Origin of the sequence: Leuconostoc miyukkimchii, from assembly GCF_019656055.1 — a bacterium.
Classification (GTDB): Bacteria; Bacillota; Bacilli; order Lactobacillales; family Lactobacillaceae; genus Leuconostoc; species Leuconostoc miyukkimchii.
In genome coordinates, this window is the sequence record NZ_BPKY01000006.1 from 230,686 (window position 1) to 287,378 (window position 56,693).

A 56,693-nucleotide genomic window follows, 5' to 3' on the forward strand; every position below is an offset into this window, starting at 1 on the left:
AACAACTTACGTGTACGATCGATACGAACGTTAGCAATTCCCTTAGCGTCTGTTTCGTATTCTAACCATGCACCACGGTTAGGGATAACTGTTGTACCGTAACGTGGACGGCCATTTTTATCATTTTCCTGATTATAATAAATTCCTGGAGAACGTACAAGTTGTGAAACGATAACACGTTCTGCACCATTAATAATGAATGTTCCTTGCTCAGTCATCAATGGGAAATCACCAAAGAACACGTCTTGGGATTTAATTTCACCAGTTTCATGGTTTGTTAAACGCAAAGTAACATGTAATGGTGCTGAGTAATTGGCATCGTGTTCACGTGCCTCATCAATATTATATTTTGGTTCCATCAACTGGTAGTCGACGTATTCTAACGATAATGTTCCTTGGAAGTCATCGATTGGCATGATATCGCCAAACATTTCCTTAATACCGTCATCTAAGAACCATTGATATGATGCCGTTTGAATTTCAATCAAATTAGGCACATCAAGTACTTCTTTGATGCTAGCATATGAACGACGGGTACGGTGCTTACCGTACTTTACTAAATGTCCTGCCACACTTATCACCTCGCTTGTTTTTCACTGTGTTCTGTTTGTTACAATTCAGTTACAAAATCAATTTTATGTCTGATTTCGGCACCGCATAGGCACAAAAAAAGCAATCGCCGCTGTTTCCGCAGACAACGTTTGCTTCAATATAATGGTATTGCGGACAATATTTCGCAAAATGCCGTATTTATTCACAGTATTACTATTAATAATTATACGCTTTTAGCATTTTTTTGCAAGTCTGTCCAAGATTAAAATTAATGATGTCAATTCATTCAAATATGATCGACATCAAACTCTGGCACGTTAGGATCACGCGCAATTTCCACTAACTGTAAAAATTGCGTCGGATCAAGTGCGGCTGTTCCCACAAGCACACCGTCTATGTCATTTTGTAGCATAATCTCACGCGCATTATTTGGTGTCACTGAGCCACCATATAAAATACGCACTTGCTCTGCAATGACAGGAGAATACAGCTTAGCTAGTGTACGTCTTATGAGGTGTGCCGCTTTTTGAGCTTGATCAGCACTTGCTGCCTCACCTGATCCTATTGCCCACGTTGGTTCATATGCAATAGTGACATTTCTAATTTGGTCCACCGAAACACCTGCTAATGCAGCAGCCACTTGAGCGACTGAAGGTTCAGCGTCCATAAATTGTGCATAAGTACTCATATCTTCATCAACATCAATAATTGGTCGCAAGCCGTTTCGCAAAGCCGCTGTCACTTTTAAGTTGACTGTTGAATCCGTTTCATTAAAAAACTTACGACGTTCAAAATGACCAATCAAAACATACTTGGCTCCGACATCTTTTAAAGCCCGTGGGGATGTCTCACCAGTGTACGCGCCATTATCTTCCCAATGCACATTTTCAGCAACAATATGAATTGGTGATTCAGCCGTGGTGCGCACCATATCTGCCAAGAATAAATCTTGCGCTGCAATACCTGTCTCAACAATATGTTCATCCGGCACTTTATCATTAACTCTTGCTAGGAAGTCCATCACATCTGATTGCAATTTATTAATTTTCCAGTTAGCAACTACAAACGGTACCCGTCGCGTCTTATGATTTTTAGTCATTATTTATCACCACCCCTTAACATCATAAATATGAACGCCGCTTCAATTAAAAGTAACATAGCGATATATTGTGGCTCTTCGTTAATAACATGCAACACTGCAAAACTAAAAATTAGCACACCAAGGCCGATACTAGTTTTCACCAAAGACTGGTTGTACTTACTACGTGTTAACTGTTCTGTTAAATGCTGATTTTTTGCCACCAATTCTGACACATCGAGTTTTAACGTTTCTAATTCATCTAATAACTTATCATTTTCTTGCTGGATTGCTTCAAGTTCCGTACGTGATACAGGTTCTTCCAGCGGTAATTCAGCTGTTTTTTTTGTTCGTTTAAAGAGCATCATGTTATTCTCCAATTATTACTATTTTAACACAATTCAAAAGTTTGCATGTTTTTAAATAGGTCACAACTAGCAATCAAAAAATATTATGAATAAAATGCCATTATGACAGGGTATTCACCCGAAAACAGCTATCCTAGTTCGACAATTTCTGCATATCGATGTTTTAATAACACATAATAAAAAACATTGGCTATGAGCCAATGTTTTGATTTGGTAAGTGTGTCTGGTTCATTCTTAGTTCCTTAGGGGAACATTATATTATTAAGGTGTCTCTCCCACCCAAGCCGTTTCCAATATAATGTTGTGATAATTCACTCAAAAATTTAACTGACACTGGCTTCAATTCTTGTTTTACTGCCAAAAAAGATAACTTTTGATTTAAAGAAACAGAAATCGCCCTGTCGTTGTGTGTAAGCTCTAATTCCTTCTTATACGTTACGAATATTTCTCTTTCAGTCTCAGTAATTGTCTCATCGAGAATTAAATTAACCAGTGATTTTAACAGCCAATTTTCATTCGGTACTTTCCAATCCATATCTACCCCCATTTTCTAACCCAATTTAATAGCATTATCTATCTAAATTAACCAAGTACCATTAGATTTTAAACACCATCTAGCATTTCTTTTATTTTATTACTATTAGTATATCAAATCAAGGGCGTTGTAGAAAAAAATTAGTTTTTACTGAATCAATTGCCAGTTATTAAAAATAAATAGTTCAAACGATCATCTGATATATGATGCTATTGATGCGTTTTCTTTAAATCATTCATTATATTTGTTATGATATAGGCATATTGATTTTGTTGTATCGAACCCTGCCGCTAAGCTATTTGTGCAATATGTGACACACTGAATATAAAGAGGCTTGATTCATACTTTACTATTAAAAATAGACGTGCAAACCCTTATCCACGTTAAAAGATGTACCATTGGAGTTGCATATGACTGCAATTAGGAAGAATTAATCTGCCGCACTTCTTTAATTGTCTTACAATTCATCATAATACACATTAAAGAAAAGAGATTACGACATGTTTACAGGTAAAAATATAAAGTTGTCACACTATCATGACAACGACGGTCAAAATTTAGCAAATTGGCAATGGGATGAAGATTTTGTGAATCCATTGGCTAGTGATATGATCCATCCTTACACTGCTGAAGATTGGGAAAAAATATTTAGAAACGCTTCCAATAGTTACGAAAATGTTGAATTTACTGTTCGAAAAATCAGCGATAATAGTTTAGTCGGATTTGTTGATTTATCTGATATTAGTATTCGCAACCATTCCTGCGAACTTGGCATCGGCTTTCCAAAAAAAGAAGACCGATCCAAGGGTTATGGTACTGAAACGTTATCTTTAATATTGAACTATGGTTTCAATAATCTCAATATGCACAAAATCAAGCTCTCAGTTTATCCTTTCAACATCGGTGCCATAAAAGCCTATATTAAGGCCGGTTTTATCAAAGAAGGCACATCCAAGAATGAGATTTTTTATAATGGTAAATGGGTTGATATTGACCATTATGCCATTTTTCAAGAAGACTGGTACGCAAGGCAACAATAAACAAAATATAAAACGAAAGCCGCGATCTACATTTAAATAAGATCGCGGCTTTTTCATTAGTCTCTCTTGTGTGTAACTAGCATTAAATATAATACCGTTAGTGTAGTAATCAGAGAAACAAAATATGTGACATCAACACTTCTCTTAACTATGATCCATGATAGAAAAACAGATAGATATAACACATAATCCCACCAAGCTAATTTTACATTACTGTACTTGTAACTTTTATAGACTAAAAAAAATCCAACTAAAATCCAACTAAAATTAACATGACTATAACTAGCCAATAAATAAAATTCGACATTATATTACCTCTTGACTCATAATTTAATACAATATACATTTGATAGCGTCCGATAACACTGCTTACTCGCTTGGTTATAAAAGTATCTAAATGTGTGATATGCTATGAAACACTGTGCAACGTTTTTCATAAAAAAAGGCGTTACATCAAGGTTTTTGCAACCCTATGCAACGCCATGAAATGCTATAATGCAGCTGGCGGGAGTCGAACCCGCACGCCCTTAACGGGCACAGGATCCTTAATCCTGCGCGTCTGCCAATTCCGCCACAGCTGCGTTATTATCTCTAGTGACAACTCTATAATTCTATCGTTAATAGCACTGATTGTCAAGGTTTGGCCATTGGCTATAAACACATTTAAACATCACTATTTATTTTCCCTCAGTTTTTTACTTGCTTATTTTTATCAGTATGGTACACTGGTCTTGTAATAAAAGTTTTTGATTTTGATTTGTTTTTCTCGGAAGGCGCTCAAGTACCAATTATTTAAGTTACAAAAAAATTATTGGTGGAGCACACCAAAGGAGAAACACATCATGGAAAAAGGCACAGTAAAGTGGTTTAACGGCGAAAAGGGTTACGGTTTCGTAACTCGTGAAAACGGAGAAGATGTTTTTGCACACTTCTCAGCTATTCAAGGTGACGGCTTCAAGACTCTTGAAGAAGGCCAAGCTGTTGAATTCGAAGTTGAAACTTCAGACCGCGGATTGCAAGCTGCTAACATCACAAAGTTGTAAGATTAAGTTCTTCTACTTTGAAAAACTCGCTTAGGCGAGTTTTTTTGTGTTCCCTTTTCGTGGTATAATATAATCGTTAAATTAAACACAAACTAAGGAGTTAGCACACATGGCTAAGTTAGTATTAATCCGTCACGGTCAAAGTGAATGGAACGCATTAAACTTGTTCAACGGTTGGGTAGATACAAAATTATCTGATAAGGGCGTTGCCCAAGCAAAAGAAGCTGGAGAATTGTTGGCTGCCGAAGGTATCCAATTCGACCAAGCTTACACATCTGTTTTAACACGCGCAATTACAACATTGCATTATGCACTAGAAGAAGCTGGTCAATTGTTCATCCCTGAAGCAAAGTCATGGCGTTTAAATGAACGTCACTATGGCGCTTTACAAGGTCAGAACAAAGCCGAAGCTGCTGAAAAGTGGGGAGACGAGCAAGTTCACATTTGGCGTCGTTCATATGACGTTTTGCCTCCATTGTTGGATAGTTACGAAGAAGAAGTTACTGTTCAAGGCAAGAACTATCCTGCCTTTGATCGTCGCTACGCTGATGTACCTGAAGGCGAATTGCCATTGGGCGAAAATTTGAAGATTACCTTAGAACGCGTATTGCCCTTCTGGGAATCAGATATTTCAAAAGACTTAAAAGCTGGTAAAAATGTTGTTATTGCTGCTCATGGTAACTCATTGCGTGCGCTAGCAAAGCATCTTGAACATATTTCAGATGATGATATTTTAAATCTTGAAATAGCTAACGGACAACCACTAGTATATGATTTGGATAGCAATTTAGAAGTTGTTTCAAAAACTACATTAAGCAAGTAATATAAAAGTCGACACTAATTAAATTAGTGTCGACTTTTACTTTAAAATAAAAAAGCCTCTCGGCTTTCTACAATATTATTGCCCCTGCTGGATTCGAACCAGCGCATGTCGGTACCAAAAACCAATGCCTTACCACTTGGCGAAGGGGCAATAGTTAATTTATTTAGCCGTTAACTATTAAATCGGCTATGGGAGCGGTAGGATTCGAACCTACGAACCCGAAGGAACGGAGTTACAGTCCGTCGCGTTTAGCCAGACTTCGCTACACTCCCATATCTCAAACAACTATACTATCATATCAAATTTATTTACAGTTGGCAACCCCTATTTAATAATTTCTACCGCGTAACGTACAATTATTGACATGTATTAATGTTTTATTTACTAGCGTAATAGTCTTGTTAATGTTGTCATATTTCATTATACTAGAGTAAGGTAAAAATCCATATTTGGAGTCGTATATCATGATTGTATCTGTTACAAATAAACAACGCCGATCGGCAATTATTAATGTCGTTATTGCCGTTATATTAGCCATTCTTATTAAACTAAATATCATACTGCCTAAGATAATAGATGACAATGTTCACAGTTGGTTCGCCAATCTGCAAACTGGGTTTGGCGATGTCATTATGTCCATTGCTACTTTTCTTGGTAATCCTGTGGTTGACGTCGTTTACGTTCTTATTTTAGCAGGTATCCTCGTCATTGCTAAGTTGCACATCCCAGCTATCTGGACAGTTGCAACAATTTTGCTAGGTGACGTCTTCCTGACAATAATTAGACTCATTATAGATCGTCCACGACCTGTGGGTCACTTACTTGCTGATAGCTCGAGTTCTTTTCCTAGTACACATGTATTTGGCTTATTCGTTGTTATATTTATCATTGCTATTCTTGTCACGCCAAACATTAATTCTACGTATGCTCAAATAATTATTAATTGGCTTACTATTATTATTGGCTTGATGACAATAATGAGTCGTATTTATTTCAATGCGCACTTTCTCAGTGATACAATTGCTGCTGTATTATTTGCTTACAGTTGGGTAATCCTTTCCGCTTCTTTCTATCCTAAATTAGCGATATTCTTGCAGACCCACATTTCAATATTTAAACACGATGAGATATAAAAAACAGCGACGCCATCTAGAAATAGATAACGTCGCTGTTTTTTAATTACTTTTTTCCAATTGTATAGTCGTCTTCTTCCATCGCTTCAACTGCACCAAGTAAATAACCATTTCCCACACCGGAGAAAAAATCGTGGTTTGCTGTCGATGTTGAAATACCATTCATAACAACCGGATTGACATCTTCTGCACCATCAGGGAACATTGGTTCTTGCCCCAGATTCATTAATGCTTTGTTGGCATTATAGCGCAAGAATGTTAGTACCTGCTCTGTCCATCCCAAATCATCATATAATTCATGTGTATATTTTTCTTCATTTTCATAAAGTTCATAAAGTAAATCATACATCCAACTTTGTAGCTCTTCACGTTCTTGTGCAGGTAGTTGATTGAAACCAATTTGAAATTTATAACCAATATAAGTACCGTGAACAGATTCATCACGAATAATTAATTTAATAATTTCTGCAACATTCAACATTTTGTTGTGTCCTAAGAAATATAGCGGCGTATAAAAACCTGAATAGAACAAAAAAGTTTCTAGAAAAACAGAGGCAATCTTCTTTTGCAACGGTGATCCTGTTTGATAAATGCCATTAATACGATTAGCCTTATATTGTAAAAATTCGTTCGTATCAGCCCAATCAAAAATTGCTTCTATTTCTGATTTTTCATTCAATGTTTCAAAAATAGAGGAATATGACTTAGCATGAACTGATTCCATAAACTGAATATTGTTTAATACAGCTTCTTCTTTTTGGTTCACAACATCTAATTTCAATTGCGCCATACCATCTTGAGACTGCAATGTGTCTAAAGTTGTCAAACCACCAAACACTAGATTCATCGTTTGGCGTTCTTTATCTGACATGTTCCCACGCCATGTTCTCAAGTCATTTGAAATTGGAATACGTGTATCAAGCCAAAATTGTTGCGTTAATTTTTCCCATGTTGCCTTATCTAACTCATCTTCAATTGTATTCCAATTGATTGCTGTATATGAATTGTCTTTCAAATGTTCCATAATTTATTCTCCAAATAAAGGCCTAATCAAGGCATAAGCTTTCTCTGCATCAAATTTACTACCCCGAAGTTCATAGGCAAACACCATCGGGACATTAAATTTTTTCGCATACCGTATCGCTGTTAAATTAAATTGTACGTTGAAATTACGATTACCTGATCCAATAACACCTTTTAAATAATGCTGATTACGACCAAATTCTATATACTCACCCAAGGCATTAGTAAAAATCTCCGTCACTTCTGGTCCAGTGCCTGTCCCACCGTTCAAATAAGTAGGCACAATAGCAACATACGGTTCTGTCTCATTTGCATAGTCTGTTTCGTCTCCGATAACACGTGCTTCAAAAACATCCCCTTCTTTTTCAGCAATTACCTGCAATTTTTCAATAAATGACTTGGTATTTCCCTCAGTAGAGGTATACAAGACGTTAATTTTTGTCATAACTATTGTGTTCCTCAACTATTACTATACTATATGTACGAGTAAATCACCTATTATAAATTAATTAGGCGATTACTTTTAAGTTTAAATTGAGCAACTTTCGCACTCATTAACCCCTGATTCTTGATTATCATCTGTAAAGGTACGTACATAATACAACGATTTAATTCCTTGATTAAATGCGTAATGACGCAGAATAGTCAAATCACGAGTCGTCATTTTTTCAGAACGTCCTTTTTTCCATTCATACAAATCATCAGACAATGTAGATCGCATAAATAGCGTTAATGCCATTCCCTGATCTATATGTTCTTGAGCCGAAGCATAGACATCAATAACTTTTCGCATATCTGTATCGTAAGCAGATACATAATATGGCATTGTCTCATTATTCAAACCTGGTGCAGGATAGTAAACTTTTCCTATCATACCCTCTTGACGTTCTTCAATCTTGTTAACAATAGGTAGCAATGTAGCCGTTGTATCATTAACATAAGAGATTGATCCCGTAGGTGCAATTGCATGGCGATATGCATTATACATACCATACTTTGCAACATTATCCTTTAATTCTGCCCAATCATGTTTTGTTGGTATATGATGTTGTGCAAATAATTCAACAACTTTTTGTGTACGCGGTGCCCAATTGTTTTCTAAATACTTATTAAAGTAAGAACCATCTGCATATGTTGACTTATCAAATTCAAAAAAAGTTTCATGACGTTCTTTAGCAATAGCCATTGAAGCTTTAATAGAATGATAGTTTAATGTCATAAAGAACGTTGAGGTGAAATCCAAGGCTTCATCGTCACCATAATACATCTTATTTTGAGCAAAATAAGCCGCAAGACCCATTGCTCCCAAACCTATCGCATGTTTCTCAGTATTTCCCTTTGCAATTGATGGTACAACATCTAAATTCGATGTGTCCGATACGTATGTTAATGCACGCACCATTGTATCAACTGATTCAGCGAAATTATCTGTTGCCATCATGTTCACAATGTTAATTGATCCAAGATTACAACTCACATCTGATCCCAGTCGTGTGTACTGTTGCGCGTTATCAAGATCAGATGGTGTCTGCACTTGCAAAATTTCCGAACATAAATTAGAAGAAATAATTTTTCCTGAAACTGGGTTTTCGCGATTAGCAATATCTATGTTAATGATATATGGATAACCAGATTCTTGCTGTAACTTAGATATTTCTTCTTCTAGGGCACGTGGATCTACCCGGTACTTCGTAATTTTATCATTGGCAACCATATTATCATATTCAGCTGTAATATCAATATAGTTAAATGGCTCTCCGTAAACCTTTTCAACATCGACAGGGCTGAATAAATACATGGCTTCATTTTTGCGCACTAATTCATAAAACTTATCAGGTACTGTTAGACCAAGTGATAAGGTCTTAACACGGATTTTTTCATCAGCGTTTTCTTTTTTAGTTGATAGAAATGACAACACATCGGGATGGAAAACTGACAAATAAACAACACCTGCACCTTGTCGCGCACCAACTTGAGAAGAGAAAGTAAAGGAGTCTTCTAGTAATTTCATAATAGGCACAATGCCGCCTGCTGAGTTAGCAATACCCATCACTGGTGCGCCAGCTTCTCGAACATTGGAGATATTGATACCAACACCACCACCCATTTTTGATAATTGTAGTGCTGAATTAATTGTTCTACCAATGGAATTCATGTCATCAGAAGTTTGAATAATGAAACATGACACAAGTTCACCACGACGTGCACGACCAGCGTTCAAGAAACTTGGCGTCGCTGGTTGATAGCGCTGATGAATCATTTCATCAGCAAGACGTAACGCAAGTTCTTCACGACCATCTGCATAATATAAAGCATTCATCGCTACACGATCAACATAAGTTTCAACATAATGTTGACCATCATTTGTCTTCAAAGCATATTGATTATAAAATTTAAAAGCCGCCATAAACGACTTAAAATTAAAGTGTTGACTCTCCAAATAAGCATAAAGTTTTTCTATGAACTCTAAGCTATATTTTTCGATGAATGTGCGTTCTAAAAAGTCATTCTCAAATAACCAGTCAAAACGTTCAGCCAATGAATTGAATTTCATCACATTTGGCCAGACATTTTCCTTTAAGAAAGCATCAAGTGCTTCCTGGTCCTTTTCAAGTTGAATTTGATTATTTTTAGGAATATTGACTTGATTGTTCAAGTCAAAATAAGTGACTTGATCTAAATTAAGTTCTTTTAACGGCATAAATTTGTCCTTTGTAGTTTTAAAAGTCACACATTAAAGAAATAAAAAGACATCGGTTGTTGTCTCACGATGTCAGGTACCTCAGTTTAAGCTGAAATTTTCTTCAATACATCCGGGCGGAAACCTGAAAACTTTGCCATGCCCTCTATTGAAACAACAGGCGTTTGACGAAAACCATCTGCTTTCAATGTATCAACATATTGCGTATCCTCTTCAATGTTGATTTCCTTAAATGCAATACCCTGTGCCTCTAAAAATTTTTTAGTCATCTTGCACTGCACGCAATTATATTTAGTATATACTGTTACTTTTTCCATAAGCGCCTCTTATTAGATTTATTTTTTGTATTTAATTTAAATAACTATTACTTGTAAGTTTACCTTTTTTCTAAAAAATAACAAGGACAATATGCGTCCTAAACAAACAATTGTTCGTCATCATCCAATGAATACAGTGTATCACAACGAAAAACTATATAAAATTTCACAAAACAATAAGACGAACGTTGAAATCATTGATATGTCAACGTTTTTAATCCTTTTTGAAAAATTTAATTCTCGACTATAATTTTATAAAAGCCTTTTGTGGGGCGTTTTATTAACCTTTTTAACTCATGTAAATAAAATTCGGTAGTATTGTGACCGAATTTTTGTTCGATTTTAATACCTAATATTATTTTGTTTAAAATAATTGTTCGTTTTTTAAAACTTACAATTTTAATAATTGATTTAGTTTTTCCTTTTTTTCTGGTATAATAGCGGTTAGTTATATATAAGAAAAGAGGTTTACGAATTTGGATTCTGGTCCGTCTATGCTCCTCAACTTTTTCATTATTGTTGTGGTGCTATTACTCGCTATTCTATTTACACTAACAGAATATTCTTTGGTTAAGGTACGTCTCAGTGCTTTGCGTGATTTGCAAGAAAATCGTGAAAAGCCTTCACGAAATATAGCAAATGCTATCCACATGGTCACGCATTTAACTGAATACCTTTCAACCGCACAAGTTGGTATTACACTGACAAGTTTGATTTTAGGTTGGGTTGGTGAAGAAACAGTTGCTAACATCATTCTAAGTTCAGGTGTCTTACCACCCGAATACGCTCGTGCTGTTTCCTCAGTATCTGCCATGATCATTTTTACAATCGTTCATGCTGTATTCACTGATTTGGTACCCAAAAACATTGCCATTGAATCTCCTGTGAAGGTATTACTCGTCATTGTTCGTCCTGTACGTTTTTTCCATATTACACTTTTCCCAATGATTTGGGCGCTTGATCATTTATCAAACGTCATCACGCATATGCTTGGATTTCGTACGGATGGTGAAGAAGATATCTACTCACAAACTGAAATATTATCTCTATCTAAAAATGCTGCTGCTGCAGGAGAATTAGATGAGGAAGACCTAACATTTATGCAACGTGCTTTTGAGATGAATGATAAGGTCGCTGTTGATATTATGATTGATCGTACATCTATGACAGCAGTTGATGTTAAAACGCCGATTTCCGAAGCACTTAATTTGTATTTACAAGAACGTTATTCCCGTTTTCCTGTGATTGCAGATAACGACAAGGATAAGGTTTTGGGATATGTATTTAACTATGATTTAGTGCGTCAAGCACGAATTAAAGATACTGATCCCGTTTCAAAAATCATGCGTGACATCCCTGCAGTACCTGAAAACATGGACTTACATGATGTCATGGACGAAATGATCATCAAGCGTTCTCCTATTGCCATCGTCGTCGATGAATATGGTGGTACTAGTGGTTTAATTACTGATAAAGATATTTATGAAGAGCTTTTTGGTACCGTACGTGATGAAATCGATGATGTGTCTGATGATTATATTGAAAAGCTCGGTGATCATCATTATAAAGTTTCTGGTAAAATGACACTTTATGATTTTGAAAGATACTTCAAACAAAATGTTAAGGAATTAGAAGATAACGATGCTGTTACTCTAACCGGTTATGTTTTAAATGAAGATCCTGAGTTTAGAGCTGGCGATACCATGAAAGTCGCTAACTTCGAACTCACCGCATTAGATTATGACAATGCTTATATTTCTCAATTCACCGTTACAGTTCTGCCAACACCGCGACAGGATCGTAACGACAATGGTATCTTTGATGAAGACGAAACTAAGGCGTCCGAGAAAGCCTCTTCTTAAAAGATTACCTTTTATAATAAATTTTTGAGGAGGGAATGTGTTGAAATACTATGGTAATTTGTATAGCAGATACGCTCACAAATTATTGGTAGATACACAACTATACTATGCCTATTAACCTTTATATTGTTCGACACGGTGAAACCTATTTCAATTTTTTGCACCGCTTTCAAGGCTGGTCAGATGCGCCTTTAACATCGAAAGGCATCCAGCACGGACTTGATGCAGGTTCGAGACTAGCCAACGTTCATTTTGATGGTGCTTATTCTTCAGATTTAAGTCGTGCTATTCATACCGCACGTTATATTTTGCAGAACAACACATCCGATTCGCCTCTCAATCCCAAAGAATTGCCTGATTTTCGTGAACAATTTTTTGGATCGTTTGAAGGACTTAATAGCGATACTGTCTCTGCAAAACTTAACGCATATAAAAATAGTTCTTTGAGTACCTATGCTGATTTAATCAAGACGTATGGTATGGCTGAAGCAATGGACACAATTCGATTAGTGGACCCTTATAATTTTGCAGAAAACGATTCACAATGGTGGACCAGAGTATCTCATGGATTTGATGATATTCGTAATCGTCACCATGATGGTGATAATGTCCTTATTGTGTCACATGGCACAACAATTCGTGGTATCGCTGAAAAATTAGATCGGCACGACCTTGCTGGTGATCCTGTAAAAAATGGTGCACTGATGCAAATAGAGTTACTCAACGATTCAGCAACTATTTCAAGATTTAACGATGATACAACTATTTTTTGATAGATAATTTTTCTAAAAACTGATAAACTAACATTAACTTAAATAAAGGTGAGTATATTATATTGTTGAACAAATTTTAAGATTCCATACACAAAAATGATTAGATAGCTTAATTATTTTTATGTATACATCTTGAGATTGGTTCGTATTTTTACCTTTACCACGTAAAATACCTCCAGTCTCATAACTACTGGAGGTATTTTTTTATGACTGAAACACACTCAAATATTGAAAATCCACGTCAAGTTTTCTTAGTAGGATTATCAACAAGTAATGGTAACTTTAATTATGAATTAGAAGAGCTAGCTAACCTTGCTAAAGCAAATAACTTAGAGCCTATCGAAACTTTTACACAAAAACTTGAGCGACCCAATCCGGCTACATACTTTGGTAAAGGTAAAGTCGAAGAATTAGCTGAAGCAGTTAATACCTATGATGTTGATATGATTATCGCAAACGATGAGTTATCACCATCACAGATTCGCAATTTAGAAAAAGTAACCCATGCCACAATTGTTGACAGAACAGGGCTTATCTTAGATATTTTTGCGCAACGTGCACAAACAAAAGAAGCAAAGTTACAAGTTCAATTAGCACGTTTACAATACCAACTACCTCGCCTGCGAACAAGTATGTCTGTCAGCTTGGATCAACAAACCGGTGCTGGTGGTGGCGGTTTTACATCTCGAGGTTCCGGAGAAACAAAACTAGAAGAATCACGCCGCCGTATTACAGCACAAATGGTTCATATTCGTCAAGATCTAGCTTCTCTTACAAAAGGCGATACGACACGTTCAATTCGTCGTAATAATAATGAGCTTGCAACAGTAGCTTTGGTTGGATATACCAATGCAGGTAAATCAACCCTAATGAATCGCCTATTAACACGGTTCGGTGTCGGATCAGAAAATAATGAAACAAAACAGGTTTTTGAAAAAAATATGTTATTTGCTACATTAAATACGACTGTGCGTCAACTTACACTTCCTGATAAAAAACAGTTCCTATTAAGTGACACTGTTGGTTTTGTATCTAAGCTACCGCATAACTTAATTGCTGCATTCAAATCAACTTTGCAAGAAGCAGCCAGTGCTGATTTATTATTGCAAGTTGTCGATGTTTCTGACGATCATTATAAAGACATGATGGCTACTACTGAAAAAACATTGGCCGAAGTTGGCATCCATGACATCCCCATGATTACCATTTACAATAAAGCTGATCAGACAGAACTGGATTATCCTGAAGTCTCCGGCGAGAATGCTATTACTATCTCCGCTTTAGATGTCGCTTCACAAGATGCACTGATTTCATTAATTAAAAAACAAATATTTAAAGATGTAACAACTGTTAACCTTCATATTCCTTTTGATAAAGGTCATATCCAAGCACAATTGGCAGCAAAGCACACTTTCGAAACGCTCGATTATGATAGTACTGGTACTTTGATAACTGTTGACTTATCACCACTAGAACGCAATTTGTTTCAAGAATACATCTTGTAAAATCCACTCAATATAAAAATAGCCGATAACTCGTAATTGAGTTATCGGCTATTTTTATATTGACATGTCTATTGATGGTTAAAATTGATAATCACTGCTAATCTGTTAATTCATACGGTAGTTTTATGAGTATGAAAATGTAAAAAAATTAGCCCGAAAATAATCATAGCGATTATAACTGATAAGTATCCAAACGTTTGAAAACCAGAGGTTTCACCCATTTTTGATTGTAACAAAGCGCCTACCGTTGTTCCTAATGCACCCATAAACATCTGTGCTGTTTGTATAATTGCCGTTGCATCAGTTTTCTCTGACACACTAACATCAACCAGTGCAGCAGTTTGTGCACCTGTAAAAGCCATATTACGACCAACAATAAAGCCAATATACAATAAAATAATAGAAATAAGTGCCATTTGTTTAGTCCATAGTGACATTATAAGTATTACAACTATAAAAATCCAGTTTCCCATATATAATGGTATTTTAGCACCGTTTAAATCATACAATCTACCAAACACCGGATTTAACAATGCGCCAATAATTGAGCCAGGTAATAGAGAAAATCCTGCCCAAAAACTAGAGGTATGCAAAACCTCCTGCAAAAAAGTTGGAATAATTAAATTGAACCCTAACAAAACAAACATATAGAGTGCAATCGGAACCAAAAGTGTGACGAATTTTATTTCAGTAAATAATCTTAAATTCAAAAAACTTTGGTTTGAACTCTTCCCCCGCCAAATAAAAGCCACTAATGCAATGATTATAATAACAACAAACATCCAATTAACATTACCTTTTTCTAATTGATTAACAACAAGTAACGTTAAAATTAAAAAAATAGACAGTAACGAAAAAGCGACTAAATCAAACTTTTTCGTTAACTGTTGACGTTCTATATCAACTACTGTTCGCCATCCAAGTATAAGTGATAGCATTGGTGCCAATAGTGCAATGAAGAAAATAGCGCGCCAACCTAACGTGTCTACTAATATACCGCCATATGTCGGTCCAAATGAAGGTGCTAAGCTAATAACTAATGCAGCAAAACCCATCCATACACCAATTTTAGAACGTGGTATGGTTGCCATCACAACATTAAAAACCAATGGCATTGCAATTCCAGCAGCAATACCTTCTAGAACACGTCCTATTAAAAGAACAGTAATATTACTTGCAAAACCTGCAATTAATGTGCCCACCATAAAGATAAACACACTCATAAGCCATAATTTCCGACTACTAAATTTTTTTGTTAAGTAAGCACTTGTAGTGACCATGACTGTCACCGCAAGTAAATAAGCTGTTGTCACCCACTGAATGACGTTCAATTCTGTACCAAAAACTTGTGTTAACGTAGGAAACGTCACATTCATTGCTGTTTCAGCCATAATACCTGCAAAGGCCACCAAAGCCACTGATACAATGCCAAGTGCCGTTTTTAATGATACTTTTTCCATATTTTTCCTTTACCTCTCAAAACAAATAAAAGCTGATCCGCCCCATTATGGCTGATCAGCTTTTATACTCGCTAAAATTGAGTTTATTATGTTACTAAGTATACCGGAATACCTAAAAACTGTCAACGCTATGATGGTTCTCCAACAAACTCTACCTATGTATGGTTGAAGTGTCAACCTATTACCTATTCTAAAAACGAAAAAAGCCAATCCGTAGATTAGGCTTTTATTAACGCTGTAGCTTTTAACAAAACGTAAATATTTATTAACGCTTTGAGAACTGTGATGCCTTACGAGCCTTTTTAAGACCTGGCTTCTTACGTTCTTTCATACGTGAGTCACGAGTCAACAAACCTGCTGCCTTCAATGCTGCACGAAAATCTGGGTCAACTGTCAACAACGCACGAGCGATACCGTGACGTGTTGCACCAGCTTGACCAGAATAACCACCACCGATAACGTTAACTAATACATCATAGTTGCCTAATGTTTCAGTAGCATTAAATGGTTGTAAAACAACTTCACGCAAGTTAGCGAAAGGAATATATTCTTCGATTGACTTGCCGTTCATTGTGATTTGGCCATTACCTGGAACCAAACGCACACGAGCAACTGAGTTCTTACGACGGCCTGTGCCGGCATATTGTACTGCTGTAGCCATAATTTAGATTCTCCTTTCTTAAATCAACGTGTTGATGTCAAGTGCTTCAGGCTTTTGTGCTGCATGACCATGTTCTGATCCTGCAAACACGTGCAAGTTCAAGCCTTGCTTACGACCCAAAGTGTTCTTTGGTAACATACCATGTATTGATAATTCAAGTAACTTTTCTGGATTGAATTCACGGTAGTTTCCGGCTGTGCGAGCCTTCAAACCACCTGGGTGGTTTGAGTGATGGTAATAAACTTTATCTGTTGCTTTTTTACCAGTCAACTTAACTTCGCTTGCATTGATAATGATAACATGGTCACCCATGTCAACGTTTGGTGTAAACGTTGGCTTGTTCTTTCCACGTAAAATTGAAGCAACTACTGTTGACAGACGTCCCAAAACAACGTCCTTGGCATCAATAATGTACCACTTCTTTTCTATTTCACCTGGTTTTGCTAAAAATGTTGTACGCATGTTTGCGCTCCTTTGATTAGTTGTTTACAGGCATGACCGTTCCTTGTCATGCAATTACAATAAGTTTCCGGGGCTTATCGTGAGGTAAACAATACCGTGTATAATCTTACCTAAAATACTGTGGTTTGTCAATGATTTTGACCAAAATTTACCTAGTTTAACAAAAAATAATTTTATTTAAACAAAATTATTTTTCATGCTATTAATCATAATATATTTCATCGAGATACAACCCACTGGCTGGGGCCGTAAACCTTGCTTGCTCACGATCTCTGACAGCAATCAATCGCACAATATCGTGAACATCTCGTCGCCCATTTCCGATTTCTAATAGTACGCCGACCATAATACGAATTTGATTGTATAAAAATGCATTACCTTCAAAAGTAAAAACCAATTCCTGTTCCTGATTGTTGATCTCAATATCAGCACGTGTTATTGTACGAACAGTAGTAGCAGTTTGGTTTCCTGACGCCGCAAAGCTTGCAAAATCATGTTCACCTATCAAATCTGGCAATCCCAATTTAATACGTTCAACATCCAGTTGCCATTGAAAGTGCCCTGTGTAGTGTCGTTTAAAGGGATCTGTAAAATCTTGTGTTGACACTCGGTAAATGTAACGCTTAGCATGAGTGTTAAACCGAGCATGAAAATCACTTGCAACTTCATGAACAGATTTAATTATAATATCTCTTGGTAGTAAGGTGTTCAGACCTTTTCGCACACCATCAACCTTGATGTTAAATGGCAAATCAAAATGAACAACTTGTCCAAAAGCATGCACCCCTGTATCTGTTCTTGACGCGCCAACAACTTTAATAGCTGGCACTGGATTTTTAGCCATTTGATTAACTGCTTTATTCAATTCACCCTGCACTGTTCGCTGTCGTTCAATGCCGTTTTTTGTTTGGACCTGAAAACCAAAAAAATCAGCACCATCATAAGCAACTATCGCCTTATATCGCGGCATATTAATTTAGAAGCGTGCTTATTATATTTCACACACTTTTCCTCCATTTAATTAGCACAGCCATGTCTCACAAAAAATCACACGTGCGCTAGTTCTTTAATGACAAAAAATATAATAACAAATCCACCAAGCGCAACAAAGGCTAGTTTATCTGTTTTTTGGTAACTTAAAACACGATATTTCGTGCGCTGGACAGCATCCTTAAAACCACGTACTTCCATTGCATTCGCTAAATCAAGTGCGCGTTGTAACGCTCCCACAAATAACGGAATTAGTAGCGGAATAATTGCTTTTGCACGCTTCACAGGTCCGCCTGTTGAAAAGCTCATACCACGTGATTTTTGTGCATTCATAATTTTTTGTGTTTCATCCATCAATAATGGCACAAAACGCAACGCAATCGCTAACATCAATGATAATTCAGCAACAGGAATGCCTATTTTTTTTAATGGACCTAATAAAGATTCTAAAGCATTAGCAATACTTGTGGGTGGTGTTGTCAATGTTAGAATCGTGGACATCAATATAATTAACACAAAGCGAACCATCACATAAACCGCATTTATAACTCCTGGTACAGTAACTCGTAATGGTCCAAAGCTAAATAATACTGGTGTTCCTGGCGTAAATAAAAGTTGTAGTACAACTGTAAATAAAATTAACCAAAATATTGGCTTTAAGCCATCCCAATAAAGTTTAAAAGGTTGATCTGTTAATTTAACCAATACAATAACGAAAAGAGTTGTCCAAGCATAGGTTTGCCAGCTATTAGCCCAGAGCATAACAAGAATATAAACAAACGTTATAAGCATTTTTGTACGCGGATCAAGACGGTGGACCCATGAATTGCCGGAAACAAAGCGACCAATCATAATATTATTCATGATCAACCTCCTTATTAATTAAATCAGCCAACTCAATCAAAGTTAAAGGTCGCCGAGACAAGAAAACACCGTTTTTTCGCAATTTTTCTGCTAACTGACCTGCTTTTGGCAAATCAAGTTTCATTGTCTCAAACCATGATAGGTCACGATTAAATAACTTTTTAGGTGATTCTTGTGCAACGACATGCCCATTTTGCATCACAATTACTTGATCCGCCACAGCGATTACATGATCCATTTGATGTGAAATGAAGACGACAGTCTTACCCAATGCTTTAAGTTCTTGTACTAAGTTCAATAGCTCCGCCTGCCCTTTAGGATCCAAACCGGCAGCAGGTTCGTCCATGATAACAACATTAGGGTTACTCGACAATGCGCCTGCCATTGCAACACGCCGCATTTGCCCACCTGATAACTCAAATGGTGATCTATACCATAACTCTGATGAGACACCCACTCGCTTAAGCGCCTGTTCTGCTGCCAGTTTCGCCTCTGCTTTTGTTGCACCAAAATTCAAAGGTGCATACATCACATCCTCCAAAACTGTATTAGCAAATAATTGATTTTCAGGAAACTGAAATACGATACCAACATTTTTACGTAACTGCACTAATATCTTTTCCTTAGTACTGGCAGTTAATTGAAAATCATCAATAATAATGCGGCCACTAGTTGGCTTCAAAAGACCATTAATATGTTGAATTAATGTTGATTTGCCAGAGCCAGTTTGACCTACAATCGCTGTTACTTGACCAGTTGCTATCTGAAGTGTCACATCATGTAAAATACTGCGAGCCAATGTCGTCCCTGCACCGTAACTAAAATTCACTTTTTCAAATGTGATAGCCATTGTATTAATTCTCTTTCATTTAAATAACCATCAGGTTGAGGCTTTAACTGCGCTTCTAATTCGACTACAAAAGGTAATTCTAGACCGTTTTGACGTAAGATATCATACTGACTAAATACATCCGATGGTTCACCATCCAAAATAAGTTGCCCATCGTTAATCACCACCACACGATCTGCCAATATTGCTTCATCCATATCATGAGTAATCGTGATGAGCGTTAATTCTGAACCAAACTTGAGTTTTAGGTTTTGTAGCGTCTTCATAATTGTCGCACGCCCATCCGGATCAAGCATTGCAGTGGCTTCATCCAAAATAATAATTTTTGGTTGTAACGCCAGTACACTAGCTAAAGCGACACGCTGTTTTTGACCACCAGACAACATATGTGGTTCACGGTCTTTGAAATCTTGCATACCAACAATTGTCAGCGCCTCATCAATCACCTGCGGCATATCAGAGCTAGGCAACTGTTTATTTTCTAAACCAAAAGCCACATCATCAGCCACAGTTGCACCGACGAATTGATTATCAGGATTTTGAAATACCATACCTATTTGTTCACGGACATGGTGTACAGTATCAATCGACAGTTTTTCGCCGAATACACTGATTTCCCCCGACTCAGATTCAATTAATCCTAAAATTAATTTTGCTAAGGTTGATTTCCCCGAACCATTATGTCCTACCAATGCAACCCATTGACCAGATTCAATTTCTAGGTTAAAATCATGAAAAAGTGTTTGTTCGCTATCATAATTATATTTTAAATTGTTTATTTTAATCGCTTGATTCATAACCCTTATTTTATCATAGTTTTTACGTTTTATACTATGTTTCATTATAGGATGTCTAGTTTTCACAATAATTATTTCACAAAGACTTCTTATCATAAACCCTTTTAAAATATGGATAATTGGTCTATAATTAAATAGGTATTTCACAAGAACAATAGATAATTCACAAAAGGAAGAAAATAGTCATGGCAGGAAAAAATATTGTCATTGTTGGCGCTGGTTTTGGTGGTGTTTTTGCAGCCAAAACTTTGTCCAAGAAGTTAAAATCACACAAAGAATATAATATCATTTTGATTGATAAGCATTCTTACTTCACGTACATGACTGAACTACACGAAGTCGCATCACAGCGTGTAGCACCTAAGCACGTCCAAGAAGATCTAGAACATCTCTTTTATCAAGATAAAAATGTTAAGTTATTGACTGCTGAAGTTAATGGGATTGATAAAGAAGCTAAAATTGTCAAAACAACACATGGCGATATTGACTATGAAAAGTTGATTCTAGCAGTCGGCGGACAGTCTAATGATTTTGGTACACCGGGTGTTAAGGAACATGGATTCGAATTATGGTCAATGGAAGAATCCTTACAAATTCGCAATCATATTGAAAATATTATTGGTCAAGGTGCTGCCGAACTTGATCCTGCCAAACGTGAGCAACTCTTAACAATTGCTGTTGTGGGTTCTGGTTTCACAGGTGCTGAATTAATGGGTGAGTTTATTGAACAACGCAAAGTGCTAGCCCAGACTTACAAGTTGGATGAAAAAGAAATAAAACTTGTTTTGTTAGAAGCAGCACCATCAATTTTAAATATGCTAAAAGACCGTAATTTGGCCGATAAAGCCTTTAAATATATGGCCAATAATGGCGTTGAAATCCGTCTAAGTGCTATGGTAACCGGCGTCGACGAAAATGGTGTTATCTTTAAAGATGGTACAACACTACCAACTAAATCTTTAATTTGGACTGCCGGTGTTAAAGCAAAATCATTTATTTCCGACTGGGGATTTAAATATGGACGTGGTGGTCGTATTGAATCAGATGACTTCATGCACGCTACCTTAGAAAATGATGAACCTGCAAAAGATATTTATGTTGCGGGTGACACGCTATCATACGTTGACGAAAAAACTGGCCCCGTTCCTCAAACCGTAGAAGGTGCTGAAAGTGCAGCTCGAGCAGCAGCACACAATATTCTAGCAGATCTTGGTTTTGGTAAGAAACAAACGTTCGCCGAGTCGGTTAAATATCACGGCTTTGCTGTTTCTATTGGTTCTCAATACACTGTTGCTAGTTTAATGGGGTTGAACTTTTCTGGATTCTTCGCAAGTATTGCAAAACATGGTATTAACCTCTTCTTTTATTCACAAATTCGTTCAATGTATTCAATATTTCATTATATGCTTGACGAATTTTTCCGTACAGAAAATGGACGCAATCCATTTAAGGGCTCAATTTCCCGCTTAGGTAACGTCCTATGGTCTACACCATTACGTATCTTCCTTGGACTGTTCTGGATTCTAGCAGCATTAGGTAACATCGGTAGCTTAAACAGCTTGTTTTGGCAACAGGATCTTGTTAGCTTCATCGAAATCATTACAGGTGCAGGTATTTTAATTGGGTTACTAACTTGGCCCTTAGCAGTTGTTTCAATAATTTTGACAGTTGTATCTTGGTCCGTTAATGGTTTTGACATAACTCACTTATTCTTAATCTTTTCAAGTATTGCTGTTATGAATGGCTCTGGACGTGGCATTGGCTTAGATTTCTACGTAGTCCCACTTCTACAAAAGATTTTTGGTGGCCTATGGTATGGTAAAGCAAAATCTGTGTACGATGAATTAGATAAATAAGTTATAATAATAAGGTGTTGAGATTTGTTTTCTCACACTTTGTACATAATATACGTATACTTGTGTATACATGAGAGAAGTAGAGAAAATTGATATGGCAACGCCTACATTACCTAAAATTTGGGAAACATTTCCTGAACTATCAGAACCCCTTAACGCCATCCTGACTGAAATGTCTGCAAGTTGGCACATTGGCTTTAAAGAGATTGACGACGCCATTCGTTCACAATTAAATTCTGGTAAGCTTATACGACCTGCATTAACACTGATTTTCTCACAACTATCTGATCAGGCTTACAATAAAAGTGCTATATCTCTTGGTGCCAGTGTTGAATTGTTACACTTAGCAACGTTGATTCATGATGACGTCATTGACGAATCAAAACTTAGACGTGGTCACGAAAGTATTCAGAGCCAATTTGGTAAAGATACTGCTGTATACGCTGGTGATTATCTACTTACAGGCATGTTTTCCTTATTGGAGCGTGCCAACAAAACCTCAGCAAATAAGTTATCTTTAACAGCTTTACAAGAAATTTTGTTTGGTGAATTGGTCCAAAAACAAAATCGTTACAACAGTGATACGACATTTTCAACATATTTTTCACAAATTAAAGGAAAAACTGCTGCACTCTTTAAATTAAGTGCGACGTTTGGTCTAGTCAGTGGTACGGAATATGATGACGAGCTGTTAAAAATAGTTAGTCAAATTGGGGAAGAAATCGGTATCACATTCCAACTCCTAGACGATTATCTAGACTTTGAATCTGTTACAGAAAATCTTGCATTAGGTAAACCGATTGGCCAAGATATTCGAAATGGCATTTACACCGCACCAATTTTATTTGCACTAGCAGATGAGAATGTGAACCAGACTGTTAAATCGTTACTCTTTAAGCGCGACGATATTTCTGATCAAGAAATGGTATTATTGCATGATTTGATTGCGAACAGTGATGCCATGTCTAAATTAGAATCACTACTAACAGAATATAGTGAATCTCTAGTTAGCCTGATTGCTTCACTACCAGATAATCGTATGCAAGATCAACTAAATCAACTTAGCCAAATATTATTAAACAGACATAATTAAAAAAGTCCTTGAAAGATTTTCACTTTCAAGGACTTTTTTATGTTGGCTATAATAGATAATTAATCAACAAGTTCCAAGATGACCAATTGAGCGGCGTCGCCACGACGTTGGACAGTCTTGAGAATTCGTGTATAACCACCATTACGTTCGGCGAAACGAGGTGTAACATCATCAAACAACTTTTGTAAAGCTGATTGCACTTTAACATTGTCGCCTTCTTCAATAACATCTGCAACTTCGTTACGAACAAAGGCAGCAGCTTGACGGCGAGCCGCCAAGTCACCACGCTTACCTAATGTAATCATCTTATCAGTGGTCTTACGAACTTCTTTAGCGCGAGCTTCAGTAGTTGTAATACGACCATTGATCAAAAGATCTGTAGTCAAATCACGTAACATAGCTTTACGTTGTGAAGATGTACGACCTAATTTACGATATGGCATTGGTGAATCCTCCTTTATATTATTTTAAAGACATGTGTTAATCTTCCTTACGAAATCCTAGGCCCATTTCAGTAAGCTTTTCTTGGATTTCATCAAGTGATTTCCGACCGAGATTTCGCACCTTCATCATGTCGGCTTCAGTGCGATCTGTCAACTCCACAATGGTGTTGATACCGGCCCGTTTGAGACAATTATAAGAACGAACTGACAAATCTAAATCTTCAATTGGTGCAGAATCTGAAGCACTAATGGCAACAGGTTCAGCTTCGACCATAACATTGGCTTCAGCTGCCACTGGAGAAATATCCATGAACAAGTTTAAATGTTCAGCAAGGATCTTAGAACCCAAGCTTAGTGCATCACTAGGCTTAATTGAACCATTAGTCCAAACATCAAAAGTGAGCTTATCATAGTCATCACGCGAACCAACACGTGTATTTTCAACGTGATAGTTCACACGTTCGATAGGTGTGTAAATAGAATCAACTGCTAAAACACCTATAGGCATCTCATCACGCAATTGCTTATTTTCATCAGCTGAGGAATAACCTCTACCTTTAACTGCCGTGACTGTCATATGCAAAGACTTACCTGCTGCCACAGAAGCGATATGCAATTCAGGATTCAAAACTTCAACGTCAGCTCCTGCTTGCAAATCTGCAGCAGTAACCTCAGCTGGTCCTTGAATATCAACTTCAAGGCTACGCTCATCCTCCGAATCAATCGCCAACACAACCTTCTTAAGATTCAAGATGATTTGTGTGACATCTTCGACAACACCATCCACAGTCGAAAACTCGTGGACAACACCATCAATTTGTACCGTATTCACGGCCGCACCTGGAAGCGATGACAATAAGATACGACGTAAAGAATTTCCTAACGTTGTACCGTATCCACGCTCAAGAGGCTCTATGACAAATTTGCCATAGCGGGCGCCCTCTTCGATGTTATGAATATTTGGCTTTTCAAATTCAATCATCTGTAATTCTTACCCCTTCTTTCAAAGCAAGAGCAATGAAAATCAATTAAACACGACGACGCTTTGGTGGGCGTGATCCGTTGTGGGGAACTGGAGTAACATCTTTAATAGATGTTACTTCCAAGCCAGCAGCTGCCAAAGCACGAATAGCTGATTCACGACCAGAACCTGGTCCCTTAACAGTAACCGCAACAGTACTCATGTTCATTTCCATGGCACCCTTTGCTGCTGCTTCCGCTGCCATTTGAGCAGCGAATGGTGTTGACTTACGACTTCCTTTGAAGCCAAGTGCACCAGCTGATGACCAAGCAACTGCGTTACCCTGCACATCAGTAATCATGACGATAGTGTTGTTGAATGTTGAGTGAATGTGAGCCACACCAGCTTCAATATTCTTTTTCACACGACGCTTACGCGTTGTACGACCTGCCATAATGTTTGCCTCCTTTTCAATACTTTTTGTATAATTTCTCGGGCTAATTTCTTAACCAACAATACGCAACTGTGGTTGCGATAATCATGTGCCGTATCGATGAGGATACAACAGAAAAAAATAATATTAATTACTTTTTTCTACCAGCAATTGCCTTAGCTGGGCCTTTACGTGTACGAGCGTTGTTCTTCGTGTTTTGTCCACGAACGGGCAACCCCTTACGATGACGAATGCCACGGTATGAAGCGATTTCTTGCAAACTTTTGATATCTAATGATACCTTACGACGCAAGTCACCTTCAAGCTGCAAGTTTAATGTGTCGACTGTTGCGCGGATGGCGTCTTCTTGATCTGCAGAGAGATCACGAACACGGACATCCTCTGAAACACCAGCTTCAGCTAAAACTTTTTGTGCAGTAGTATTACCGATTCCGTAGATGTAAGTTAAGCCAATGACAATACGCTTGTCACGTGGCAAATCAATACCTGCTATACGAGCCATAACAATTTACCTCCTAATTAGTATTTTGAAAACGACAATTATGTCTATTTACAATAATTTTTAATTAATACTGAAAATTACTTTCCAGCGCGTTGCTTGTGCTTAGGGTTAGCTGAGCATATGATCATTGTGCGACCATTCCGCTTGATAACGCGGCAAGCATCACACATCTTTTTAACTGATGGGCGTACTTTCATAATCTATTCCTCCTATTCGGTTAACTGATTATTCCAAATCACTTCTTAACGGAAACGATAAGTAATACGACCTTTTGTTAAGTCGTACGGTGACATTTCGACTGTGACACGATCACCTGGCAGTATACGAATAAAATTCTTACGAATTTTTCCAGACACATGCGCTAAGATAACCGCACCATTTTCTAATTCTACTTGGAACATCGCATTTGGTAAAGTTTCTTTTACTTTACCTTCAATTTCGATGACATCGTTGGCCATGCACTTAACCTCCTGTGCTAATAATGTTCAACATTGTTGATAAGTGCTTAACCTATCAAATTATACCAGATATACTGGTACTTCTCAATGTAATTTTGAAAACTTTTTATAAGTTATCCAAAACGTCTCTTACATCATGATACACCTCAGCTAGTTCACGACCACCATCGATTGTGTTCAAGACACCTGCTTTATCATAGTAATCTACTAAAGGCAGGTTTGCTTTTTTATTGACCTCTAAACGATTATCAATAACTTCGGGTGTATCATCTGCACGTCCGCGTCCTAAGAGACGTTCGCGCAACAATGAATCAGAAACTTTAAAGTAAAGTGTTGCTGAGATTGATTTACCATTCTCAGTTAAATAATTATCTAAAAATTCAGCTTGTGCTTCATTACGAGGATAACCATCTAACATGAATCCATCCTTTTCAACATCCGCTTGACTTAATCGATCCGCAACCATCGCATTTGTAATTTCGTCAGGAACTAGGTCTCCAGCATCCATGTACTCACGTGCTTTTTTACCTAGATCCGTATTATTTGTTAGATTAGCTCGGAAAATATCTCCAGTTGAAATATGTACCGTTGCATAATCTTTAACAATAAAATCTGCCTGAGTGCCTTTACCAGCACCTGGCAAACCCAACAAAATTAAATTTTTAGCCATTAGTTGCCTCCCGAACTTTTAACTGATCTTTTGTGATAAACCCAATATAGTTTTTCTTTTGCATTAAACCATCAATTTGTCGAATCAAATCTAATGCAACACCTATTGCAATAAGTAAGCTTGTACCACCAAGACCAATTTTTTCATTTAATCCCCAAATATCTGATGCGACAAGTGGAACCAATGCCACAAAACCTAAAAATATTGAACCAACAAAGCTCAAATTTAATAGTAATTGTGAGACAAATGATTTCGTTTCATCACCTGGACGAACACCTACAATATATGCGCCCTGTTTTTGCAAGTTTTCTGAAAGTTTTTCAGGATTAACTTGCACAAATGCATAAAAATAGGTGAATACAATAATTAGAACAGTATATAAGATTGCTCCAGGTAATGTTGTCATATTAAATATTTGTTGCATTATTTGATACCACGATGCTGATGCATATTTTTCTTGAAATGCGATCATAATTGTTTGTGGTGTACTGATGAATGATGAAGCAAAAATTACTGGAATAACACCTGAAACGTTAACTTTCAAAGGTAAATACGCTTCACTACCATAAGAAGTTGCAGATCGCGTGTATTGCATTTGCAGTCGACGTGTCGCTTCGTAGAACCATGTTGTAATAGCAATAACCAAAATCATTGCTATTATCAACACAACCATGAAGACGATACCATTTGTCAGGTCAGTTGACCCAGCTTGCAAAATATTTTCCTTGAAAATTTCGTAAAGACCTTCAGGCGTTTGCGCAATGATTCCAGCAAAAATAATCATAGAAACACCGTTTCCAAGACCTTTTTCCGTAATCATTTCGCCTAACCACATTGCAAAAAATGTTCCAATTGTCATAACCGATCCGATTACAACAAAGGACATAACATTGTTTGTTTGACTAACTAGTCCATAAGCAGAAAGTGAATTAAATCCTGCTGTAATACCAACAGATTGAACAAAAGCAAGCACAAGTGTTAACCAACGTGTAGCGTTGTTCAACTTTCGCCGTCCAACTTCTCCTTGCTTACTCCATTCAACAAAGCGAGGCACGATATCTAATTGCAAAAGTTGCACAACAATCTGTGCCGTCACGTATGGTGAAACACCCATTGCAAACAATGAGTAGTTCATCAAGCCTCCACCAGAAAAGATATTTAAAATATTCATCAATCCTGAGTTAGCCATATTCGCCATCGCCGATGGATTAACACCAGGCACAGTAATGTGTGTACCAATTCTGTAAATAAATAAAATCAGAAGTGTCCAACCCATCTTTGTACGAATATCTTTTTCACGTACTGCATTAAATAACGTGCGTAGCATTAAATCACCTCAGTTGATCCACCGGCTTGTTCAATAGCAACTTTCGCTGCTTCTGAGAACTTATGAGCCTTAACAGTCAACTTCTTTTCAAGTTGACCGACAGCCAAGATTTTTATTCCTGATTTTTGATTTTTAACAATCCCGTTTTCAATCAAAAGTGCTGGTGTGATTTCTGTACCATCTGCAAAAGTGTTTAACTTTTCTAAGTTAACTACTGCAAATTCCTTGCGTGAAATATTAGTAAATCCACGTTTTGGAATACGACGATACAAAGGCATTTGACCACCTTCAAATCCTAAACGTACTTTGCCACGGGCTTTTTGTCCCTTTTGACCACGTCCGGATGTTTTACCGTTTCCTGATGATGTACCACGACCAACACGGTTACGCAATTTGCGTGAACCTTCTGCAGGTTGTAATTCGTTCAAGTTCATCTTTCGGTACCTCCTATTTTAATAGTTATTACTTTACTTCTTCAACGCTTACCAAATGTGCAATATGGAAAATTGCGCCACGGGTAGCTTCGTTATTAGGCTTCACCACTGAGCTAGACACACGGCCAAGTCCAAGAGACTTAACAATCGTGCGTTGCTTAGGTAAGCGATGAGCCGCACTCTTAATCAAAGTGATTTTCAAATCAGCCATTTTATCGCTCCTTATTCAGCCAAGTGTTCCAAAGAAACACCACGTAAAGCTGCTACTTGTTCTGCATCCTTTAAGCTTGTTAAAGCATCAAAAGTTGCACGCACAACGTTAACTGGTGTAGCTGAGCCAAGTGACTTAGCAGTCACATCGCTGATACCTGCTAGTTCCATAACAGAACGTGCAGCACCACCGGCAGCAACACCAGAACCTTCTTCGGCTGGCTTAATCAAAATTTTACCGCCACCCCATACGCCAAGGACGTCGTGAGGAATAGTTGTAGAAACTGTAGGAACAGTAATCAACTTACGCTTAGCGTCTTCAATAGCTTTACGGATAGCTTCAGGAACTTCCTGTGCCTTACCAGTACCAAAACCAACATGCCCTTGTTTGTCACCTACGACAACCAACGCTGCGAAACGCAAACGACGACCACCTTTGACAACCTTTGTGACACGATTAATAGCAACAACGTTTTCTTCTAATTCACCAAGTGACTTAGGATTAACGAATTCAACCATTTTTATATTCCTCCTTCCCTTAGAACTTCAAGCCGTTTTCACGGGCTGACTCTGCTAGTGCTTGAACACGTCCATGATACAAGTAACCACCACGATCAAAAATTACATCTTCTAATCCTGCAGTCTTACCACGTGTAGCGATCAACTCACCAACTTTAGTAGCTTGTTCTGTTTTTGTGCCTGATACTTCTGCATCATGGCTTGAGGCACTTGCTAGCGTTACACCCGCTACGTCATCAATTAATTGCGCGTAGATGTTTGCATTAGAACGAAATACGTTCAAACGTGGGCGAGCAGCAGTACCAGAGATTTTACCGCGGACGCGCTTATGACGCTTTACACGGAGCTTGTTTTTATCTGGTTTTGAAATCATAGCTGTGCTTTCCTTTTCTTATGGCTTATGCCATTTTAAATTTATTATTTATAATGAAACGTAATACTAAATAGTCAAAGAATCTAAGATCCTTTTTACTTTCCAGTCTTACCTTCCTTACGACGAACGATTTCACCTTCGTAACGAATACCTTTACCTTTATAAGGTTCTGGTGAACGTACGGCACGAATTTCGGCTGCTAAATCGCCAACCTTTTGTTTTGAAATACCTGAAATTTTAACAGTCAATGCATCAGGCACTTCAACTGTCAAATCTTGACGGTCTTCAAAATCAACAGGGTGTGAATAACCAACTGCCAAAGTCAATTTTGATCCAGACTTTGCAGCACGGTAACCAACACCAACTAGCTTCAATGTTTTAGTGAATCCAGTAGAAACACCTTCAACCATGTTGGCTACGTTTGCACGTGTCGTACCATGCAAAGCTTTTGTCTTGTTGTCATCACTTTCACGTGTGAATGCTACTTCAGTTCCTTCAACAGTCATTGAAATTTGTGAAGCAATTTCACGTGACAATGTTCCTTTAGGTCCCTTAACAGTAACAATTTTACCTTCTTGAGATACTTCAACATCTGCAGGAAGTGTAATTACTTTATTTCCAATACGGCTCATGGTAAGTCTCCTTTCTTAGATATATTACCAAACGTAGGCGAGCACTTCGCCACCAATTTGCTTTGAACGAGCTTCTTTATCAGTGATAACACCAACTGAAGTCGAAATAATAGCAACACCCAAACCATTCAAAACCTTTGGCAATGAATCAGCTTTGGCGTACTTACGCAAACCTGGCTTTGAGATACGCTTAATTCCTGTAATCACGCGATTACGGTCTTCACCGTACTTAAGAAATACACGAATAACACCTTGTTTGTTGTCTTCGATGTATTCTACGTCGCGGATGAAACCTTCTGATTTCAAGATTTCAGCGATGCTCTTTTTAATTTTTGATGCTGGAATTTCAACAATTTCGCGGTGAGCCAAGTTGGCGTTACGAATACGAGTTAACAAATCAGCAATTGGATCAGTCATAGACATCTATCGATATCCTCCTTTTATTTTTGAACGGACATAATGAAATGACACGCTCTTAACTATTATAGACTATTTTGGTCTATAACAGTTAAAAACGTGTCACTCTTTTTATAAATAAGAGTAACAAACGTTTTTAAAATGCTAATTACTTCGTAAATGGCATTCCCAAGAGTGTCAACAATTCGCGACCTTCTTCATCGTTTTGTGCTGTTGTAACAACAACAATATCCAAACCACGTACGCGGTTCACCTTGTCAAAATCGATTTCAGGGAAGATCAATTGTTCACGAATTCCCAAAGTGTAGTTTCCGCGACCATCAAAGGCCTTAGAAGATACACCACGGAAATCACGGACACGAGGCAATGAGATATTAATCAACTTATCTAAGAACTCATACATCCGTTGTCCACGCAATGTAACTTTAGTTCCAATTGACATACCTTCACGTAAACGGAAACCGGCGATTGATTTCTTTGCCTTTGTGATTACTGGTTGTTGACCAGAAATCAACTTCAATTCTTCAACCGCTTCATCCAAGTTCTTAGAGTTTGAAACTGCATCACCAACACCCATATTAAGAACGATTTTATCGATCTTTGGTGCTTGCATTGATGATTTAAAGCCAAACTTTTCGATCAAAGCAGGTTGAACTTCATTAACATATTTTTCTTTTAATGCGTTAGCCATGAAAATGATTTCACCTTTCGAAATTAGCCTAGTACGTTACCAGACTTTTTAGATACGCGAACTTTTTTGCCTTCTTCAATCTTAAACGCAACCTTAGTTGGTTCATTAGTTGAAGGGTCAAGCAGTTGCACGTTTGATACATGGATAGGTGCTTCAATATCGATAACACCACCTTGTGGGTATTCGTTAGAAGGTTTTTGATGCTTCTTAACGATGTTCACGCCTTCGACAACTACGCGATCTTTTCCAGTAACAATCTTAGTGATTGTACCTTCTTTTCCCTTATCTTTGCCGGCAATGACGCGAACCTTATCACCTGTTTTTACAAACATGTTTTGGCTCCTCCTTGTCAGTATTAGAGCACTTCTGGTGCCAATGAAACGATACGCATGTAGTCGCTGTCACGTAATTCACGTGCAACAGGTCCAAAAATACGCGTACCAACTGGTGACTTATCTTCCTTCACGATAACAGCGGCATTTTCATCAAAATTGATGTATGAGCCATCTGTACGACGAACGTCAGAAACAGTACGAACGATAACAGCCTTAACGACGTCACCCTTCTTCACGTTACCACCAGGGATAGCTTGCTTAACTGTGGCAACAATCATGTCACCAACACCTGCAAACTTACGGCCTGAACCACCGAGCACTTTAATCGTTAAGATTTCACGTGCGCCAGAGTTGTCAGCCACTTTTAAACGACTCTCTTGTTGAATCATGGTTCTTCCTCCTTAGTTAGCAATTAATTACGACGATTTAGTATCGAACGTATTAGAGAACTACTGCCTCTTCAACGATCTTAACCAAACGGAAGTGCTTAGTTGCAGACAAAGGACGTGTTTCCATGATTTGAACAATATCATTTATCTTAGCGCTATTATTTTCATCATGTGCTTTAAACTTCTTTGTGTACTTAACACGCTTACCATAAACTGCATGTGTCACATAAGTATCAACAGCGACAGTGATTGTCTTGTCCATCTTATCTGAAACGACACGGCCTTGGTAAACCTTACGAGCATTACGTTCTTCACTCATTCTTCAGCTTCTTCCTTTCGTCTTATTTACTGGCGTTTGCCAATTCTTGTGCACGAATAACTGTTTTAACTCGTGCGATGTCCTTACGAACTTGTGCGATACGCGCCGTGTTTTCAAGTTGGCCAGTAGCCAATTGAAAACGTAGGTTGAATAATTCTTCCTTGAATTCGGCTTCGCGCTTTTGCAAATCCGCAAGTGACAATTCTTTCAATTCACTTGCTTTAGCCATTATTCAGCCTCCCGAGCAATAATCTTTGTACGTACAGGCAACTTGTGTTGTGCCAAACGCAATGCTTCACGTGCTGTTGGTTCAGGAACCCCAGCAACTTCAAACATTACCTTACCACGTTTAACTGGTTCAACCCAACCTTCGGGTGCACCTTTACCGTTACCCATTCGAACACCGACACCTTTAGATGTATACGACTTGTGTGGGAAGATTTTGATCCAAACCTTACCTCCACGTTTCATATAACGTGTCATTGCAATACGGGCAGCTTCAATTTGACGGTTTGTAATCCAGCTTGATGTTGTTGCTTGCAAGCCATAATCACCGAACGTTACCGTCGTTCCACCTTTTGCTTCACCACGCATGTGGCCACGGTGTACACGACGGAATTTAACACGCTTTGGAACTAACATGTTCGCTTCCCTCCTTACTTACTGTTCTTTTTTTGTGGTAAAATATCACCACGATAAATCCAAGTTTTAATACCCAAGTTACCATAAGCAGTCATTGCTTCATCCCATGAGTAGTCGATATCAGCGCGCAAAGTATGCAATGGAACAGTTCCTTCAGTATATTGTTCAATACGAGCAATATCTGCACCATTTAAACGGCCGGAAACCATAACTTTGATACCCTTGGCACCTGAACGTGTTGCACGTTGGATGGCACCACGCATAGCGCGACGGAAAGCCACACGGCGTTCCAAATCACCAGCGATTTGTTGTCCAACCAAGTGTGCTGACAAATCAGGTCTCTTGATTTCAACGATATTGATGAATACACGCTTTGAGCGTCCTTTTTCATCAGTATCAGTTAACTTAGCTAATTGTGTACGAAGTTTTTCAACTTCAGAACCACCCTTACCAATAACCATTCCTGGCTTGGCGGTATGGACAGAAACATCAACACGTGATTTCGTGCTGCGTTCAATTTCGATGCGATCAACTGCGGCGTCCGCTAAGTTCTTTTCGATATACTTACGAATACGTAAGTCTTCGTGAAGTTGGTTAGCATAATCAGCCTTGTCAGCAAACCACTTTGCATCCCAGTCGCGAATAACGCCGACACGGAATCCAGTAGGGTTAATCTTTTGACCCATTACTTTGCCTCCTTCTCAGCAACCACAATAGTAAGGTGGCTTGTACGCTTATTGATAGGTGAAGCAGAACCCTTGGCACGAGGACGGAAACGCTTTAGCGTAGGTCCTTCGTTGGCAAAGGCTTCCTTCACAATAAGATCTTCTCGGTCTAATGAGAAGTTGTTTTCAGCATTAGCAACTGCTGAGTTCAAAACCTTGTAAATATCTTCAGTAGAAGTGTTAGGTAGGAACTTCAAAATTGCATATGCTTCGTTGACGCTCTTACGACGAATTGTGTCAAGAACTAAGCGTGCCTTACGTGGGGCAACGCGAACAATCTTGGCTGTCGCGCGAGCTGAAGTAATTTGTTCAGCCATTTTTCATTTCCTCCTTTATTTTTTAACAGTCTTCTTATCATCAGCCTTGTGGCCTTTGAATGTACGAGTTGGAACGAATTCGCCCAACTTGTGACCAACCATGTCTTCTTGCACAAAGACAGGAACGTGCTTACGTCCATCATAAACGGCAATTGTAAAGCCGATAAAGCTTGGGAAGATTGTTGAACGACGTGACCAAGTCTTGATCACTGACTTCTTTTCAGAATCAACTTGCGCTTCAATCTTCTTAAGCAAGTGTGGGTCCGCAAATGGTCCCTTTTTTAAACTACGAGCCATTAGTTGTCTCCTTTCCCTTACTTACTCTTACGACCGCGAACGATAAACTTCGTTGAAGCCTTCTTCTTATCGCGAGTCTTCTTACCGGCAGTCTTCTTACCCCATGGTGACATAGGACTTGGACGACCGACTGGTGCTTTACCTTCACCACCACCGTGTGGGTGATCGTTAGGGTTCATAACTGATCCACGAACGTGCGGACGCTTTCCACGCCAACGATTACGACCAGCCTTACCCCAGTTAATTAATGAGTGTTCAGCATTACCAACTTCACCAATTGTTGCACGGTTAGTTGCCAAAACCAAACGTACTTCACCTGATGTTAGACGAACAATGATATACTTACCATCTTTACCCAAAATCTGTGCTGAAGTACCAGCTGAACGTGCCAATTGACCACCCTTACCAGGCTTTAACTCAATATTATGAATTAAAGTACCTTCAGGAATATCGCTCAATTGTAAGGCATTGCCGGGCTTAATGTCGGCATCAGGACCAGATTGAACTTTATCGCCAACCTTCAATCCTTTTGGCGCCAAGATATATGACTTAATACCATCTTCATATACCAACAAAGCAATGTTTGCAGTACGATTTGGATCGTATTCGATAGCTTTAACAGTAGCTGTCTTGTCATCTTTGATACGCTTGAAGTCTACCAAACGGTAAGCTTGCTTATGTCCACCAGCATGGTGGCGAACTGTCATACGACCAGAGTTATTACGTGCTCCAGTTTTTGACTTTTTGGCCAACAAACTCTTTTCGGGCGTTGACTTCGTGATTTCAGCGAAATCAGAAGTCGTCATATTACGACGTCCGTTAGAGGTTGGCTTATACTTCTTGATAGCCAATGTCTTATCCTCCTACTTTAAATTTAACCTTCGTTAAAGATTTGAATATCTTTTGAATCTTTTGACAACGTTACGGTTGCCTTCTTCAACTTACGTGTGTAACCAACGTAACGACCTTGACGCTTTTTCTTACCACGGACGTTAGCTGTGTTCAAGCCTGAAACTTGAACTTCAAATATTTCTTCAATAGCCTTTTTAATTTGAGGCTTTGTTGCGCGAATATCAACTTCAAAGACATAGCGCTTACGTTCTGTTTGCGCCATAGAAGCTTCGGTGATAATAGGGCGACGGATAATATCGCGTGCATCCATTAGGCAAGACCTCCTTGGATTTCTTCGATTGATGATTGAACAATCACCAGCTTATCTGCATTAACAACGTCAAGTACGTTGATACCCTTTGTTGTCGTAATTTGGACATTAGCCAAATTGCGTGCTGACAAGATTGCGTTTTCATTGTCTTCATCAACAACTACTAATGTTTTCGTGTCAGCTGACAAGCTAGTCAAAACTTTTTTAAAGTCTTGTGTTTTTGGTGCTTCGAATGACAAAGCATCAACAACTACTAACTTAGCATCAGCAACTTTTTGTGACAAAACTGACTTTAACGCCAATTGATAAGCCTTACGATTGATACGATAAGCGTATGAACGTGGTGTAGGACCAAAAACAATACCACCGCCACGGAACTGAGGTTCACGAATTGAACCAGCACGTGCACGACCAGTACCCTTTTGCTTCCAAGGCTTACGTCCACCACCAGAAACGGCTGAACGGTTCTTAACAGCATGTGTACCTTGACGCAATGATGCACGTTGCATCAATACTGCATCAGTAATAACGGCGTTGTTAGGTTCGATGGCAAAAACTGCATCATTTAATTCAATTTCCGCAGCTTGACTACCATCTTGCTTTAATACAGCAACTTTAGTCATGATTGATTGTTCTCCTTTCTAATAATTTATATTAAGCTTCTTCAGTTAAAGCAGATGCAGACGCACCAGCCATTTTAACTTCAGGATGCTTTGCGTTAACTTTAACAGTTGATTTAACAGTTAATAGTGACTTGTTGGCACCAGGAACATTTCCCTTCAACAACAATAAGTTCTTTTCAACATCAACGTGTACAATTGCAACATTTTGCATTGTGCGCTTGTTGTTACCCATGCGACCAGGTAAAAGCTTACCCTTAAACACGCGGTTAATAACAGCACCCATTGAACCTGGGCGACGGTGGTAACGTGATCCGTGGGCCATAGGTCCACGAGATTGGCCATCCTTTTTAATGTTACCTTGGAAGCCATGCCCCTTCGTAATACCGGTTACGTCAACGTATTCACCAGCTGAGAATGTATCAACCTTGATCTCATCCCCTGCGTTAAATTCGCCTTCCGCATTGCGGATTTCACGAATGTAGCGCTTAGGGGTCGTGTTTGCTTTAGAAGCGTGACCTTGTTCAGGTTTGTTTGACAAAACTGCGCGCTTGTCTTGGTAACCGAGTTGTAGTGCGTTATAACCATCTGTTTCTGCATTTTTAACTTGCAGAACAACATTTGGTGTCGCTTCAACAACAGTTACGGCGATCAATTCACCAGTTTCAGTGAAAACCTGAGTCATACCGACTTTGCGGCCTAAGATACCTTTAGTCATGACTAATCTCCTTAATTATTTTGCTTGACTTAATTTTGCCTCTAGTGAGACGCGAAGTTATACCCGTTTAGGATTACAACTTGATTTCGATTGCAACACCTGATGGCAATTCAAGCTTACGCAATGCGTCAACTGTCTTGTCAGTAGGGTTCACAATATCAATCAAACGCTTATGCGTACGCATTTCAAATTGTTCGCGGCTATCCTTATGCTTATGTGGTGAACGTAAAATTGTGTATAAAGTACGTTCAGTTGGTAGCGGGATAGGACCAGCAATTTCTGCGCCCGTACGCTTAGCCGTCTCAACAATTTTTTCTGCTGATTGGTCTAAAATACGGTGTTCGTATGCCTTCAAACGGATACGGATCTTCTTTTGTGCCATTCTTTCGTGCCTCCTCGTTGATTTTGTAAATCAGCTAACTTCGATTAAAAACCGACAACACTGCTTGTGTTTTGCGCGCCCATGGCAACGCGGCCGCGCGTGTCGCAACCTTAATCATCATCGCTAAACATTGATACACCAGGCTTTCGGTAGGTTTATGTGACTACTGTTCCAAAAGCGTACCTAATTATAATAACAGAATTATTCAATAAACACAATAGTTTTTTAAACTAATTTACCTACCTTTGTGTCATTTTAAATTCTAAGAATGCGTCATTATATTTTTCTGTCCATGCTTGTCCTAAATTGTCATAAACTTGTAAATGACTAATTGTCTCATTATCTGGGTAAAACTGTTTATCATGACGAATTGATTTGGGTAACAATGCTAATGCATTTTTATTCGGAGTAGCATAACCGATGTACTCTGCATTTTGGGCAGCATTTTTAGGATCGCTAATGAAATTCAAGAAAGCATAGGCCGCTGCTTTGTGCTTAGCTGTCTTTGGCATAACAATATTATCAAACCAAAGGTTCGAACCTTCACTAGGGACAACATAATGAAGATGCTTGTTATTACTCAGCGCTTCGGCTGCTTCACCAGAATAAGTAACGGCTATTGCTGCTTCGTTTTGAGCCATGTACATCTTTATCTCGTCTGCAACAATCGCTTTGATATTTGGCATTAACGTTGTCAACTTTGCCTGTGCTGCAGCAAGATCTGCTTGTGATTTAGTATTAACTGATTTATTTTGAGTAATTAAGGCTACAGCAAGCGCATCTCGTGCGGAATCAACTAGCATAATTTGATTTTTAAACTTAGAAGACCACAAATCATCCCAATGCTGAATATCTTTTTTATTGACATACTCATCATTATAAATAATGCCTAATGTACCCCAAAAATAAGGTAAAGAGTATTTATTTTTTTTATCAAATGATTGATTTAAAAAGCGACTGTCATAATTTTTTAATCCTGTTAATTTACTATGATCCAGTGGCAGTAACAAACGCTCTGCCTTCATTTTCTGGATCATATAGTCTGAAGGTACAGCTAAATCATACGATGTCCCACCTTGTTTTATTTTAGTGTACATCGCTTCATTAGAATCAAATGTTTCATAACTTACCTTGTAGCCTGTTTCTTTAGTAAATTTTTTAAGTAATGCTGGGTCAATATAATCTCCCCAATTGTACAAGTTCAACACATCTTTTGATGACGTCCCTGTACCCGTTTTGGAGGACAAATAACTCTGCGTGCCAAATAATACAAGAACAACAGCAAGGATAGTAGCCACACTAACTAACAATTTTTTCATTTAGAGTCCCTCCGTTGCTGGCAGGACAAGTCTAGTGCCACGTTTTTTGCTGCGTACCGCACGCGTTGAAATAACGTAATAGGCCAACACTAACAATAACGACACCATAAACATCAGTGCTGAAAGCGCATTTATTTCAAGGCTCACACCTTGACGCGCGCGCGAATATACTTCTACTGACAAAGTGGTGAATCCGTTTCCTGTAACAAAGAAAGTCACAGCAAAATCGTCAAGCGAATACGTAAATGCCATGAAAAATCCAGCTAATATACCAGGTGAGATAACTGGCAAAATAACCCGAGATAACATTTGCCAATTGTTTGCACCTAAATCTTTTGCGGCAGCAACCAATGACTGATTCATTTCCTGTAAACGCGGTAATACCATAAGCACTACGATTGGAATACTGAATGCAATATGTGATAGCAAAACTGATGTAAAACCCAATGCAAACCCCATTACCGTAAATAAAATCAAAAACGATGCACCAATAATAACATCTGGTGATACAAGTAAAATATTATTCAACGAAAGAAAAACGTTCTTTGATAAAGTATGTTTTAAGTTATAAATATATAAAGCACCTCCAGTACCAATAATACTTGCAAGTAAAGAGGATAGGAGAGCAATTAAGAACGTGTTTACCAGAATTTCTAGTATACGCGTATCTGAAAATAATTCATTATAATGTTTCAGAGAAAAGCCACTCCATCCCTGCATCACACTACCGGAGTTGAAAGAATATACGATTAAGAAAAAAATAGGCAAATATAATAGTATAAAAACAAACCATAAATAAATATTGGCCCATCTAAATTTTTTGCTCATTTATCTAACCTCGCTTCCTAGAAGATTTACGCACACGATCTCTTGTCAAAATCATGATAATTACCATAGCAACAATCAAAATCACACCAATTGTTGAACCTAATCGCCAATTTTGTGTTACTAAAAAATGTTCTTCAATGGCAGTTCCCAAAGTAATAACACGATTACCACCAATCAAGCGTGTAATCATAAATAAAGACAAACTCGGAATAAATACCGCTTGAATACCTGCTTTAATACCAGGCATAGATAAAGGTAATATTACGCGACGTAGTGTTTGCCATTTGTTTGCACCTAAGTCATGACTTGCTTGTTCTAAACGTGGATTAATTTCAGCTAAGGAATTAAAAATTGGTAAAATCATGAACGGAATCTCAATATAAGCAGCTACTAATAGGAAACTCCAATCCGAGAATAATAATTGCTGAGGAGCTATTCCCAACAACCCAATAAAATTATTCACTGTACCCGTTTTTGATAATAATCCGACAAATGCATAGGTTTTTAATAATAAATTGATCCAAGTTGGTAAAATAACCAGTAATAGCCAAAATTGTTTCTGCTTTAACTGATTAAGTAGATACGCTGTGGGATAGCTAATAAGTAAGGTAATTAGTGTAATCAAAAACGCATACCATACTGAATTAAACGTCATCTTCAAATATGTCCCGCTGGCAAAATAAACAGCATAGTTATGCAATGTAAAATCGCCGTTTGACGTGGTCAATGATTGAAAAAGTAATAACACCAGTGGCGCAAAAACAAATAAAATCAACCATATACTATAAGGCACCACATAAAATAACTGCCTTTGCTTTTTACTTTTTGGCATCATCCACATCATCCTCATATCTTTCCAAACGCGCATCAAAATCATTTTCAGATTCATTAAAACGCATAATATGAATATCTTCCGGATCAAATGTCAAACCAACACGCTCACCTATTTTGGATTTATTTGTTGCTTGTACTTGCCATTCATTACCATCATCATCTATGGCCGTTATTTCATAATAGTCTCCCCGAAATGACTGGTCATCAATGGTAACCACCAACTTACCATTATCAATTGTAGTCAAATCCAAGTCTTCTGGTCGCAATACCACTTCAACACGTTCATTGGGACGCATTCCAGCATCAACATTTTCAAAATCTTTTCCGGTAAAATGCACAAGATAATCCGCTTTCATAATGCCATCTAAAATATTGGACTCACCAATAAAATCAGCAACAAAATGATTAATTGGCTCATCGTAAATATCTTCTGGCGAACCATTTTGCTGGATAACACCGTCATTCATAACATAAATCCAATCAGACATTGCTAATGCTTCTTCTTGATCATGTGTTACAAAAACAAAGGTTATCCCAAGCCGTTGTTGAATTTCTCGCAATTCATACTGCATTTCTTTACGTAACTTATAATCCAATGCCGAAAGTGGCTCATCAAGTAGTAATACATCTGGATCATTTGCTAAAGCACGTGCTATCGCAACTCTTTGCCGTTGACCACCAGATAATTCTGTAATTTCTCGATCAGCATATTGGCTCAATTTAACCAAAGATAACATCTCTGTTACCTTATTTTTGATTTCTTTTTTACTTAACCCTTTAATGCTTGGGCCAAATGCTACGTTATCGAAGACATTCATATTCGGAAATAGGCCATAATCTTGAAATACCGTATTCATGCGCCTTTTTTCGACAGGTACATCATTGATTACATTGCCTTCAAATAAAATATCACCATGCGTTACCTTCAATTGACCTGAAATTATATTTAATATGGTTGTTTTACCCGATCCCGATGGACCTAGTAATGTATAAAACTTACCAGCCTCTAATTCAAGATCAATATTCTTTAAAATTTCGTCGTCATCGTAAGATAGGCCCACGTTTTTAAATTCAATAATTGGTGTTGATGTATTAGTCAATGGTCAACCCTCACTTTTAGTCAATAAATATATTGTAACAAGAAAAACGTACAACTTCACATCATTGTAAGCTTTTTACTATAAAATTTTATCTTTCTTTTCAACTATTAATATAGCAATAATCATCAATACGAATAGGATTAAAATAACTATAATCTGCGGTGCCCAACTATGGAACAATGAGAATCCATAACCAAATAATGCCGGTCCAAGCGCAGCAATAAGATACCCACCACTTTGAACCATACCAGATAACTGCGCTGTCTGTGTTGGTGTATTTGTTTTAAGATTAAACGTTGTCAATACATATGGAAATAGTCCGGACGTGCCAACACCGATTAACAAATTCACAGCCAACCAGTAAGCAAAAGTACCATTAGGATGCAATAATAATATATATCCTAAAACACCAGTAAACGCAATAATACCCATTAACACTTGGCGTTGTTTACGCGAACAGTTAGCAATGACTATTGGTATAACTATCGCAAATGGTAACCCTATTAACGAATTAACACCAGAGAATACACCAGCAACAGATGGTGAAAGCCCTGTTTGGACTGCCATAGTTGGGATCCAAGCCATAGATACATAAAACATTGCTGACTGCATACCACATACAAATAACAACAACCATGCATAGCCATTTTTCCAGATGCTACTCTCGATTGTTGGTGCTGGCTCAAGCATCTGTTCCTGTTGAGACGATCTTTTATACTTTTGAGCAAACCTTTGGTTCGGTAACCAGAGCAATAATGCTATAACTAAAATTATTGTTAAAATAATAATAAAAACACGCCAACTTGTAGCGATCGTAATAGGGACTGCGACACTGGAACCTACTGCCGTCGCTAATAACATACTAAAGGTAAATACCGACGTAATTGGACCAACTTTCATTGGAAAATAAGTACGTACTATACTTGGTAGCAAAACATTTAAATGAGCTATTCCAATACCAATCAATAATGTACCAAAATATAACATTGGTGTATTAATCACACGCACGATAGATCCAATAATTGTCACCCCTAGCACCAAAGAGAAGGCACGCTCTAGTCCAAATTTGTGTGCTATCTTAGGTGCAAACGATGAAAAAATTGCAAATGCTATTAATGGAATTGTTGTTAACAGCCCCAACTGACCGACTGAGATACTTTGCGACTTAGCAATATTGTTAAGAATTGGTGGAATTGCCGTAAAGGGTACACGTAGTGCTATACCAACAACTATAATCCCAGGTACTAAAAAGCGACTGTATTTTTTATTCATATTTTTATACACTTTCAAAATAAAACGGTACTACTCATAGGAGTAGCACCGTTTTTTACTGAACAATCTGTCAGTTTTTAACTTCAGCAAGGTAGAATATATAACTTAAACCACTTGCCAATGAAAGACTTAATGATAGTAACAGCATCGATTCTTAAACAATTAAAATTAATCTTCTTTACCGCTATTCTTAATAATTTCTTCTTGGATATTCTTAGGAACAGCTTCATAATGATCAAATACCATTTGGAATGTACCACGACCTTGTGTAGCTGAACGCAAAGTTGTAGCATAACCAAACATTTCTGACAAAGGCACCTTGGCTTTAACTGCCAAAACAGGACCACGAGATTCTTGACCTTCAATCATACCACGGCGTGCGGAAACGTGTCCCATAACATCACCAAGGTTGTCTTCAGGTGCAACAATATCAACAGCCATAATCGGCTCAAGAATAACAGCACCTGCAGTCTTAGCAGCTTCTCTCAAAGCTAATGAAGCGGCAATTTTAAAGGCTGCTTCAGAAGAATCGACATCATGATAAGATCCATCATACAATTTGGCTTTCAAATCAACTAATGGGAAACCAGCCAAAGGACCTGCGTTCAAAGCATCTTTCAAACCTGCTTCAACTGAAGGAATATATTCACGAGGAACAACACCACCAACAATAGCATCATCAAATTCGAAGCCTGCGCCTTCTTCATTAGGTGAGAATTCGATGTAAACATCTCCATACTGACCCTTACCACCAGATTGGCGTTTGAAGAATCCACGCGCTTGAACTGTTTTTGTAAATGCTTCACGGTAGGCAACTTGAGGGGCTCCAACAGTTGCTTCAACGTTGAATTCACGACGCATACGATCAACCATGATATCCAATTGTAATTCACCCATACCAGCGATCAAAGTATCACCAGTTTCAGGGTTTGTCGTTGCACGGAATGAAGGATCTTCTTCAGCCAACTTTTGAATGGCATTAGACAATTTGTCTTGATCCGCTTTTGTTTTTGGCTCAATTGCTAATTCAATAACTGGTTCTGGGAATTCCATTGATTCAAGAACCAATTGATGATCAACAGCAGTTAATGAATCACCTGTTGTGGTGTTTTTCAAACCAATTGCGGCAGCGATATCACCAGAGAATACTTCTTCAATTTCAGTACGTGATGTCGCATGCATTTGCAACAAACGGCCAACACGTTCACGTGTATCTGAAGAAGTGTTTTGAACGTATGATCCAGACTTCAAAGTACCAGTATACACACGCATAAATGTCAAACGACCAACGAAGGGATCCGTCATGATTTTGAAAGCCAATGCAGCAAATGACTTGTCGTCATCAGCAATCAAATCAACTTCTTCCCCAGTCTTAGGGTCATTAGCGATATATGGCTTAACATCCAAAGGACCAGGCAAATAATCAACAACGGCGTCCAACATCATTTGAACACCCTTATCTTTATATGCTGAACCTGCAAGTACTGGATAGAATTGCAAAGCCAAAGTAGCGCGACGAACAGCAGCTTTCAATTCTTCAATTGAAATATCTTCGCCTTCTAAATACTTTTCCATCAAATCATCATCAACATCCGCTACAGCTTCAATTAATGTATTACGCTTTTCTTCTGCCAAATCTTTCAATTCAGCAGGGATATCGCGTGGTTCCCACTTTTCGCCTAATTCATCCACTGGATAATAAGCTTCTTGTGTAATCAAGTCAATAACAGCTTCGAAGTCATCTTCAGCACCGATTGGCCATTGAATAGCTTCTGCGTTAACTTGCAAACGTTCGTGAATTGAATCCACTGACATTTGGAAGTCAGCACCCATCTTATCCATCTTATTGACGAATACGATACGTGGCACGTCATATGTTGTTGCTTGACGCCAAACAGTTTCTGTCTGTGGTTCAACACCGGCAGCACCGTCCAAAACCGCTACAGCACCGTCCAAAACACGTAGTGCACGTTCAACTTCGATTGTGAAGTCCACGTGACCCGGTGTATCAATGATGTTAACACGGTAAGGTGTTTTTTCGAATTGGTCAAAGAAACCATGCCAAACAGCTGTTGTTGCAGCTGATTGGATTGTGATTCCACGTTCCTTTTCTTGTTCCATGAAATCCATTTGTGAAGCACCATCATGTGTTTCACCAATTTTGTGAATTTTACCTGTATAGTACAAGATACGTTCCGTAGTTGTTGTCTTACCCGCATCAATGTGGGCCATGATACCAATGTTACGTGTACGTTCTAGTGGGTATTCACGTTTTGCCATTGTGAGTTATCTCCTGGTTTTTTGTTCTGTATGCAACAAAAAGCGACACAGAATTGTGTTCGCTTTTTGATGGTAAAATACTGGCAGCACTTTACCATCTACTATCATTTTACGCTATTTACAACGAATATGAACATTTAATTCTGAATAGTCATAAATCTACGCAATCAATTATTGCGTGATTTTACCAACGATAGTGAGCAAATGCACGGTTAGCTTCAGCCATTTTGTGTGTGTCTTCGCGCTTCTTTACAGATGCACCAGTGTCATTAGCTGCGTCCATGATTTCCTTAGCTAAACGCTCATCCATTGTGTGTTCGTTACGTAAACGAGAATAGTTTACTAACCAACGCAATCCCAATGTTGTACGACGATCAGGACGTACTTCAATTGGCACTTGATAGTTAGAGCCACCAACACGGCGTGCTTTAACTTCCAAAACTGGCATGATGTTTTCCATAGCTTTTTCGAAAACTTCTAATGGTTCAGTACCAGTAGCTTCCTTAATATGATCAAAAGCATCATATAGAATTGTTGAGGCAGTTCCACGCTTACCATCAAGCATCAACTTGTTGATCAAACGTGAAACGAGCTTTGAATTGTAAATTGGGTCAGGCAAAACTTCCTGACGCTTAGTATAACCTTTACGTGGCATTAGTCAGTCTCCTTCTTACTTTTTTGGCGCCTTTGTGCCATACTTTGAACGTGATGTCATACGTCCATCAACACCCGCAGTATCCAATGCACCACGAATAATATGATAACGTACACCAGGCAAATCCTTCACACGGCCACCACGAATCAAAACAACTGAGTGTTCTTGAAGATTGTGTCCAATACCTGGAATATAAGCAGTTACTTCATACAAGTTTGAAAGACGTACACGAGCATACTTACGTAATGCCGAGTTAGGCTTCTTTGGTGTCATTGTACCAACACGCGTAGCAACACCACGCTTTTGTGGTGCAACATTGTTTGTTGCTTTCTTTTTCATTGAATTATAGCCGAAGTTCAAAGCAGGTGACTTTGACTTTGTCACCTGTGACTTACGAGGCTTGCGAACTAATTGATTAATTGTAGGCATTCTACAGTCTCCTTAAAATTTTTATTATAACACAGTTCCAGGTGTGTCATTATTGTCATTAAACAAAAATGCTCACTGGAAATCTGCTGACAATTGCCTTTACAGCGCTATTCAGCACGTTGTGATGATATCACAGAACAGATTACTTAAAAGCACGTCCAATATAATATCAGATTGAGAAATATTGTCAATAGATAATGCATACTTTAATTTATTTGTGTATTTCATAAGGCATAAACGTATTATAGCATATGACAATATTATTAATTATTATTTTAAACGCTGTTCTCATCTCAACTACTATGTGCCTTGCTGATCGCATCAATCATCGTATTGCTGTTTTTAAAAAACGCTCATTTTGTTTACAATGCAATCACCCATTGCATTACTATGATTTAATCCCCTTATTCTCAGCACTCTATACTCGTGGCCACTGCCGATATTGCCATGCAAAGTTTGGTTTACATTATGCCTTTTTTGAATTTTTTGGTACATTAATTGCTAGTTATTTTATGTCAGAGATAATTATTTGGATTACTTTTTATTTGTTACTATTTCTATCTCTTGAAGATTGGCACAACGAACGCATTCATGCTGACATATTGCTGCCATGGATTTGTTATCTTCTTATTGATAACTGGAATATTTCAAAAATTTTTGCTCTTTGTACAATTCTTATTATTAGTTTGTTTTTAGTTTATTATCGACATGCTATGGGTGGTGGTGACATCCCCGTACTTCTTATCATAACTTTAATAACTCCTACCCAAGGTCTGGCTCTAACACTCTTATTCGGCTCTGTGTCAGCTCTTATTTATCTTCAAACATTTCGCGTTAAGCATCTACCCTTCGTTCCTTTTTTATATTTTGGCTGGTTAGCGTCTCTTTTAATTCAAAAAGTGATCACAATGCAAGGATTGTGATCACTTTTTAACTTTTAAGCCTTAGTTGGCAATTTTTCAATTGGTTTGATATTGATTTTAATCTCACCATTTTTTGCACCGATCGTGACAGAACTTTCCGTCGTGATATTACCACGAAGTAATTCCTCACTCAATGCATCTTCAACCTTTGTCTGTAATGCACGACGTATTGGGCGTGCACCGTATTCTGGATCAAATCCGGCACTAGCAACCACGTCAATTGCTGCAGGAGTTATTTTTACCGAAATACCCTGTTCTGCAACACGTTGCAGAACTGAACGGCTCATCAATTTAACAATTTGATGCAATTCATCTTTTGTCAGTGGTTCAAAAACAACTGCCTCATCTAGACGATTAATAAATTCTGGACGGAATGTTTCTTTTAATGTTTCACGAATCTTTTCAGCCACAGCTTCATTATTATTTTTGAGATCAATAGCACCAAATCCCATTGATTTCTCATCACGTAATCGTGTAGCACCCAAGTTAGAGGTCATAATTATTATTGTATTACGGAAATCTATTTTACGTCCCTTTGAATCAGTTAAAAAACCATCATCAAACACTTGTAACATTAAATTGAATATGTCCTGATGAGCTTTTTCTGCCTCATCCAACAAAATAACAGAATATGGATGATTTCTAACTTGTTCAGTTAATTGACCACCCTCATCATAACCAACATATCCTGGGGCTGAACCAACTAGTCGAGAAGAAGACCATCTCTCTTGATATTCCGACATATCAATTCTAATCATGTTCTCCTCACTACCAAACATTGCCTCTGCCAACGCCTTAGCTAATTCTGTTTTACCAACACCTGTTGGGCCCAAAAACATGAAAGCACCTATTGGCCGACTTGGATCTTTTAAGCCAGATCTTGCACGACGAATTGCACGTGCTACAGCAGATATAGCTGTTTTTTGTCCAATAACACGTTTACCCAAAACAGATTCCAAATTAACTAACCTTTGTTGCTCATTTTTTTCGAGTTGTGTTAATGGCACACCTGTTTGTTGTGAGATAACTTCATTAATATCTTCTGCTGACACATGTAAGCTGTATTGTGGTCGATCTATTTTATCACTTGATATTGACTTGGCCGCCAACTTATTAATCTTTGTTTTTAACTTCATTTCTTCAGTACGTTGCTTAGCTGCCTCTTCAAAATTAAGTGCTGTAATTGCTTCATCTTTAGCCGCAGTGACTTCGGCCAAACGCACCTTATTACGACTCATTGGCGTAGGTTTATCTACTGCATCTATGCGTACTTTTGCACCTGCTTCATCCATTAAGTCAATCGCTTTATCTGGCAGAAAGCGATCAGTGATATAACGGGATGACAATTTAACTGCAGCTTCAATCGCTTCATCATCAATTTGGACTTGATGATGTGATTCGAATTTTGGTCGAATACCAGTTAAAATTGCAATTGCATCTTCTTGTGTTGGTTCGTTAACAGTAACTGGTGCAAACCGTCTTTCTAATGCTGCATCAGATTCAACATACTTTTGATACTCATCAAAAGTTGTCGCACCTAGCGTTTGTAACTCTCCTCGAGCCAATGCTGGTTTTAGAATATTAGACGCGTCAATTGCACCTTCTGCGCCACCAGCTCCAATCAACGTATGTAATTCATCGATAAATAAAATCACGTTACCATCATGGTAAACTTCTTCAATAATCTTTTTTAAACGATCCTCGAACTCACCACGATATTTAGTTCCAGCAACTAATGATCCCATGTCTAAAGCCATTAGACGCTTATTTTGCAAGTTTTCGGGTACATTTTCCGTGACAATTCGTTGTGCTAAGCCTTCAGCAATAGCTGTTTTACCTACGCCTGGTTCACCAATTAAAACTGGATTGTTTTTTGTACGTCGTGATAAGATTTGAACCACGCGACGCACTTCTTTTGAACGCCCAATAATGGGATCCATCTTACCATCTTTTGCCATCTGAGTTAGGTCACGTGCTAAACCATCTAGTGTCGGTGTTCCAGGTGTTTGTTGTTTATCACGTTGTTTCATTTGTTTGCGTACATCAGTAACACCCAATTTCCGCAAAACTGCACGTCGCATTTCCTGCAAATTAGCATCCAGTGCTAATAAAATACGTGATGACAAGATACTTTCATCCTGTAATAATGATAACAAAATATGTTCTGTGCCAATTTTTGATTGACCAAGCGTTCGAGATTCCTCACTTGATTGTCTTAAAATATCAGCAGCTTTTGGTGAATAAGGTAGGTAAGTATTCTTGTCATAATGTGTAGTCATGCCGTATCCAGTGAAATGTTCTATCTCTTCACGAATATCATCATCCATCACATTAAATTGCCCAATTATTTTACTAGCAAAGCCTTCTTTTTCGATAGCTAATGCCAATAATAAATGTTCTGTACCAACTGCTTGATGTTTAAAGTATTTTGATTGTTCTTGTGCCAAAACTAAAACATTTTGAGCACTCGGTGTGTAATTGGTATCCATAATTTGCCCTCCATTTTTTAGGCAGTTAATGTCTATTGTTGACTTATATTATAGCGCATTAAACGCACATTAGAAACTAATTTGTTCGATAATTCAAAAAGCCGAAACTCAGCGTCTCGACCTCACTAGATTAATTTGGATTTTTTAAACCTAATTGCCACTGCAAATAAGCATTTATAAATGGATCTAAATCGCCGTCTAACACTTGCTGTGGTTGATTAGTTTCATAGTTTGTACGGTGATCTTTAACCATTTGATAGGGATGTAAAACATACGAACGTATCTGTGATCCCCAACCATTCTCTAATTTTTCACCTGTTAGGGCTGCACGTTCTGCCTCTTGCTTTTCTAATTCAAGTTGGTACAGCTTTCCTTTTAACAAACGCATCGCGTAATCACGATTACCATATTGTGTACGTTCTACAGTAGAAGACACAACAATTCCCGTTGGTTCATGGGTTAAACGTACGCCAGTTGACACCTTATTGACGTTTTGTCCGCCAGCGCCACCAGAACGGAAAACATCCATTTTGACATCATCGTCACGCACTTCTACTTCGATTGTATCATCTAATTCAGGCATCACATCTACACTAACAAAACTCGTATGACGTCGTCCAGCTGAATCAAATGGTGAAATACGTACAAAGCGATGAACCCCTTTTTCACTTCGTAAAAAGCCAAAAGCATTGTGTCCAGTAATTTTAATCGTCGCACTATCAATACCAGCCTCATCTCCAGAATGATAATCTAGTACGTCAACTTGAAAACCATGTTGTTGTGCCCAACGTGTATACATACGATATAAATTAGCACCCCAATCTGTGGATTCTGTTCCACCAGATCCTGGATGAACTTCAAGGATAGCATTATTTGAATCATAAGGTTCTGTTAATAATTGTTCTAAATTATAAGCCTCAATATCTTTTTGTGCTTTCGCTACACTTTCGTCCAATTCATTTGATATCTCTACATCAGTTGGATCTTCAGAAAGCATTTCAATTAAAACATCAATTTCTTCAGATTGGCTTGTTAAATTCAAAAAAGAATCACGTCTATTTTTTAGTACGTTATTTTCTTCAATTACTTTTTGCGCTTGAACATTGTCATCCCAGAACCCTGGTTCTGTCATACGATTTTCAAAGTCCGCAATTTCTTCAGTTAATGCTTCCAAATCTAATGTGCCACGGAATCGTGCGATATTTTCTTGAATATCAGCTACCGCATGCTTCGCATCGATAATTTCCATTATTATTGTGTCCCTTCAAAATAAAAGCATCTAGTAGTATATAACATCTCTTAGTTAACCTACTAGAACGACTTTATATGATACCATTTACCACAAATTGATACAACAAAAATATTATCTGCTATGCTTTTAAATTCTGACGAATTTCTGCTTTCATAAACGTTCGGGTCGCATCATATTCGACATCAACAATCATCTTATTGAAATTTGTAAATGCTTCATTTTGGTATTCTATTAGTGGATTTAACTGGCCATATCCACGTAGTCCAACGCCCTGCCTTAATCGATCTAACGAGTCAATATGGTCTGTCCAATGTTGGTCTACAGCGCGTAAAATGACAACCTTTTCAAATTCTAACATTTGGGCCGGATCATACAATTGTCCCTGCTTGTCTTTATAATTAGATTTCGCTGAATCTAACAATTTCGATTTAATATCTTCACGAGACAATCCTTGTAGCTGTTCAACTGTAATATCACCTTCGCGAACTAAGGCATTATTAGCAAACACAATAATTTGATCCAAATGCCATTCTGCTGTTTTCTTACCAATTGTCTGCGCATCTACCACACGATCAATTGTTCGTTTTACCATTGGGATAAGGACCCACTCAAGAGAATCAGTCTCGTCTATCACGAGATCACGTTGGTAATATATTAATTCTCGTTGTTCTCTGACAACATCATCATATTGCAAAACATTTTTACGTGTATCGTAGTTGTTACCTTCAACACGTTTTTGAGCAGATTCTACAGAACGTGTAATTAAACCATTTTTAATCACTGTTTCTTCTTCATCAAGATTCATACGCTCCCAAAGTACGCGAATACGATCTGCTCCAAAACGAATCATCAAATCATCTTCTAATGATAGGAAGAATTGCGAAAATCCTGCATCACCTTGACGACCCGCACGACCACGCAACTGATTATCAATTCGACGTGATTCATGACGTTCAGTTGCAATAACAGCTAATCCACCTAAGTCAGCGACACCCGGTCCAAGCTTAATATCGGTTCCACGTCCAGCCATATTTGTTGCAACAGTGACGGCGCCTCGTTGGCCTGCGTTAGCGATAATTTCAGCTTCTTTGGCGTTATTTTTTGCATTTAATACATTATGTGGTACATTTTGTGCCATCAAAATTTTAGATAGCAATTCCGAAGATTCAACTGATCCCGTTCCAATCAAAATTGGTTGGCCGTTTTCATGTAATTCCTTTATCAACTTAACAACGGCATTATATTTTGCACGAATTGAAGGATACAATAAGTCCGCATAATCTACACGTTTAATTGGCCGGTTGGTTGGAATTGTAACAACTTCCATGTTATATATTTCGCGTAGCTCTTCTTCTTCTGTTTTAGCCGTTCCTGTCATACCAGACAACTTTTTATACATACGGAACAAGTTTTGGTACGTAATTTGTGCCATAGATTTGTTTTCTTCTTGAACATCGACGCCTTCTTTGGCTTCGATAGCCTGATGCAAACCATCTGACAAGCGTGTCCCTTCTGAGATACGACCAGTTGATTGATCAATGAGTTTAACTTCACCATCTTGAACAACATAATCCTTATCATTAATGTAGTTAAAGTTAGCCCGTAAAGCTTGATCAATATGATGTGTTAATGCGGTATCCCCAGCGTCATATAAGTTATCTAAATTAAAGAAAATTTCACCCTTATGAATGCCTTCGTTTGTTAGCATTGTTGTCTTAGCTTCTTCATCAATTTTATAATCTTCTTCAAATTGCAAAGTTTTTACAAAACGATCTGCTCGTGCATATAATTGTGAAACGCCAGAACCTGGACCTGAAATAATCAAAGGTGTTCGTGCCGTATCAATTAGGATAGAATCTGCCTCATCAATCAATGCAAAGTTCAATCCGCGCTGCATCACACGTTCATCGGCTCGATGTACCATGTTGTCGCGTAAATAATCAAAACCAATGTTGAAATTCGTAGAGTATGTGATGTCGGCATCATACGCCGCACGTTTTTCTTCTGCTGGTGCATCACCAACGTTTACCCCAACTGACAAACCTAGCCAATTATACAATTGGCCCATCTGTTCTGCATCTCGTGCTGACAAATAATCATTAACAGTCACTACATGCACGCCTCGACCTGATAAGGCATTTAAGTAAACAGTCATTGTTGCCGTTAATGTTTTTCCTTCACCAGTTCTCATTTCAGCTAAGTTACCATCATGTAACGCTGCCGAACCCATGACTTGAACGCGAAATGGATACAAACCTAAAACGCGCTTTGCCCCTTCACGCGCCACAGCAAAAACTTCAGGTAAAATATTGTCTAAAGTTTGAGATAAAACTTTGTTTTGTTTGTCTGAATCTTCAATTCCTGCAAGAGCATCCGAGATGATTTGTTTAAAATAGGGTGTTTTTGCTTGCAACTCCTCGTCAGACATTGCAGCCATTTGGTCAGCATAACTTTCTACTTGGTCAGCAATATGATTTAATTTTTTTAATTGTTTTTTTGAGTTATCAACTAATTTACGTATTGGATTTGCCATTATTTTTAGCACACAAAGTTATTTCCCCGTGTGCTTCTCCTCTGAAATATAAATTTGTGTGGTCTCCCGCACAATAATCTACTTCCAATTATATCAAAAAAACCTGATAAATACAGGCTTTTCAATATTAATAATGTGGTGTTGCCACTAATTTTTCTTGTCCACCCATATATGGTTGCAACACTTCTGGAATTGTCACTGAACCATCTTCATTTTGATAGTTTTCCAAAATTGCTGCGACCGTACGACCCACTGCTAAACCTGATCCATTCAATGTATGTACCAATTGTAATTTATTATTATCATCACGGTAGGTAATATGCATTCGACGTGCTTGAAAATCTTCAGTGTTTGAAACAGAAGAAATCTCACGATACAAGTTTTGTTGTGGCATCCAAACTTCTACATCATATGTTTTAGCAGCTGAAAACCCCATATCGCCAGTCGATAACATGATAACATGGTATGGTAATCCTAGTTTTTGCAAAATATTCTCTGCATTGTTTGTCATACTTTCTAGTTCTTTGTAAGATTGTTCAGGCTTTGTAAACTTGACCATTTCTACCTTATTAAATTGATGCAAACGAATTAATCCACGTGTATCTTTACCCGCTGCACCGGCTTCCTTTCGAAACGAAGGTGATAGTGCGGTAAATTTAATTGGTAATTGATCAGAAGGTATCGTTTCACCTGAATAATAATTAGTCAGAGGAACTTCTGCTGTTGGAATATAGGTTTGATCTAGTCCCTCGACACGGTAAGCATCTTCTTGAAATTTAGGATATTGCCCTGTACCAAACATAGCTGAATCATTAACTACAATTGGCGTAATCATTTCGGTGTAGCCTTCTTTTCTATGTTCATCCAACATAAAATTATATACAGCCCGTTCTAATCTTGCACCGTCTCCAACATAATATAAGAAACGTGCACCAGAAACCTTAGCTCCTCGTTCAAAATCCAAAATACCTAAAGCTTCCCCAACATCATAATGCGCTTTCAACCATTCGGGACTTTCTAGTAAAGCGTGCGGCCTTGATTGATAATTTTCTGGTTCCCACACCCGTTGTTCAACATTGGCCGCCTCATCAGTGCCTACAGGTACATCAGGTGCTGCTAAATTAGGGAAATGTGCTGCTAGATTTTGTACTTGATCATCTAACTCTGTTTGTCGTAGATCCAACGCTTTTATTTTGGCACTAACTTTTTGCATCGCTGCAATAGCATCACTTGCATCTTCTTTATTGCGTTTAGCATAGGCAATTTTATCAGAGGCAGCATTTCTATCAGCTTTCAAATTTTCAACACTTTGTATAGTGTCACGTCGTTCCTTATCTAAAGTCAATAATTCGGTTAATTTATCTGGCGAAACACCACGATTCTGTAATCTTTGTTCTGCTTCCAAAACATTTTTACGTAAATACTTTATGTCCAACATGTCAAATTCTCCTCCACTGTAATATATCTAATTTTAAAAAGCAAAAGCGCGTTTTCATCCCATCCAAAAGGATAAGGGACGAAAACGCGCTTCCGTGGTACCACCCAGATTTTATGCACAAACGTGCATAACACTCTTATCTGATAACGGTGACAACCGAGTAGCATTACCCACTAACGTGACTTACTGGAATTTCAACCTATTGCTTTTCATCTAACCAGCAATTTTCTAAAATGGTCTACTTATGGTAAGTTGATACTATTATTGTATCTGATAGGTTTATAAAAGGCAAGCTTTAAACGGCGAGAATCAACGGTCGCCAACCCACCCTCAGCTACTTGAACACAAAAAAAGCAAGTCTCCCTAGAAACTTGCTCCCTAACTTATGGGCCTGACAGGACTCGAACCTGTGACCCCTGCGTTATCAACACAGTGCTCTAACCAACTGAGCTACAGGCCCCTCTTCCTTATATCTCACTTACCACGACACTTGGGTTAGGAAATATAAAAAAGCGAATGACGGGAATCGAACCCGCATAGCCAGCTTGGAAGGCTGGAATTCTACCATTGAACTACATTCGCATCACTGCTCTACTGCCGATGACCTCTGCTGATATCATCTATGGCGCTGGACGGAATCGAACCGCCGACACTACGAGCTTCAATCGTATGCTCTACCAACTGAGCTACAGCGCCATCTTAGTCCCGCCTCAGCGTTACTATACGGTCACAGCGGGGCTCGAACCCGCGATCTCCTGCGTGACAGGCAGGCGTCCTAACCAACTAGACCATGCGACCAATTGCGGGAGCAGGATTTGAACCTACGACCTTCGGGTTATGGGCCCGACGAGCTACCAGACTGCTCCATCCCGCGATAATATTATTCAGGTATCTCTACCTTAAGGAGAATGTGGGATTCGAACCCACGCGCCGATTTCTCGACCTGACGGTTTTCAAGACCGTTCCCTTCAGCCAGACTTGGGTAATTCTCCATCATCTCTGCCATGGCAGCCTTACTGCATGGACCTTGTTGGACTCGAACCAACGACCGGACGGTTATGAGCCGTCTGCTCTAACCAACTGAGCTAAAGGTCCTATAGCGAGCCTATCGCGGCAGGGGGGATCGAACCCTCGACCTCCCGGGTATGAACCGGACGCTCTAGCCAGCTGAGCTACACCGCGATCTTCGTTGACAATTTTGACACTTGCCAATCGGGACGACAGGATTCGAACCTGCGACCCCCTGGTCCCAAACCAGGTGCTCTACCAAGCTGAGCTACGTCCCGATAAGTCCTATCAGAGCACTGCCCCTTTAAACTTAAAAAAAGAGTTTGAATTCCTTCAACCTCTATGCACCTAGCAGGAGTCGAACCTGCAACCTCCTGATTCGTAGTCAGACGCTCTATCCAATTGCGCTATAGGTGCATATATGCCGGCGACCGGGATCGAACCGGTACGATATCTCTATCGCAGGATTTTAAGTCCTGTGCGTCTGCCTATTCCGCCACGCCGGCATACAAGCGGAAGACGGGATTCGAACCCGCGACCCCCACCATGG

The 56,693-nt window shown here is 38.3% G+C and carries 65 protein-coding genes and 15 tRNA genes (2 of these 80 only partly in view); 10 read left to right on the forward strand and 70 right to left on the reverse strand.

Going from position 1 to position 56,693, the window contains the following annotated elements; all coding sequences use genetic code 11:
• From rpoB to K5Q13_RS07130, 4 genes are all read right to left on the reverse strand, one after another.
• Positions 1-572: the start of a DNA-directed RNA polymerase subunit beta gene (gene rpoB, locus K5Q13_RS07115; protein WP_220741016.1), read on the reverse strand. It extends 3,043 nt beyond the left edge of the window; 572 of the gene's 3,615 nt are visible here — the first part of the coding sequence; the start codon lies at positions 570-572; the stop codon falls past the left edge of the window.
• Positions 573-838: 266 nt separating this feature from the next.
• A complete protein-coding gene (tpiA, locus tag K5Q13_RS07120; protein WP_220741017.1) occupies positions 839-1,651 on the reverse strand; it encodes a triose-phosphate isomerase in 813 nt (270 codons plus the stop codon).
• Positions 1,651-1,998 (reverse strand): hypothetical protein, encoded by a 348-nt coding sequence (locus K5Q13_RS07125; protein WP_220741018.1) that lies wholly within the window; start codon positions 1,996-1,998, stop codon positions 1,651-1,653. The genes tpiA and K5Q13_RS07125 overlap by 1 nt, the downstream gene beginning before the upstream one ends.
• A 253-nt stretch (positions 1,999-2,251) precedes the next feature.
• Positions 2,252-2,533, reverse strand: coding sequence for a bacteriocin immunity family protein (locus K5Q13_RS07130; RefSeq protein ID WP_220741019.1), 282 nt, complete (start codon positions 2,531-2,533; stop codon positions 2,252-2,254).
• Positions 2,534-3,033: 500 nt separating this feature from the next.
• Between K5Q13_RS07130 and K5Q13_RS07135 the strand changes: the two genes are divergently transcribed.
• Positions 3,034-3,573: a GNAT family N-acetyltransferase gene (locus K5Q13_RS07135; RefSeq protein WP_220741020.1), complete on the forward strand. Its 540-nt coding sequence runs from the start codon at positions 3,034-3,036 to the stop codon at positions 3,571-3,573.
• A 496-nt stretch (positions 3,574-4,069) separates the two neighbouring features.
• On the opposite strand, the gene K5Q13_RS07140 is transcribed toward K5Q13_RS07135, so the two are convergent.
• Positions 4,070-4,154, reverse strand: a tRNA-Leu gene (locus K5Q13_RS07140).
• A gap of 261 nt (positions 4,155-4,415) precedes the next feature.
• On the opposite strand from K5Q13_RS07140, the gene K5Q13_RS07145 reads away from it, so the two are divergent.
• Both K5Q13_RS07145 and gpmA read left to right on the forward strand, forming a co-directional pair.
• Positions 4,416-4,616, forward strand: coding sequence for a cold-shock protein (locus K5Q13_RS07145; RefSeq protein ID WP_013103483.1), 201 nt, complete (start codon positions 4,416-4,418; stop codon positions 4,614-4,616).
• 109 nt (positions 4,617-4,725) lie between these two features.
• Complete coding sequence (gene gpmA, locus K5Q13_RS07150; RefSeq protein WP_220741021.1) at positions 4,726-5,439, forward strand: 2,3-diphosphoglycerate-dependent phosphoglycerate mutase; 714 nt, start codon at positions 4,726-4,728, stop codon at positions 5,437-5,439.
• Positions 5,440-5,517: 78 nt separating this feature from the next.
• Here the strand turns inward: gpmA and K5Q13_RS07155 are convergent.
• Both K5Q13_RS07155 and K5Q13_RS07160 read right to left on the reverse strand, forming a co-directional pair.
• Positions 5,518-5,589, reverse strand: a tRNA-Gln gene (locus K5Q13_RS07155).
• Positions 5,590-5,628: 39 nt separating this feature from the next.
• A tRNA-Tyr gene (locus K5Q13_RS07160) sits at positions 5,629-5,711 on the reverse strand.
• Between the two features lie 192 nt (positions 5,712-5,903).
• Between K5Q13_RS07160 and K5Q13_RS07165 the strand changes: the two genes are divergently transcribed.
• On the forward strand, positions 5,904-6,572 hold the full coding sequence (locus K5Q13_RS07165) for a phosphatase PAP2 family protein (protein WP_220741022.1): 669 nt from the start codon (positions 5,904-5,906) through the stop codon (positions 6,570-6,572).
• 46 nt (positions 6,573-6,618) lie between these two features.
• Here K5Q13_RS07165 and nrdF read toward each other — a convergent pair whose 3' ends face one another.
• From nrdF to nrdH, 4 genes are all read right to left on the reverse strand, one after another.
• Entirely contained in the window at positions 6,619-7,596 is a 978-nt protein-coding gene (nrdF, locus tag K5Q13_RS07170; protein WP_220741023.1) for a class 1b ribonucleoside-diphosphate reductase subunit beta, read from the reverse strand.
• Positions 7,597-7,599: 3 nt separating this feature from the next.
• On the reverse strand, positions 7,600-8,040 hold the full coding sequence (locus K5Q13_RS07175; RefSeq protein ID WP_220741024.1) for a class Ib ribonucleoside-diphosphate reductase assembly flavoprotein NrdI: 441 nt from the start codon (positions 8,038-8,040) through the stop codon (positions 7,600-7,602).
• An 84-nt stretch (positions 8,041-8,124) separates the two neighbouring features.
• On the reverse strand, positions 8,125-10,296 hold the full coding sequence (gene nrdE, locus K5Q13_RS07180) for a class 1b ribonucleoside-diphosphate reductase subunit alpha (RefSeq protein WP_220741025.1): 2,172 nt from the start codon (positions 10,294-10,296) through the stop codon (positions 8,125-8,127).
• A gap of 86 nt (positions 10,297-10,382) precedes the next feature.
• Positions 10,383-10,613 (reverse strand): glutaredoxin-like protein NrdH, encoded by a 231-nt coding sequence (gene nrdH / locus K5Q13_RS07185; RefSeq protein ID WP_220741026.1) that lies wholly within the window; start codon positions 10,611-10,613, stop codon positions 10,383-10,385.
• Positions 10,614-11,089: 476 nt separating this feature from the next.
• Here nrdH and K5Q13_RS07190 point away from each other — a divergent pair, with 476 nt between their 5' ends.
• The 3 genes from K5Q13_RS07190 to hflX all read left to right on the forward strand — a co-directional run bounded on the left by K5Q13_RS07190 (position 11,090) and on the right by hflX (position 14,753).
• On the forward strand, positions 11,090-12,475 hold the full coding sequence (locus tag K5Q13_RS07190; RefSeq protein ID WP_220741027.1) for a hemolysin family protein: 1,386 nt from the start codon (positions 11,090-11,092) through the stop codon (positions 12,473-12,475).
• 107 nt (positions 12,476-12,582) lie between these two features.
• Complete coding sequence (locus K5Q13_RS07195; RefSeq protein ID WP_220741028.1) at positions 12,583-13,248, forward strand: histidine phosphatase family protein; 666 nt, start codon at positions 12,583-12,585, stop codon at positions 13,246-13,248.
• 206 nt (positions 13,249-13,454) lie between these two features.
• On the forward strand, positions 13,455-14,753 hold the full coding sequence (gene hflX, locus K5Q13_RS07200) for a GTPase HflX (protein ID WP_220741029.1): 1,299 nt from the start codon (positions 13,455-13,457) through the stop codon (positions 14,751-14,753).
• Positions 14,754-14,863: 110 nt separating this feature from the next.
• On the opposite strand, the gene K5Q13_RS07205 is transcribed toward hflX, so the two are convergent.
• The 7 genes from K5Q13_RS07205 to K5Q13_RS07235 form a co-directional block, all read right to left on the reverse strand.
• The gene (locus tag K5Q13_RS07205; RefSeq protein WP_220741030.1) at positions 14,864-16,213 is read right to left on the reverse strand and encodes an MFS transporter; all 1,350 of its coding nucleotides are present in this window, start codon (positions 16,211-16,213) and stop codon (positions 14,864-14,866) included.
• A gap of 265 nt (positions 16,214-16,478) precedes the next feature.
• The gene (rpsI, locus tag K5Q13_RS07210) at positions 16,479-16,874 is read right to left on the reverse strand and encodes a 30S ribosomal protein S9 (protein ID WP_220741031.1); all 396 of its coding nucleotides are present in this window, start codon (positions 16,872-16,874) and stop codon (positions 16,479-16,481) included.
• 18 nt (positions 16,875-16,892) lie between these two features.
• Positions 16,893-17,336 (reverse strand): 50S ribosomal protein L13, encoded by a 444-nt coding sequence (gene rplM, locus K5Q13_RS07215; RefSeq protein ID WP_013975182.1) that lies wholly within the window; start codon positions 17,334-17,336, stop codon positions 16,893-16,895.
• Positions 17,337-17,538: 202 nt separating this feature from the next.
• Positions 17,539-18,306, reverse strand: a complete 768-nt coding sequence (gene truA, locus K5Q13_RS07220; protein ID WP_220741032.1) for a tRNA pseudouridine(38-40) synthase TruA — start codon at positions 18,304-18,306, stop codon at positions 17,539-17,541.
• Between the two features lie 77 nt (positions 18,307-18,383).
• Positions 18,384-19,190 (reverse strand): energy-coupling factor transporter transmembrane component T family protein, encoded by an 807-nt coding sequence (locus tag K5Q13_RS07225; protein ID WP_220741033.1) that lies wholly within the window; start codon positions 19,188-19,190, stop codon positions 18,384-18,386.
• A complete protein-coding gene (locus K5Q13_RS07230; RefSeq protein WP_220741034.1) occupies positions 19,183-20,040 on the reverse strand; it encodes an energy-coupling factor transporter ATPase in 858 nt (285 codons plus the stop codon). The genes K5Q13_RS07225 and K5Q13_RS07230 overlap by 8 nt, the downstream gene beginning before the upstream one ends.
• Positions 20,016-20,837 (reverse strand): energy-coupling factor transporter ATPase, encoded by an 822-nt coding sequence (locus tag K5Q13_RS07235; protein ID WP_220741078.1) that lies wholly within the window; start codon positions 20,835-20,837, stop codon positions 20,016-20,018. The genes K5Q13_RS07230 and K5Q13_RS07235 overlap by 25 nt, the downstream gene beginning before the upstream one ends.
• A gap of 185 nt (positions 20,838-21,022) precedes the next feature.
• On the opposite strand from K5Q13_RS07235, the gene K5Q13_RS07240 reads away from it, so the two are divergent.
• Together K5Q13_RS07240 and K5Q13_RS07245 are read left to right on the forward strand one after the other, a co-directional pair.
• Positions 21,023-22,693 carry an FAD-dependent oxidoreductase gene (locus K5Q13_RS07240; protein WP_220741035.1) on the forward strand — a complete coding sequence of 557 codons (1,671 nt, stop codon included), beginning with the start codon at positions 21,023-21,025 and terminating at the stop codon, positions 22,691-22,693.
• A gap of 94 nt (positions 22,694-22,787) precedes the next feature.
• On the forward strand, positions 22,788-23,786 hold the full coding sequence (locus K5Q13_RS07245; protein ID WP_220741036.1) for a polyprenyl synthetase family protein: 999 nt from the start codon (positions 22,788-22,790) through the stop codon (positions 23,784-23,786).
• Between the two features lie 59 nt (positions 23,787-23,845).
• Here K5Q13_RS07245 and rplQ read toward each other — a convergent pair whose 3' ends face one another.
• From rplQ to rpsL, 36 genes are all read right to left on the reverse strand, one after another.
• The gene (gene rplQ / locus K5Q13_RS07250; protein ID WP_220741037.1) at positions 23,846-24,229 is read right to left on the reverse strand and encodes a 50S ribosomal protein L17; all 384 of its coding nucleotides are present in this window, start codon (positions 24,227-24,229) and stop codon (positions 23,846-23,848) included.
• Positions 24,230-24,266: 37 nt separating this feature from the next.
• The gene (locus K5Q13_RS07255) at positions 24,267-25,211 is read right to left on the reverse strand and encodes a DNA-directed RNA polymerase subunit alpha (protein ID WP_220741038.1); all 945 of its coding nucleotides are present in this window, start codon (positions 25,209-25,211) and stop codon (positions 24,267-24,269) included.
• Positions 25,212-25,257: 46 nt separating this feature from the next.
• Positions 25,258-25,644 carry a 30S ribosomal protein S11 gene (gene rpsK, locus K5Q13_RS07260; RefSeq protein ID WP_220741039.1) on the reverse strand — a complete coding sequence of 129 codons (387 nt, stop codon included), beginning with the start codon at positions 25,642-25,644 and terminating at the stop codon, positions 25,258-25,260.
• A gap of 130 nt (positions 25,645-25,774) precedes the next feature.
• Positions 25,775-26,146 (reverse strand): 30S ribosomal protein S13, encoded by a 372-nt coding sequence (gene rpsM / locus K5Q13_RS07265; RefSeq protein ID WP_220741040.1) that lies wholly within the window; start codon positions 26,144-26,146, stop codon positions 25,775-25,777.
• A gap of 77 nt (positions 26,147-26,223) precedes the next feature.
• Positions 26,224-26,343: a 50S ribosomal protein L36 gene (gene rpmJ, locus K5Q13_RS07270; protein ID WP_002816013.1), complete on the reverse strand. Its 120-nt coding sequence runs from the start codon at positions 26,341-26,343 to the stop codon at positions 26,224-26,226.
• 45 nt (positions 26,344-26,388) lie between these two features.
• The gene (infA, locus tag K5Q13_RS07275) at positions 26,389-26,604 is read right to left on the reverse strand and encodes a translation initiation factor IF-1 (protein WP_002816015.1); all 216 of its coding nucleotides are present in this window, start codon (positions 26,602-26,604) and stop codon (positions 26,389-26,391) included.
• A 106-nt stretch (positions 26,605-26,710) separates the two neighbouring features.
• Positions 26,711-27,274: an adenylate kinase gene (locus K5Q13_RS07280; protein ID WP_220741041.1), complete on the reverse strand. Its 564-nt coding sequence runs from the start codon at positions 27,272-27,274 to the stop codon at positions 26,711-26,713.
• Positions 27,267-28,601: a preprotein translocase subunit SecY gene (secY, locus tag K5Q13_RS07285; protein WP_220741042.1), complete on the reverse strand. Its 1,335-nt coding sequence runs from the start codon at positions 28,599-28,601 to the stop codon at positions 27,267-27,269. The genes K5Q13_RS07280 and secY overlap by 8 nt, the downstream gene beginning before the upstream one ends.
• Positions 28,601-29,035 carry a 50S ribosomal protein L15 gene (gene rplO / locus K5Q13_RS07290; RefSeq protein WP_220741043.1) on the reverse strand — a complete coding sequence of 145 codons (435 nt, stop codon included), beginning with the start codon at positions 29,033-29,035 and terminating at the stop codon, positions 28,601-28,603. Before rplO ends, secY begins: the two co-directional genes overlap by 1 nt.
• Positions 29,036-29,063: 28 nt before the next feature.
• The gene (rpmD, locus tag K5Q13_RS07295) at positions 29,064-29,246 is read right to left on the reverse strand and encodes a 50S ribosomal protein L30 (RefSeq protein ID WP_013103451.1); all 183 of its coding nucleotides are present in this window, start codon (positions 29,244-29,246) and stop codon (positions 29,064-29,066) included.
• An 11-nt stretch (positions 29,247-29,257) separates the two neighbouring features.
• A complete protein-coding gene (gene rpsE, locus K5Q13_RS07300; protein WP_220741044.1) occupies positions 29,258-29,764 on the reverse strand; it encodes a 30S ribosomal protein S5 in 507 nt (168 codons plus the stop codon).
• 19 nt (positions 29,765-29,783) lie between these two features.
• Positions 29,784-30,137, reverse strand: coding sequence for a 50S ribosomal protein L18 (rplR, locus tag K5Q13_RS07305; protein ID WP_220741045.1), 354 nt, complete (start codon positions 30,135-30,137; stop codon positions 29,784-29,786).
• A 95-nt stretch (positions 30,138-30,232) separates the two neighbouring features.
• The gene (rplF, locus tag K5Q13_RS07310) at positions 30,233-30,769 is read right to left on the reverse strand and encodes a 50S ribosomal protein L6 (RefSeq protein WP_220741046.1); all 537 of its coding nucleotides are present in this window, start codon (positions 30,767-30,769) and stop codon (positions 30,233-30,235) included.
• A gap of 24 nt (positions 30,770-30,793) precedes the next feature.
• Positions 30,794-31,192, reverse strand: coding sequence for a 30S ribosomal protein S8 (rpsH, locus tag K5Q13_RS07315; protein ID WP_220741047.1), 399 nt, complete (start codon positions 31,190-31,192; stop codon positions 30,794-30,796).
• Positions 31,193-31,334: 142 nt separating this feature from the next.
• Positions 31,335-31,877 (reverse strand): 50S ribosomal protein L5, encoded by a 543-nt coding sequence (gene rplE, locus K5Q13_RS07320; protein WP_220741048.1) that lies wholly within the window; start codon positions 31,875-31,877, stop codon positions 31,335-31,337.
• A 23-nt stretch (positions 31,878-31,900) separates the two neighbouring features.
• Entirely contained in the window at positions 31,901-32,209 is a 309-nt protein-coding gene (gene rplX / locus K5Q13_RS07325; protein ID WP_220741049.1) for a 50S ribosomal protein L24, read from the reverse strand.
• 23 nt (positions 32,210-32,232) lie between these two features.
• Entirely contained in the window at positions 32,233-32,601 is a 369-nt protein-coding gene (rplN, locus tag K5Q13_RS07330; protein ID WP_220741050.1) for a 50S ribosomal protein L14, read from the reverse strand.
• A 52-nt stretch (positions 32,602-32,653) separates the two neighbouring features.
• Positions 32,654-32,920, reverse strand: a complete 267-nt coding sequence (rpsQ, locus tag K5Q13_RS07335; protein ID WP_013103443.1) for a 30S ribosomal protein S17 — start codon at positions 32,918-32,920, stop codon at positions 32,654-32,656.
• 22 nt (positions 32,921-32,942) lie between these two features.
• Positions 32,943-33,149, reverse strand: a complete 207-nt coding sequence (gene rpmC / locus K5Q13_RS07340; RefSeq protein ID WP_010391493.1) for a 50S ribosomal protein L29 — start codon at positions 33,147-33,149, stop codon at positions 32,943-32,945.
• On the reverse strand, positions 33,149-33,562 hold the full coding sequence (gene rplP / locus K5Q13_RS07345; protein WP_220741051.1) for a 50S ribosomal protein L16: 414 nt from the start codon (positions 33,560-33,562) through the stop codon (positions 33,149-33,151). The genes rpmC and rplP overlap by 1 nt, the downstream gene beginning before the upstream one ends.
• Before the next feature lie 14 nt (positions 33,563-33,576).
• Positions 33,577-34,248: a 30S ribosomal protein S3 gene (gene rpsC / locus K5Q13_RS07350; RefSeq protein ID WP_220741052.1), complete on the reverse strand. Its 672-nt coding sequence runs from the start codon at positions 34,246-34,248 to the stop codon at positions 33,577-33,579.
• Positions 34,248-34,604 carry a 50S ribosomal protein L22 gene (rplV, locus tag K5Q13_RS07355; protein ID WP_220741053.1) on the reverse strand — a complete coding sequence of 119 codons (357 nt, stop codon included), beginning with the start codon at positions 34,602-34,604 and terminating at the stop codon, positions 34,248-34,250. The genes rpsC and rplV overlap by 1 nt, the downstream gene beginning before the upstream one ends.
• Before the next feature lie 15 nt (positions 34,605-34,619).
• Positions 34,620-34,901, reverse strand: coding sequence for a 30S ribosomal protein S19 (gene rpsS, locus K5Q13_RS07360; protein ID WP_220741054.1), 282 nt, complete (start codon positions 34,899-34,901; stop codon positions 34,620-34,622).
• A 17-nt stretch (positions 34,902-34,918) separates the two neighbouring features.
• Positions 34,919-35,752, reverse strand: coding sequence for a 50S ribosomal protein L2 (rplB, locus tag K5Q13_RS07365; protein WP_220741055.1), 834 nt, complete (start codon positions 35,750-35,752; stop codon positions 34,919-34,921).
• A 23-nt stretch (positions 35,753-35,775) separates the two neighbouring features.
• Positions 35,776-36,063, reverse strand: coding sequence for a 50S ribosomal protein L23 (gene rplW / locus K5Q13_RS07370; protein WP_220741056.1), 288 nt, complete (start codon positions 36,061-36,063; stop codon positions 35,776-35,778).
• Entirely contained in the window at positions 36,063-36,686 is a 624-nt protein-coding gene (gene rplD / locus K5Q13_RS07375) for a 50S ribosomal protein L4 (protein ID WP_220741057.1), read from the reverse strand. Before rplD ends, rplW begins: the two co-directional genes overlap by 1 nt.
• 31 nt (positions 36,687-36,717) lie before the next feature.
• Entirely contained in the window at positions 36,718-37,401 is a 684-nt protein-coding gene (gene rplC, locus K5Q13_RS07380; protein WP_220741058.1) for a 50S ribosomal protein L3, read from the reverse strand.
• A 73-nt stretch (positions 37,402-37,474) separates the two neighbouring features.
• The gene (rpsJ, locus tag K5Q13_RS07385; RefSeq protein WP_002816040.1) at positions 37,475-37,783 is read right to left on the reverse strand and encodes a 30S ribosomal protein S10; all 309 of its coding nucleotides are present in this window, start codon (positions 37,781-37,783) and stop codon (positions 37,475-37,477) included.
• Positions 37,784-38,022: 239 nt separating this feature from the next.
• A complete protein-coding gene (locus tag K5Q13_RS07390) occupies positions 38,023-39,102 on the reverse strand; it encodes an ABC transporter substrate-binding protein (protein WP_220741059.1) in 1,080 nt (359 codons plus the stop codon).
• A complete protein-coding gene (locus K5Q13_RS07395) occupies positions 39,103-39,930 on the reverse strand; it encodes an ABC transporter permease (protein ID WP_220741060.1) in 828 nt (275 codons plus the stop codon).
• 4 nt (positions 39,931-39,934) lie between these two features.
• Entirely contained in the window at positions 39,935-40,762 is an 828-nt protein-coding gene (locus tag K5Q13_RS07400) for an ABC transporter permease (RefSeq protein WP_220741079.1), read from the reverse strand.
• Positions 40,749-41,864 carry an ABC transporter ATP-binding protein gene (locus tag K5Q13_RS09680; RefSeq protein ID WP_220741061.1) on the reverse strand — a complete coding sequence of 372 codons (1,116 nt, stop codon included), beginning with the start codon at positions 41,862-41,864 and terminating at the stop codon, positions 40,749-40,751. Before K5Q13_RS09680 ends, K5Q13_RS07400 begins: the two co-directional genes overlap by 14 nt.
• Positions 41,865-41,942: 78 nt before the next feature.
• Positions 41,943-43,136 (reverse strand): MFS transporter, encoded by a 1,194-nt coding sequence (locus K5Q13_RS07410; protein WP_220741062.1) that lies wholly within the window; start codon positions 43,134-43,136, stop codon positions 41,943-41,945.
• A 168-nt stretch (positions 43,137-43,304) separates the two neighbouring features.
• Positions 43,305-45,416, reverse strand: coding sequence for an elongation factor G (gene fusA, locus K5Q13_RS07415; RefSeq protein ID WP_220741063.1), 2,112 nt, complete (start codon positions 45,414-45,416; stop codon positions 43,305-43,307).
• A 184-nt stretch (positions 45,417-45,600) separates the two neighbouring features.
• Positions 45,601-46,071 carry a 30S ribosomal protein S7 gene (gene rpsG / locus K5Q13_RS07420; protein WP_220741064.1) on the reverse strand — a complete coding sequence of 157 codons (471 nt, stop codon included), beginning with the start codon at positions 46,069-46,071 and terminating at the stop codon, positions 45,601-45,603.
• 15 nt (positions 46,072-46,086) lie between these two features.
• Complete coding sequence (rpsL, locus tag K5Q13_RS07425) at positions 46,087-46,500, reverse strand: 30S ribosomal protein S12 (protein WP_220741065.1); 414 nt, start codon at positions 46,498-46,500, stop codon at positions 46,087-46,089.
• A 251-nt stretch (positions 46,501-46,751) separates the two neighbouring features.
• On the opposite strand from rpsL, the gene K5Q13_RS07430 reads away from it, so the two are divergent.
• Positions 46,752-47,423, forward strand: coding sequence for a prepilin peptidase (locus K5Q13_RS07430; protein WP_220741066.1), 672 nt, complete (start codon positions 46,752-46,754; stop codon positions 47,421-47,423).
• 14 nt (positions 47,424-47,437) lie between these two features.
• Here K5Q13_RS07430 and K5Q13_RS07435 read toward each other — a convergent pair whose 3' ends face one another.
• The 16 genes from K5Q13_RS07435 to K5Q13_RS07510 form a co-directional block, all read right to left on the reverse strand.
• Entirely contained in the window at positions 47,438-49,912 is a 2,475-nt protein-coding gene (locus K5Q13_RS07435; protein ID WP_220741067.1) for an ATP-dependent Clp protease ATP-binding subunit, read from the reverse strand.
• Positions 49,913-50,042: 130 nt separating this feature from the next.
• The gene (gene prfB, locus K5Q13_RS07440; protein WP_220741068.1) at positions 50,043-51,161 is read right to left on the reverse strand and encodes a peptide chain release factor 2; all 1,119 of its coding nucleotides are present in this window, start codon (positions 51,159-51,161) and stop codon (positions 50,043-50,045) included.
• Between the two features lie 121 nt (positions 51,162-51,282).
• Positions 51,283-53,697, reverse strand: a complete 2,415-nt coding sequence (gene secA, locus K5Q13_RS07445; protein ID WP_220741069.1) for a preprotein translocase subunit SecA — start codon at positions 53,695-53,697, stop codon at positions 51,283-51,285.
• Between the two features lie 127 nt (positions 53,698-53,824).
• Positions 53,825-55,135 carry a serine--tRNA ligase gene (gene serS / locus K5Q13_RS07450; protein ID WP_220741070.1) on the reverse strand — a complete coding sequence of 437 codons (1,311 nt, stop codon included), beginning with the start codon at positions 55,133-55,135 and terminating at the stop codon, positions 53,825-53,827.
• Between the two features lie 386 nt (positions 55,136-55,521).
• Positions 55,522-55,595 (reverse strand) — tRNA-Ile (locus K5Q13_RS07455).
• A gap of 51 nt (positions 55,596-55,646) precedes the next feature.
• A tRNA-Gly gene (locus K5Q13_RS07460) sits at positions 55,647-55,717 on the reverse strand.
• Between the two features lie 41 nt (positions 55,718-55,758).
• A tRNA-Phe gene (locus tag K5Q13_RS07465) sits at positions 55,759-55,831 on the reverse strand.
• A gap of 28 nt (positions 55,832-55,859) precedes the next feature.
• Positions 55,860-55,933, reverse strand: a tRNA-Asp gene (locus K5Q13_RS07470).
• A 2-nt stretch (positions 55,934-55,935) separates the two neighbouring features.
• Positions 55,936-56,009: transfer RNA gene (locus K5Q13_RS07475), tRNA-Met, on the reverse strand.
• Between the two features lie 28 nt (positions 56,010-56,037).
• Positions 56,038-56,127 (reverse strand) — tRNA-Ser (locus K5Q13_RS07480).
• A 29-nt stretch (positions 56,128-56,156) separates the two neighbouring features.
• A tRNA-Ile gene (locus tag K5Q13_RS07485) sits at positions 56,157-56,230 on the reverse strand.
• A gap of 13 nt (positions 56,231-56,243) precedes the next feature.
• Positions 56,244-56,317, reverse strand: a tRNA-Met gene (locus tag K5Q13_RS07490).
• 30 nt (positions 56,318-56,347) lie between these two features.
• A tRNA-Pro gene (locus K5Q13_RS07495) sits at positions 56,348-56,421 on the reverse strand.
• A 65-nt stretch (positions 56,422-56,486) separates the two neighbouring features.
• Positions 56,487-56,560 (reverse strand) — tRNA-Arg (locus K5Q13_RS07500).
• Between the two features lie 5 nt (positions 56,561-56,565).
• Positions 56,566-56,649 (reverse strand) — tRNA-Leu (locus tag K5Q13_RS07505).
• A 5-nt stretch (positions 56,650-56,654) separates the two neighbouring features.
• A tRNA-Gly gene (locus K5Q13_RS07510) sits at positions 56,655-56,693 on the reverse strand (it continues 33 nt past the right edge of the window).

Coding starts and splice junctions, on each gene's coding strand:
- tpiA (WP_220741017.1), bottom strand. CDS start 1,651: ATGACTAAAAATCATAAGACGCGACGGGTACCGTTTGTAGTTGCTAAC.
- K5Q13_RS07125 (WP_220741018.1), bottom strand. CDS start 1,998: ATGATGCTCTTTAAACGAACAAAAAAAACAGCTGAATTACCGCTGGAA.
- K5Q13_RS07130 (WP_220741019.1), bottom strand. CDS start 2,533: ATGGATTGGAAAGTACCGAATGAAAATTGGCTGTTAAAATCACTGGTT.
- K5Q13_RS07135 (WP_220741020.1), top strand. CDS start 3,034: ATGTTTACAGGTAAAAATATAAAGTTGTCACACTATCATGACAACGAC.
- K5Q13_RS07145 (WP_013103483.1), top strand. CDS start 4,416: ATGGAAAAAGGCACAGTAAAGTGGTTTAACGGCGAAAAGGGTTACGGT.
- gpmA (WP_220741021.1), top strand. CDS start 4,726: ATGGCTAAGTTAGTATTAATCCGTCACGGTCAAAGTGAATGGAACGCA.
- K5Q13_RS07165 (WP_220741022.1), top strand. CDS start 5,904: ATGATTGTATCTGTTACAAATAAACAACGCCGATCGGCAATTATTAAT.
- nrdF (WP_220741023.1), bottom strand. CDS start 7,596: ATGGAACATTTGAAAGACAATTCATATACAGCAATCAATTGGAATACA.
- K5Q13_RS07175 (WP_220741024.1), bottom strand. CDS start 8,040: ATGACAAAAATTAACGTCTTGTATACCTCTACTGAGGGAAATACCAAG.
- nrdE (WP_220741025.1), bottom strand. CDS start 10,296: ATGCCGTTAAAAGAACTTAATTTAGATCAAGTCACTTATTTTGACTTG.
- nrdH (WP_220741026.1), bottom strand. CDS start 10,613: ATGGAAAAAGTAACAGTATATACTAAATATAATTGCGTGCAGTGCAAG.
- K5Q13_RS07195 (WP_220741028.1), top strand. CDS start 12,583: ATGCCTATTAACCTTTATATTGTTCGACACGGTGAAACCTATTTCAAT.
- hflX (WP_220741029.1), top strand. CDS start 13,455: ATGACTGAAACACACTCAAATATTGAAAATCCACGTCAAGTTTTCTTA.
- K5Q13_RS07205 (WP_220741030.1), bottom strand. CDS start 16,213: ATGGAAAAAGTATCATTAAAAACGGCACTTGGCATTGTATCAGTGGCT.
- rpsI (WP_220741031.1), bottom strand. CDS start 16,874: ATGGCTACAGCAGTACAATATGCCGGCACAGGCCGTCGTAAGAACTCA.
- rplM (WP_013975182.1), bottom strand. CDS start 17,336: ATGCGTACAACATTTTTAGCAAAACCAGGTGAAATAGAAAAGAAGTGG.
- truA (WP_220741032.1), bottom strand. CDS start 18,306: ATGCCGCGATATAAGGCGATAGTTGCTTATGATGGTGCTGATTTTTTT.
- K5Q13_RS07225 (WP_220741033.1), bottom strand. CDS start 19,190: ATGAATAATATTATGATTGGTCGCTTTGTTTCCGGCAATTCATGGGTC.
- K5Q13_RS07230 (WP_220741034.1), bottom strand. CDS start 20,040: ATGGCTATCACATTTGAAAAAGTGAATTTTAGTTACGGTGCAGGGACG.
- K5Q13_RS07235 (WP_220741078.1), bottom strand. CDS start 20,837: ATGAATCAAGCGATTAAAATAAACAATTTAAAATATAATTATGATAGC.
- K5Q13_RS07240 (WP_220741035.1), top strand. CDS start 21,023: ATGGCAGGAAAAAATATTGTCATTGTTGGCGCTGGTTTTGGTGGTGTT.
- K5Q13_RS07245 (WP_220741036.1), top strand. CDS start 22,788: ATGGCAACGCCTACATTACCTAAAATTTGGGAAACATTTCCTGAACTA.
- rplQ (WP_220741037.1), bottom strand. CDS start 24,229: ATGCCATATCGTAAATTAGGTCGTACATCTTCACAACGTAAAGCTATG.
- K5Q13_RS07255 (WP_220741038.1), bottom strand. CDS start 25,211: ATGATTGAATTTGAAAAGCCAAATATTCATAACATCGAAGAGGGCGCC.
- rpsK (WP_220741039.1), bottom strand. CDS start 25,644: ATGGCAGGTCGTACAACGCGTAAGCGTCGTGTGAAAAAGAATATTGAA.
- rpsM (WP_220741040.1), bottom strand. CDS start 26,146: ATGGCTCGTATAGCAGGTATTGATTTGCCACGTGACAAGCGTATTGTC.
- rpmJ (WP_002816013.1), bottom strand. CDS start 26,343: ATGAAAGTACGCCCATCAGTTAAAAAGATGTGTGATGCTTGCCGCGTT.
- infA (WP_002816015.1), bottom strand. CDS start 26,604: ATGGCCAACGATGTCATCGAAATTGAAGGTAAAGTAAAAGAAACTTTA.
- K5Q13_RS07280 (WP_220741041.1), bottom strand. CDS start 27,274: ATGGCTAAAAATTTAATTTTGTTGGGTTTGCCAGGTGCTGGTAAAGGC.
- secY (WP_220741042.1), bottom strand. CDS start 28,601: ATGCTACGCACGTTATTTAATGCAGTACGTGAAAAAGATATTCGTACA.
- rplO (WP_220741043.1), bottom strand. CDS start 29,035: ATGAACTTGAACGAATTACAACCTGCAGAAGGTTCACGCAAATTGCGT.
- rpmD (WP_013103451.1), bottom strand. CDS start 29,246: ATGGCTGATTTGAAAATCACTTTGATTAAGAGTGCGGCTCATCGCTTA.
- rpsE (WP_220741044.1), bottom strand. CDS start 29,764: ATGGTTGAATTCGTTAATCCTAAGTCACTTGGTGAATTAGAAGAAAAC.
- rplR (WP_220741045.1), bottom strand. CDS start 30,137: ATGATTTCAAAACCAGATAAAAACAAGCTCCGTGTAAAGCGTCATAAG.
- rplF (WP_220741046.1), bottom strand. CDS start 30,769: ATGAGCCGTATTGGAAATAAAGTAATTACACTTCCTGCAGATGTTGAA.
- rpsH (WP_220741047.1), bottom strand. CDS start 31,192: ATGTCTATGACTGATCCAATTGCTGATTTGTTAACTCGTATTCGTAAC.
- rplE (WP_220741048.1), bottom strand. CDS start 31,877: ATGGCTAACGCATTAAAAGAAAAATATGTTAATGAAGTTCAACCTGCT.
- rplX (WP_220741049.1), bottom strand. CDS start 32,209: ATGTTTGTAAAAACAGGTGATAAGGTTCGCGTCATTGCCGGCAAAGAT.
- rplN (WP_220741050.1), bottom strand. CDS start 32,601: ATGATTCAACAAGAGAGTCGTTTAAAAGTGGCTGACAACTCTGGCGCA.
- rpsQ (WP_013103443.1), bottom strand. CDS start 32,920: ATGAGTGAAGAACGTAATGCTCGTAAGGTTTACCAAGGCCGTGTCGTT.
- rpmC (WP_010391493.1), bottom strand. CDS start 33,149: ATGGCTAAAGCAAGTGAATTGAAAGAATTGTCACTTGCGGATTTGCAA.
- rplP (WP_220741051.1), bottom strand. CDS start 33,562: ATGTTAGTTCCAAAGCGTGTTAAATTCCGTCGTGTACACCGTGGCCAC.
- rpsC (WP_220741052.1), bottom strand. CDS start 34,248: ATGGGTCAAAAGATTAACCCTACTGGATTCCGTGTCGGCGTTATTCGC.
- rplV (WP_220741053.1), bottom strand. CDS start 34,604: ATGGCTGAACAAATTACTTCAGCTCGCGCGACAGCCAAGATTGTTCGC.
- rpsS (WP_220741054.1), bottom strand. CDS start 34,901: ATGGCTCGTAGTTTAAAAAAGGGACCATTTGCGGACCCACACTTGCTT.
- rplW (WP_220741056.1), bottom strand. CDS start 36,063: ATGGATGCACGCGATATTATCCGTCGCCCTATTATCACCGAAGCTTCT.
- rplD (WP_220741057.1), bottom strand. CDS start 36,686: ATGACTAAAGTTGCTGTATTAAAGCAAGATGGTAGTCAAGCTGCGGAA.
- rplC (WP_220741058.1), bottom strand. CDS start 37,401: ATGACTAAAGGTATCTTAGGCCGCAAAGTCGGTATGACTCAGGTTTTC.
- rpsJ (WP_002816040.1), bottom strand. CDS start 37,783: ATGGCACAAAAGAAGATCCGTATCCGTTTGAAGGCATACGAACACCGT.
- K5Q13_RS07390 (WP_220741059.1), bottom strand. CDS start 39,102: ATGAAAAAATTGTTAGTTAGTGTGGCTACTATCCTTGCTGTTGTTCTT.
- K5Q13_RS07395 (WP_220741060.1), bottom strand. CDS start 39,930: ATGAGCAAAAAATTTAGATGGGCCAATATTTATTTATGGTTTGTTTTT.
- K5Q13_RS07400 (WP_220741079.1), bottom strand. CDS start 40,762: ATGCCAAAAAGTAAAAAGCAAAGGCAGTTATTTTATGTGGTGCCTTAT.
- K5Q13_RS07410 (WP_220741062.1), bottom strand. CDS start 43,136: ATGAATAAAAAATACAGTCGCTTTTTAGTACCTGGGATTATAGTTGTT.
- fusA (WP_220741063.1), bottom strand. CDS start 45,416: ATGGCAAAACGTGAATACCCACTAGAACGTACACGTAACATTGGTATC.
- rpsG (WP_220741064.1), bottom strand. CDS start 46,071: ATGCCACGTAAAGGTTATACTAAGCGTCAGGAAGTTTTGCCTGACCCA.
- rpsL (WP_220741065.1), bottom strand. CDS start 46,500: ATGCCTACAATTAATCAATTAGTTCGCAAGCCTCGTAAGTCACAGGTG.
- K5Q13_RS07430 (WP_220741066.1), top strand. CDS start 46,752: ATGACAATATTATTAATTATTATTTTAAACGCTGTTCTCATCTCAACT.
- K5Q13_RS07435 (WP_220741067.1), bottom strand. CDS start 49,912: ATGGATACCAATTACACACCGAGTGCTCAAAATGTTTTAGTTTTGGCA.
- prfB (WP_220741068.1), bottom strand. CDS start 51,161: ATGGAAATTATCGATGCGAAGCATGCGGTAGCTGATATTCAAGAAAAT.
- secA (WP_220741069.1), bottom strand. CDS start 53,697: ATGGCAAATCCAATACGTAAATTAGTTGATAACTCAAAAAAACAATTA.
- serS (WP_220741070.1), bottom strand. CDS start 55,135: ATGTTGGACATAAAGTATTTACGTAAAAATGTTTTGGAAGCAGAACAA.